At 64.7% G+C, this 57500-nt stretch carries 46 protein-coding genes, 1 other RNA gene and 1 riboswitch (1 of these 48 running past the window's edge); of the genes, 25 read left to right on the top strand and 22 right to left on the bottom strand.

Features of this window, described 5'->3' with window-relative positions:
• On the bottom strand, positions 1–103 hold the beginning of the coding sequence (bioA, locus tag LL964_RS08430; RefSeq protein WP_104586535.1) for an adenosylmethionine--8-amino-7-oxononanoate transaminase. 1316 nt of this gene lie to the left of the window's left edge; 103 of the gene's 1419 nt are visible here — the first part of the coding sequence; the start codon lies at positions 101–103; its stop codon lies beyond the left edge, outside the window.
• Between the two features lie 41 nt (positions 104–144).
• On the opposite strand from bioA, the gene nudE reads away from it, so the two are divergent.
• The 8 genes from nudE to gcvH all read left to right on the top strand — a co-directional run bounded on the left by nudE (position 145) and on the right by gcvH (position 6197).
• Positions 145–693, top strand: coding sequence for an ADP compounds hydrolase NudE (gene nudE, locus LL964_RS08425; protein WP_167395245.1), 549 nt, complete (start codon positions 145–147; stop codon positions 691–693).
• On the top strand, positions 690–1490 hold the full coding sequence (cysQ, locus tag LL964_RS08420) for a 3'(2'),5'-bisphosphate nucleotidase CysQ (protein ID WP_104586533.1): 801 nt from the start codon (positions 690–692) through the stop codon (positions 1488–1490). The genes nudE and cysQ overlap by 4 nt, the downstream gene beginning before the upstream one ends.
• A gap of 169 nt (positions 1491–1659) precedes the next feature.
• The gene (gene mazG / locus LL964_RS08415; protein WP_104586532.1) at positions 1660–2511 is read left to right on the top strand and encodes a nucleoside triphosphate pyrophosphohydrolase; all 852 of its coding nucleotides are present in this window, start codon (positions 1660–1662) and stop codon (positions 2509–2511) included.
• Positions 2508–2843 (top strand): YnfA family protein, encoded by a 336-nt coding sequence (locus tag LL964_RS08410; RefSeq protein ID WP_104586531.1) that lies wholly within the window; start codon positions 2508–2510, stop codon positions 2841–2843. The genes mazG and LL964_RS08410 overlap by 4 nt, the downstream gene beginning before the upstream one ends.
• Before the next feature lie 153 nt (positions 2844–2996).
• Positions 2997–3962 carry an SPFH domain-containing protein gene (locus tag LL964_RS08405; RefSeq protein ID WP_104586530.1) on the top strand — a complete coding sequence of 322 codons (966 nt, stop codon included), beginning with the start codon at positions 2997–2999 and terminating at the stop codon, positions 3960–3962.
• A 3-nt stretch (positions 3963–3965) separates the two neighbouring features.
• Positions 3966–4400, top strand: coding sequence for an NfeD family protein (locus LL964_RS08400; RefSeq protein ID WP_104586529.1), 435 nt, complete (start codon positions 3966–3968; stop codon positions 4398–4400).
• A gap of 152 nt (positions 4401–4552) precedes the next feature.
• A complete protein-coding gene (gene gcvT / locus LL964_RS08395; protein WP_104586528.1) occupies positions 4553–5662 on the top strand; it encodes a glycine cleavage system aminomethyltransferase GcvT in 1110 nt (369 codons plus the stop codon).
• 139 nt (positions 5663–5801) lie between these two features.
• Positions 5802–6197 carry a glycine cleavage system protein GcvH gene (gcvH, locus tag LL964_RS08390; protein WP_104586527.1) on the top strand — a complete coding sequence of 132 codons (396 nt, stop codon included), beginning with the start codon at positions 5802–5804 and terminating at the stop codon, positions 6195–6197.
• 438 nt (positions 6198–6635) lie between these two features.
• Here gcvH and LL964_RS08385 read toward each other — a convergent pair whose 3' ends face one another.
• Complete coding sequence (locus tag LL964_RS08385; protein ID WP_167395244.1) at positions 6636–7049, bottom strand: hypothetical protein; 414 nt, start codon at positions 7047–7049, stop codon at positions 6636–6638.
• Positions 7050–7197: 148 nt separating this feature from the next.
• Here LL964_RS08385 and LL964_RS08380 point away from each other — a divergent pair, with 148 nt between their 5' ends.
• Complete coding sequence (locus tag LL964_RS08380; RefSeq protein ID WP_104586525.1) at positions 7198–7650, top strand: histidine biosynthesis protein HisIE; 453 nt, start codon at positions 7198–7200, stop codon at positions 7648–7650.
• A gap of 423 nt (positions 7651–8073) precedes the next feature.
• On the opposite strand, the gene LL964_RS08375 is transcribed toward LL964_RS08380, so the two are convergent.
• Positions 8074–9453, bottom strand: coding sequence for a serine hydrolase domain-containing protein (locus LL964_RS08375; RefSeq protein ID WP_104586524.1), 1380 nt, complete (start codon positions 9451–9453; stop codon positions 8074–8076).
• Positions 9454–9782: 329 nt separating this feature from the next.
• Here LL964_RS08375 and LL964_RS08370 point away from each other — a divergent pair, with 329 nt between their 5' ends.
• A complete protein-coding gene (locus LL964_RS08370) occupies positions 9783–11141 on the top strand; it encodes an NTP/NDP exchange transporter (protein WP_104586523.1) in 1359 nt (452 codons plus the stop codon).
• 295 nt (positions 11142–11436) lie between these two features.
• Positions 11437–11790: a DUF1304 domain-containing protein gene (locus LL964_RS08365; protein ID WP_104586522.1), complete on the top strand. Its 354-nt coding sequence runs from the start codon at positions 11437–11439 to the stop codon at positions 11788–11790.
• Positions 11791–12267: 477 nt separating this feature from the next.
• Here LL964_RS08365 and LL964_RS08360 read toward each other — a convergent pair whose 3' ends face one another.
• A complete protein-coding gene (locus LL964_RS08360; RefSeq protein ID WP_104586521.1) occupies positions 12268–14742 on the bottom strand; it encodes an acyl-CoA dehydrogenase in 2475 nt (824 codons plus the stop codon).
• The gene (locus LL964_RS08355; RefSeq protein WP_167395243.1) at positions 14739–15662 is read right to left on the bottom strand and encodes an alpha/beta fold hydrolase; all 924 of its coding nucleotides are present in this window, start codon (positions 15660–15662) and stop codon (positions 14739–14741) included. The genes LL964_RS08360 and LL964_RS08355 overlap by 4 nt, the downstream gene beginning before the upstream one ends.
• Positions 15663–15798: 136 nt before the next feature.
• Between LL964_RS08355 and LL964_RS08350 the strand changes: the two genes are divergently transcribed.
• From LL964_RS08350 to LL964_RS08340, 3 genes are all read left to right on the top strand, one after another.
• Positions 15799–16407 (top strand): TetR/AcrR family transcriptional regulator, encoded by a 609-nt coding sequence (locus tag LL964_RS08350; RefSeq protein WP_104586520.1) that lies wholly within the window; start codon positions 15799–15801, stop codon positions 16405–16407.
• A 341-nt stretch (positions 16408–16748) separates the two neighbouring features.
• Complete coding sequence (locus LL964_RS08345) at positions 16749–19712, top strand: TonB-dependent receptor domain-containing protein (RefSeq protein WP_104586519.1); 2964 nt, start codon at positions 16749–16751, stop codon at positions 19710–19712.
• A 195-nt stretch (positions 19713–19907) separates the two neighbouring features.
• Positions 19908–21698 carry a tetratricopeptide repeat-containing sulfotransferase family protein gene (locus LL964_RS08340; protein WP_104586518.1) on the top strand — a complete coding sequence of 597 codons (1791 nt, stop codon included), beginning with the start codon at positions 19908–19910 and terminating at the stop codon, positions 21696–21698.
• Here the strand turns inward: LL964_RS08340 and LL964_RS08335 are convergent, their stop codons facing one another.
• From LL964_RS08335 to hslO, 4 genes are all read right to left on the bottom strand, one after another.
• Positions 21699–22361 (bottom strand): 2OG-Fe(II) oxygenase, encoded by a 663-nt coding sequence (locus LL964_RS08335; protein ID WP_104586517.1) that lies wholly within the window; start codon positions 22359–22361, stop codon positions 21699–21701.
• Positions 22315–25242 carry a TonB-dependent receptor domain-containing protein gene (locus LL964_RS08330; protein WP_104586516.1) on the bottom strand — a complete coding sequence of 976 codons (2928 nt, stop codon included), beginning with the start codon at positions 25240–25242 and terminating at the stop codon, positions 22315–22317. The genes LL964_RS08335 and LL964_RS08330 overlap by 47 nt, the downstream gene beginning before the upstream one ends.
• A gap of 197 nt (positions 25243–25439) precedes the next feature.
• Positions 25440–26276, bottom strand: a complete 837-nt coding sequence (locus LL964_RS08325) for an XOO1806 family protein (RefSeq protein ID WP_208621408.1) — start codon at positions 26274–26276, stop codon at positions 25440–25442.
• Between the two features lie 152 nt (positions 26277–26428).
• The gene (hslO, locus tag LL964_RS08320) at positions 26429–27319 is read right to left on the bottom strand and encodes an Hsp33 family molecular chaperone HslO (protein ID WP_104586514.1); all 891 of its coding nucleotides are present in this window, start codon (positions 27317–27319) and stop codon (positions 26429–26431) included.
• 76 nt (positions 27320–27395) lie between these two features.
• On the opposite strand from hslO, the gene mtgA reads away from it, so the two are divergent.
• The 3 genes from mtgA to LL964_RS08305 are packed head-to-tail and all read left to right on the top strand — an operon-like array spanning position 27396 to position 29567.
• Positions 27396–28133, top strand: coding sequence for a monofunctional biosynthetic peptidoglycan transglycosylase (mtgA, locus tag LL964_RS08315; RefSeq protein WP_104586513.1), 738 nt, complete (start codon positions 27396–27398; stop codon positions 28131–28133).
• Positions 28134–28135: 2 nt separating this feature from the next.
• A complete protein-coding gene (locus LL964_RS08310) occupies positions 28136–29179 on the top strand; it encodes a glycosyltransferase family 2 protein (RefSeq protein ID WP_104586512.1) in 1044 nt (347 codons plus the stop codon).
• Positions 29139–29567: a CBS domain-containing protein gene (locus LL964_RS08305; protein ID WP_104586511.1), complete on the top strand. Its 429-nt coding sequence runs from the start codon at positions 29139–29141 to the stop codon at positions 29565–29567. Before LL964_RS08310 ends, LL964_RS08305 begins: the two co-directional genes overlap by 41 nt.
• Positions 29568–29657: 90 nt before the next feature.
• Here LL964_RS08305 and LL964_RS08300 read toward each other — a convergent pair whose 3' ends face one another.
• The 4 genes from LL964_RS08300 to LL964_RS08285 form a co-directional block, all read right to left on the bottom strand.
• Positions 29658–31622: an AsmA family protein gene (locus tag LL964_RS08300; protein ID WP_167395242.1), complete on the bottom strand. Its 1965-nt coding sequence runs from the start codon at positions 31620–31622 to the stop codon at positions 29658–29660.
• Between the two features lie 52 nt (positions 31623–31674).
• Positions 31675–32319: a PAQR family membrane homeostasis protein TrhA gene (trhA, locus tag LL964_RS08295; RefSeq protein ID WP_104586510.1), complete on the bottom strand. Its 645-nt coding sequence runs from the start codon at positions 32317–32319 to the stop codon at positions 31675–31677.
• Positions 32320–32394: 75 nt separating this feature from the next.
• Entirely contained in the window at positions 32395–33999 is a 1605-nt protein-coding gene (locus LL964_RS08290) for a peptide chain release factor 3 (RefSeq protein ID WP_104586509.1), read from the bottom strand.
• 126 nt (positions 34000–34125) lie between these two features.
• Positions 34126–35034 (bottom strand): M23 family metallopeptidase, encoded by a 909-nt coding sequence (locus LL964_RS08285; protein WP_425478145.1) that lies wholly within the window; start codon positions 35032–35034, stop codon positions 34126–34128.
• Between the two features lie 129 nt (positions 35035–35163).
• Positions 35164–35284, top strand: a riboswitch (SAM riboswitch).
• A 71-nt stretch (positions 35285–35355) separates the two neighbouring features.
• On the opposite strand from LL964_RS08285, the gene metX reads away from it, so the two are divergent.
• The 3 genes from metX to LL964_RS08270 are packed head-to-tail and all read left to right on the top strand — an operon-like array spanning position 35356 to position 38686.
• Entirely contained in the window at positions 35356–36387 is a 1032-nt protein-coding gene (gene metX, locus LL964_RS08280) for a homoserine O-succinyltransferase MetX (protein ID WP_104586508.1), read from the top strand.
• Positions 36384–37601 carry an O-succinylhomoserine (thiol)-lyase gene (locus tag LL964_RS08275; RefSeq protein WP_104586507.1) on the top strand — a complete coding sequence of 406 codons (1218 nt, stop codon included), beginning with the start codon at positions 36384–36386 and terminating at the stop codon, positions 37599–37601. The genes metX and LL964_RS08275 overlap by 4 nt, the downstream gene beginning before the upstream one ends.
• Positions 37598–38686 (top strand): homoserine dehydrogenase family protein, encoded by a 1089-nt coding sequence (locus tag LL964_RS08270; protein WP_167395241.1) that lies wholly within the window; start codon positions 37598–37600, stop codon positions 38684–38686. The genes LL964_RS08275 and LL964_RS08270 overlap by 4 nt, the downstream gene beginning before the upstream one ends.
• 352 nt (positions 38687–39038) lie before the next feature.
• On the opposite strand, the gene LL964_RS08265 is transcribed toward LL964_RS08270, so the two are convergent.
• Both LL964_RS08265 and LL964_RS08260 read right to left on the bottom strand, forming a co-directional pair.
• The gene (locus LL964_RS08265) at positions 39039–40046 is read right to left on the bottom strand and encodes an alpha/beta fold hydrolase (RefSeq protein WP_167395240.1); all 1008 of its coding nucleotides are present in this window, start codon (positions 40044–40046) and stop codon (positions 39039–39041) included.
• 412 nt (positions 40047–40458) lie between these two features.
• The gene (locus tag LL964_RS08260) at positions 40459–41841 is read right to left on the bottom strand and encodes an L-serine ammonia-lyase (protein WP_104586506.1); all 1383 of its coding nucleotides are present in this window, start codon (positions 41839–41841) and stop codon (positions 40459–40461) included.
• Positions 41842–41926: 85 nt separating this feature from the next.
• On the opposite strand from LL964_RS08260, the gene LL964_RS08255 reads away from it, so the two are divergent.
• Positions 41927–42169: a glutaredoxin family protein gene (locus LL964_RS08255; protein ID WP_104586505.1), complete on the top strand. Its 243-nt coding sequence runs from the start codon at positions 41927–41929 to the stop codon at positions 42167–42169.
• 186 nt (positions 42170–42355) lie between these two features.
• Here LL964_RS08255 and LL964_RS20075 read toward each other — a convergent pair whose 3' ends face one another.
• The 4 genes from LL964_RS20075 to LL964_RS08225 all read right to left on the bottom strand — a co-directional run bounded on the left by LL964_RS20075 (position 42356) and on the right by LL964_RS08225 (position 44865).
• Positions 42356–42931, bottom strand: a complete 576-nt coding sequence (locus tag LL964_RS20075; RefSeq protein ID WP_104586504.1) for an excalibur calcium-binding domain-containing protein — start codon at positions 42929–42931, stop codon at positions 42356–42358.
• Positions 42932–43063: 132 nt separating this feature from the next.
• Entirely contained in the window at positions 43064–43633 is a 570-nt protein-coding gene (locus LL964_RS08235; RefSeq protein ID WP_104586503.1) for a YceI family protein, read from the bottom strand.
• Positions 43634–43642: 9 nt separating this feature from the next.
• Positions 43643–44206: a cytochrome b gene (locus tag LL964_RS08230; RefSeq protein WP_104586502.1), complete on the bottom strand. Its 564-nt coding sequence runs from the start codon at positions 44204–44206 to the stop codon at positions 43643–43645.
• The gene (locus LL964_RS08225) at positions 44203–44865 is read right to left on the bottom strand and encodes a YceI family protein (RefSeq protein ID WP_104586501.1); all 663 of its coding nucleotides are present in this window, start codon (positions 44863–44865) and stop codon (positions 44203–44205) included. The genes LL964_RS08230 and LL964_RS08225 overlap by 4 nt, the downstream gene beginning before the upstream one ends.
• Before the next feature lie 96 nt (positions 44866–44961).
• Here LL964_RS08225 and LL964_RS08220 point away from each other — a divergent pair, with 96 nt between their 5' ends.
• Positions 44962–48540 carry an ATP-binding protein gene (locus tag LL964_RS08220; RefSeq protein WP_104586500.1) on the top strand — a complete coding sequence of 1193 codons (3579 nt, stop codon included), beginning with the start codon at positions 44962–44964 and terminating at the stop codon, positions 48538–48540.
• A 193-nt stretch (positions 48541–48733) separates the two neighbouring features.
• Entirely contained in the window at positions 48734–52303 is a 3570-nt protein-coding gene (locus LL964_RS08215) for a hybrid sensor histidine kinase/response regulator (protein WP_104586499.1), read from the top strand.
• Between the two features lie 60 nt (positions 52304–52363).
• Here the strand turns inward: LL964_RS08215 and mdtD are convergent, their stop codons facing one another.
• Complete coding sequence (mdtD, locus tag LL964_RS08210) at positions 52364–53785, bottom strand: multidrug transporter subunit MdtD (protein ID WP_104586498.1); 1422 nt, start codon at positions 53783–53785, stop codon at positions 52364–52366.
• Between mdtD and LL964_RS20070 the strand changes: the two genes are divergently transcribed.
• Together LL964_RS20070 and LL964_RS08205 are read left to right on the top strand one after the other, a co-directional pair.
• Positions 53784–53909, top strand: coding sequence for a hypothetical protein (locus tag LL964_RS20070; protein ID WP_255626208.1), 126 nt, complete (start codon positions 53784–53786; stop codon positions 53907–53909). The genes mdtD and LL964_RS20070 overlap by 2 nt on opposite strands.
• Before the next feature lie 338 nt (positions 53910–54247).
• Complete coding sequence (locus LL964_RS08205; RefSeq protein ID WP_228329406.1) at positions 54248–55759, top strand: AraC family transcriptional regulator; 1512 nt, start codon at positions 54248–54250, stop codon at positions 55757–55759.
• Positions 55760–55916: 157 nt separating this feature from the next.
• Here the strand turns inward: LL964_RS08205 and LL964_RS08200 are convergent, their stop codons facing one another.
• Together LL964_RS08200 and LL964_RS08195 are read right to left on the bottom strand one after the other, a co-directional pair.
• On the bottom strand, positions 55917–57101 hold the full coding sequence (locus LL964_RS08200; RefSeq protein WP_146092335.1) for a hypothetical protein: 1185 nt from the start codon (positions 57099–57101) through the stop codon (positions 55917–55919).
• A 65-nt stretch (positions 57102–57166) separates the two neighbouring features.
• Positions 57167–57242, bottom strand: a non-coding RNA gene (locus LL964_RS08195) — sX9 sRNA.
• Positions 57243–57500 lie beyond the last annotated feature (258 nt).

Raw genomic sequence — 57500 nt, 5'->3', positions numbered from 1 at the left:
ATGGGTGCCACAGCACCGCGAGATCGCGTTGTCGCCAATGATCGGCAGCTTCGGAGGCTGCCGGGTCTGCTAGGATTTCGGGCTCATGAACATGTCGATGCATCCGCCTATTCTATCGGCCCGCTCCGCGGCTGCGTGCCGCGCATGAGCCCGCGCCTGCCGACCATCCACAAGACCACCGATCTGGGCGAAGGGCCGTTCCGTCGCCAGCAGTTGGATCTGGAGTTTTCCAACGGGCAGCGCCGCATCTACGAACGCCAGCTCAGCCAGGGCCATGGCGCGGTGGTGGTGGTGCCGATGCTCGATGCGGCCACCGTGCTGTTGGTACGCGAATACGCCGCCGGGGTTCACCGCTACGAGCTGGGCCTGGTCAAGGGCCGCATCGATGCCGGCGAGACGCCGGAGCAGGCCGCCGATCGCGAGCTCAAGGAAGAGGCCGGCTACGGCGCGCGCCAGGTGCAGGTGCTGCGCGCGATGACGCTCGCTCCTACTTATATGAGTCACCAGTCGTGGCTGGTGCTGGCGCGCGACCTCTATCCCGAGCGCCTGCCCGGCGACGAGCCGGAAGAGATGGAGGTGATCCCCTGGCCGCTGGCACGCCTGGACGAGCTGATGCTGCGCGAGGATTTCTCCGAAGGTCGTTCGCTGGCGGCGCTGTTCATCGCGCGCGAGTGGCTGGAGCGTCATCCATGATCCGCATTCCGATGGAGTTGCGCGAAACCGTGATCGCCATCGCCCGCCAGGCCGGCGACGCCATCATGCAGGTGTACGCACAGGATTTCGCGGTCCAGATCAAGGACGACGCCAGCCCGCTGACCCAGGCCGATCTGGCCGCCAACCGCGTCATCGTCGAAGGGTTGCGCCGCATCACGCCGGACGTGCCGGTGCTGTCGGAGGAATCGGCACATGTGGCGTGGTCTGAGCGTCAGTTCTGGACCAGCTACTGGCTGGTCGATCCGCTGGACGGCACCCGCGAATTCGTCAAGCGCAATGGCGAATTCAGCGTCAACATCGCGCTGATCCATATGGGCGCACCGGTGCTGGGCGTGGTGCAGGCACCGGTCGATGGCCGGGTCTGGTATGCCGCGCGCGGCGAGAATGCCTATCGCCGCGACGGCGATCGCGACGAGATGCTGCAGACGCGCACGCCAGCGGCCACGCCGTTGCGCGTGGCCGCCAGCCGCTCGCACCGCGATGCGCGCACTGCGGCGGCGCTGGAGCGCATGGGGCAGATCGATCTGGTGGCGCAGGGCTCGTCGTTGAAGTTCTGCCGCATCGCCGAAGGCGACCTGGATGTGTACCCGCGCTTCGGCCCTACCTCCGAATGGGATACCGCGGCCGGCCAATGCGTGCTGCATGCCGCCGGTGGCATGCTGCTCGCCGGTCATACCGGCAAGCCGTTCCGCTACAACCGCCGCGAGACCTTGCTCAATGGCGACTTCATCGCACTGGGCGACCCCAACCTGCCCTGGCGCGACTGGCTGGCCTGATCCTGTGCTGCCGTGGGCACCCCGCGGCAGATGCACGGAGCACGCATCGGCTGACCGCTACACTGCGCACGCTTCCGGCGCAGCATCGGCTGCTGCAGGTCACCGCGCATCGCGCCCTGTCGGCGCTTCCCGTCGGGCGCCCTCCACTCGCATCCTTCAGGAATCCCGCATGTCCCACGCTCCCGCCACTGGCGATATCCAAGGCCTGCTGCAGCTGATGGCGCGCCTGCGCGACCGCGAGCACGGATGTCCCTGGGATGTGGAGCAGACCTTCGCCAGCATCGCGCCGTACACCATCGAAGAGGCCTACGAAGTGGCCGATGCGATCGACCGCAACGACCTGCCGGGCCTGCGCGACGAACTGGGCGACCTGTTGCTGCAGGTGGTCTTCCACGCGCAGATGGCTGCCGAGCAGGGCGCGTTCGGATTTGCCGATGTGGTCGCCACGCTCAGCGACAAGCTGGTGCGCCGTCACCCCCACGTGTTCGCAGCGCAGGCGGCCGACGACGCGCAGGCAGTGAGCGCCAATTGGGAACAGATCAAGCGCGAGGAACGTCGTGCCGCCGGCCACCAGGACGACTCGGCGCTTGCCGGCATCGCCCGTGGTCTGCCGGAGTGGCAGCGCTCCACCAAGCTGCAGGCGCGCGCGGCGCGGGTCGGTTTCGATTGGCCCGGCCCGGCGCCGGTCCTGGAAAAACTGCAGGAGGAAATCGAGGAGCTGCGGGTGGAATTCGCGCGCGGCCCGGTCGCCGACAATCGGGCGCGCCTGGAAGACGAACTCGGCGACGTGCTGTTCGTCTGCGCCAATCTGGCGCGCCACGCCAAGGTGGACGTGGGCGCGGCGTTGCGACACGCCAACCTGAAGTTCGAACGCCGCTTCCGCGCGATGGAGACGCGCGCACATGCACAGGGAACCTCGCTGGACGCGTTGTCGTTGCAGGCGCAGGAAGCGCTGTGGCAACAGGTCAAGCACGAGGAAGCGGCCGCGGCGGCGTCCATCGATGTCATGGTCGGCCAATGAGCTCCGCGCCGGGCACGCTGGGGTTGTTCCTGGCAACTGCCGTGGCGGAGCTGGTCGGCTGCTACCTTCCTTATCTCTGGCTGCGCAAAGGCGGCAGTGCGTGGTTGCTGCTGCCGACCGCTTTGAGCCTTGCCCTGTTCGTGTGGCTGTTGAGCCTGCATCCCACCGCCAGCGGGCGGACCTATGCAGCTTACGGTGGGGTCTACATCGCCAGCGCGTTGCTGTGGCTGTGGTGGGTGGACCGCATCACGCCCACGCGCTGGGATCTGCTCGGTGCAGGCTGCTGTCTGCTGGGCATGGCCATCATCATGTTCGCGCCGCGCAACGTCTGAGCCGGCGTGGGTCCCGATGGCCCCCAGGTCCGCGCCGATGAGGCTGGAGCGCAGCCCCGTGCCACATCGGCTGCCTGCTTCTGCCATTGGAGATGTGTGCTGCCGGTGCATACTCCGCCCCAGGATCGACTCGTCATTGCAAAGGGGCTGCACATGTTTCCAACTTCGTTTCTGGCCATGGCCGTACTGGTCGCCGGCGTGATCGTGCTGTTCAAGACCGTGCGCATGGTGCCGCAGGGATTTCAGTGGACCGTGGAGCGCTTCGGCCGCTACACCCACACCATGGGCCCGGGGCTGCACTTTCTGGTGCCGGTGGTCTACGGCGTGGGCCGCAAGATCAACATGATGGAACAGGTGCTGGATGTCCCCAGCCAGGATGTCATCACCAAGGACAACGCGGTGGTGCGCGTGGACGGGGTGGTGTTCTTCCAGGTGCTGGATGCGGCCAAGGCCGCCTATGAAGTCTCGAACCTGGAAATCGCCTCCATCGCCCTGGTGCAGACCAACATCCGCACGGTGATCGGATCGATGGATCTGGACGAATCGCTGAGCCAGCGCGAAACCATCAATGCCCAGTTGCTGAGCGTGGTCGACCAAGCCACCAACCCGTGGGGCATCAAGGTGACGCGGATCGAGATTCGCGACATCCAGCCCCCGCGCGACCTGATCGATTCGATGGCGCGGCAGATGAAAGCCGAGCGCGAGAAGCGCGCGCAGATCCTGGAAGCCGAAGGCTCGCGTCAGTCGGAGATCCTGCGTGCCGATGGCGAGAAGCAGGCTGCCGTGCTCGAGGCCGAGGGCCGCAAGGAAGCCGCCTTCCGCGACGCCGAGGCACGCGAGCGACTGGCCGAAGCCGAGGCCCGCGCCACCCAGGTGGTGTCCGATGCGATCGCCAACGGCAGCGTGCAGGCGATCAATTACTTCGTCGCCCAGAAGTATGTGGAAGCGTTCCAGGCGCTGGCCACCGCGCCCAACCAGAAGTTCGTGCTGATGCCGATGGAATCCAGCGGCATCATCGGTTCGATCGCCGGCATTGCCGATCTGGCGAAGGAAGCGTTGGCCAGGCCCGATGCCGCCGGCGTGCGCGTGCCGCCGATGCCGCCGCGCACGGGGGGCTGAGCCATGCGCTGGGACGTGGTGGTGTGGGCGGTGCTTGCGCTGTTACTGATCGCAGCGGAGACACTGGCGCCCGGCGCATTCCTGTTATGGATGGGCATTGCCGCAGCGGCGGTGTGCCTGCTCGTGCTCGCGCTACCCGGCACGTCGGTGCTGATGCAGATCGTGGCCTTCGTGCTGCTCAGCTTCGTGTCGGTGCAGATCTATCGCAGCTGGTTCCGCGGCAAGGGGCGGCAGAGCGACCGGCCCCTGCTCAATCGGCGGGCCGAACAACTGATCGGCCGTCGTGTGCTGCTCGATCAGCCCATCCACCACGGCCGTGGCCGTGCCAAGGTCGACGATGCGTTCTGGGTGGTCAGCGGTCCGGACCTGGCGGCGGGCCTGCCCGTGCGTATCGTCGGCGTGGATGGCATGACCTTGCTGGTGGAAGCCACTGATTAGCCGCCGCCCTTAGTCGCTGCGTTGCATGTTGCGGTGCGGTGCGGTGCGCCGGCGTCGGAGCAGGCGCCCGATCTTCGCCCTGCGTTCGCATGGCTTCACCGCAACTGCGGCCGGACGGCGATAATGGACGTCTTTCCCTTGGACCGGCGCTCATGACCCAGAAGACCATCCTCAACGACACCCATCGTGCGCTCGGCGCCAAGATGGTCGACTTCGGCGGGTGGGACATGCCGATCCACTATGGTTCGCAGATCGACGAACACCACCAGGTCCGCCGCGACGCCGGCATGTTCGACGTCAGCCACATGACCGTGGTCGACCTGCACGGTGCGCGGGTGCGCGAGTTCCTGCGCTACCTGCTCGCCAATTCGGTGGACAAGCTCAAGCTGGCCGGCAAGGCGCTTTACACCTGCATGCTCAACCCGCAGGGCGGCGTCATCGACGACCTCATCGTGTACTTCATGCGCGAGGACTTCTTCCGCCTGGTGGTCAATGCCGCCACGCGCGAAAAGGACCTGCAGTGGATCGGCGAGCAGGCCGCACGCTTCGACGTACGCGTGGAAGAGCGTGGCGACTTCGCCATGGTCGCGGTGCAGGGGCCGAACGCGCGCGCCAAGGTCATCGGCCTGCTGGACCCCGCCGGCACTGACGCCGCGAGCAAGCTCGGCCGCTTTGCCGCGTTGCAGACCCGCTCGCGCGATGGCATCGACCTGTTCCTGGCGCGCACCGGCTACACCGGCGAAGACGGTTTCGAAATCGTGTTGCCGCAGGACGCGGCGATCGCATTCTGGAATGCGTTGCTCGCGCAGGGCGTCAAGCCGGCAGGTCTGGGCGCGCGCGATACGCTGCGGCTGGAAGCAGGCATGAATCTGTATGGGCAGGACATGGACGACACGGTCAGTCCGTACGAGGCCGCGCTGGCATGGACGATCGCGCTGGACGAAGGGCGGCAGTTCATCGGTCGCGACGTGCTCGAATCGCAGAAGGCGCAGGGCGCGCCACGTCAGATGATCGGCGTGGTGATGGATGAGAAGGGCGTGCTGCGGCACGGCCAGACCGTGCTGACCGCCAGTGGCGAAGGCGAGATCCTGTCCGGCACGTTCTCGCCCACGTTGGGCAAGGCGATCGCTTTCGCACGCGTGCCGGCCGGCAGCATCGACGATCTGCGCGTGGACATCCGTGGCCGGCAGGTGCCATTGCGCGCGGTGAAGTTTCCATTCGTGCGCGAAGGCCAGGCGCAGCCCGGCGTGCTCGGCGAATGATCCCCGGCGATGCCGGCCGCAGCCGGCCGGCATCGTGCAACCGCGAGCAACACGGCCTTCGCGACGCGCGTGCACCTGCCTCATCGCGCGGTCTAAACTAACCGCCTGTCCCCAACCACCGTTTCCCCGGAGCACACCCATGAGCGAGATTCCTGGCGACCTCAAGTTCCTCAAATCCCACGAGTGGGCCCGCATCGAGAGCAACGGTCGTGTGACCGTGGGCATTTCCGATCACGCGCAGGGCCTGTTGGGCGACCTGGTCTACGTCGAATTGCCTGGTGTCGGCGATACCGTGCAGGCCGGCAACGGTGCTGCGGTCGTCGAGTCGGTCAAGGCGGCCTCCGACGTCTACAGCCCGGTCAGCGGTACCGTGGTCGAGGTCAACAGCGCGTTGGGCGACAAGCCGGAGACCATCAACGAAGACGCCTACGGCGAAGGCTGGATCTTCGTGGTGGAGATCGACGACAAGGACCAGCTTAACGATCTGCTGTCGCCGGACGACTACGCCGAGCTGCTCGAAGACGACGACCACTGATCCGGTTCCGTCTGCCGCGACACCCAGGCCGCTCTCCGAGCGGCCTTTTTTATGGAGAAGTACCGGTTCCCGGGCGGTGTCGGCCAAGTCGCATGTGTCGGCCGGCATACTTGGCCGGCATGCCAGGTGCGTCGTCGGTCGCCGATCGGCTGCGCGATGGCCCGGCAGTTGTCCGGAACGCTGCGCGCACTCGCCGCATCCTTCGATGCGATCGATCCGCAGCGGGCGACGGGTTTCCGGCGTGAGTCGTTCGTGAGGATGCAGCGTGCAGGCGGTGAACGCGTGCATGGCAGACAGGCGTCTCGGTGCCACGTTCGAGCGCGCGTCGCACGTCGTCGAGCGCGTGCATCGAGGCATGCAGAGCGATCGAGACGCGCGAGAAGTTTGCGCATTTCTGCTTGTGCGACGCCGGAAGCGCATGCGTCGCGAAAAATATTTTCAGCTGGCGGACAGGCGGTGGACGATCTCGATGCCTTCGTGGCGTTGCGGCGATCGGGTTGCTGTCGCTGCCGTTCGAATTCTTGATGCAATAAAAAAACAGCGAAAAAGAAGTGGTTTTCCGCAAGCACGGGCGCGCGCGTGCGCAGGCTGGTCGAGCGCATTGGGAGGTGCGCTCCGCGCCGATGGCCCTCCGATGCAGGACGTCGCGATGGCGGTCTGAAAAAAAAATGCAAAAGAGTGTTGACAGTAAAAAAAAGCGTGATTAGGTTTCGCCCAGCAGACATTGCTGCGAAAGAGAGTGAGCAGAATCGACATCGGGCCGACAAGCTTGTTCCAGACGTCCACCGAAGCGCCATCGACGGTGGAGTCGGGTTCGCTTCCCTCCAAAAAAAGCAGCACTGTTCCGACCATGCACCCGTGTCGTCGCTCGATGCGGGTGTTTCTGTATCCGTCCCGCCGTGCATTGCCTGCGGATGGTTCCCGACGACGGCATGCCGGCGCGGGGTTTGGTTCAACTGGGCGTTTCAACTCCATAGTTCACTGACGAGGAGCCAATTACATGGCCACTAAAAAAGCTGCGAAAAAGAAACCCACCGCCAAGAAGGCAGTGAAGAAGACCGCTGCCAAGAAGGCGACCAAGAAGGTCGCGAAGAAGGCAACCGCCAAGAAGGCAGTGAAGAAGACGGCAAAGAAGGCCGTCAAGAAGACTGCGAAGAAGGCAACCGCCAAGAAGGCAGTGAAGAAGACTGCGAAGAAGGCGACCAAGAAGACCGCCGCCAAGAAGGCAGTGAAGAAGACCGCCAAGAAGGCGACCAAGAAGACGGCTGCCAAGAAGGCAGTGAAGAAGAGCGCCAAGAAGGCAACGGCGAAGAAGGCGACCAAGAAGTCTGCCGTCAAGAAGTCCGCTGCCAAGAAGCCTGCTGCGAAGAAGGTCGCCAAGAAGAAGCCGGCCGCTCGCAAGAAGAAGGCCGCTCCGGTCGCGCTGCCTGCAACCCCGGCGCCGCTGATCTGATCCGCACCACCCGATCGCCGTAACCATCGAGCTCTCTCCCCGACGCCCAGCGGGGAGGGAGCTTTTTTATTGAACGTAGCGGTCGCATCACGCCGCAGAGGTCGAAGCTGCTACCTTCCTTCCCCCGCCTGCGGGGGAAGGTGCCCGAAGGGCGGATGGGGGCCTGTGCAACGGCATCGCCAGCCCATCAGCGCATCCATCCGCCCGATCGAGCGGAGGTGCTGCTCCATCCCTGCACCGCAGCTGCGCGGTGCCGCACCGCGCGCCCTTCGCGTCGTCCTGTCGCTGTAGCGTGGCAGGTGGCCTTCGACAATACCCGCGGCTGTTGCGTGCATGGCGCGCCCGGCAGAAACGACACAGGCGGCCGAAGCCGCCTGTATCTGCATGTGCGCCACGGGGCGCCGGTGACCGCGACCTACCGGGTCAGCGCGGCGAGGCCACCGACTTGCCGGACGAAGCGCCCTTGCCGGCCGGATCGGGTCGTTCGGCCAGCATGTTCTCGCTGCCGAAATCACCGTCTACATCGATGTCCAGCCAACGCTTCGCCGGCAGGCCGAGCGCGCGGTCCAGAATGGTCGGCAGCATGCCCGACGGCAAACCGCTTTCACCGTTCCACATGATGGCAACGCCGAGGTCGCGCTCGGGCAGCAGCGCGACCAGGCCGCGATAGCCCTGTACCGCACCGGCGTGGAAGATCACCTGATGGCCGGCATAGTCGAACACACGCCAGCCCAGCGCATAGCTGGCCGCGTCCACGCGTTCGTGCCGCCAGCCGGACCGCATTTCGCCGGGTGTGGATACCAGCGGCGCATGCAGGGTGGCGAGCAGTGGTGCAGGCAGCACATCGGTGCGATGGCCGGTATGCGCCAGCAGCCACTGCGCCATGTCGCTGGCGCTCGCATTGACGCCGGCGGCTGGAGCGAGGCGATAGTAGGTGGGCTTGGGTGTGAGCGACACCCAGCCGTTGCGGCTGCGCACATGCGGACGCGCCCAATGCGGGCTGGCCTGGATGCCGGCCAGCCCCATGCTCGCATCGTTCATGCCCAACGGCTTGAAGATGCGGCGTTCCACCGATTGTTCGTAAAAACTGCCGGAGGCGGCGAACACCACATCGCCGACCAGGCTGAAGGCGACGTTCTGATAGGCGTAGCAATCGCCCGGCGCGCAGCGCAGCGGCGCCGAGGCCAGCTTGTGGCTCAGCGAGTAATAGTCCGCGTTGGACTCGATGTCGCGATCGTAGGCATTGCGGGTCAGCCCCACACGATGGCTGAGCACTTCGGCCACGGTCAGCTGGCGGGTGGCCGCACCGTCGCTGAGCTGGAAGCCGGGCACGTAATCGACCACCTTGCTGTCCCAGCGCAGCACGCCGTCGTTGACCAGCAGGCCGGCCATGGTGCCGGCAAAGGCCTTGGACAGCGATGCCAGACGGAACACGGTATGGCCATCGACCGGCTGCGGACGATTGACGTCGGTAACACCGTAGCCGCGCGCACTGAGGACCTTGCCGCCCTGGACGATGGCCATCGCCATACCCGGTACACGGTTGCCATAGGTCAGCTGGTCGGCCATCGACTCGAACGCCGCCACATCGAAACCGGCGGCCGGTGCGAGCACGCTGCTGGCCGGCAGCGAGGCGCGGTATGCCAGCGGGGCAGTGGGCGACTGCGCGATGGTGGCCGGCTGCAATGCGGAAGCTGTGGGCGCAGGCGTCTGTGCCGTGGAAGAGAGGGCCAGTGGCAATAAAGCCCCGAGCAGCCCGATGGCCAACGGACGGAACCGTCGGCGCCTGCGCATTTGTGTCATGGTTGTCCCGCCTGTTCCACTGCCTTCGGCGATTCTAGCGCCGCACTTCGCAATAGCACAAACTGCCGGAAGATGAATGGGCATCGTATTGATCCTATTGACGATTTGGGTCCCGCAATCTGGTCTGTCCGCCCCCAGAGCTGGGGTCGGGCGCCGCCATGTGGGCATGCTGCAAGCCGCGTGCCGGGGAAAGCGGGGCAATGCTGTCGCACAGGGGGCAGTGTGTTGTTGACGATGCCCGCATCCGCTAACGTGCGCGCTTCCTCGTCAGGTGCCGCCGCTGCCATGTTCTTCCTGTCGGGCTCGTCCATACGGACTTCGTTGTCGGCATGACTGGCTCGCCTGCGCCGCGTTCGGCGCTCGGTCGGCTGGGGCAGGCGCTGCGCAGCTCGCCGCCGCTGGCTTGGTCCTTCCTGTACTTTTTCTGCCTGCTCAGCGGGTATTACGTGCTGCGTCCGGTACGCGAGGCGATGGGCGCATCGGCCGAGGTGGAAGCGATCTTTCCTGCAGGCATGATCGCGTTCTTCGCCGCGCACGGCATTCCGCTCAAGGACTTCACCCTGCAGGTCCTGTTTACCTGCACCTTCCTGATCATGTTGCTGCTGCAGCCGGTGTACGGAGCACTGGTCAGCCGTTACCCGCGACGGGTATTCCTGCCGGTGGTCTACGGGTTTTTCATTGCGACCCTGCTGCTGTTCTATGTGCTGTTCGACAGCGGTGTGCCCGGGCGCGGCATGGCGTTCTTCCTGTGGGTGACGGTGTTCAACCTGTTCGCGGTGGCGGTGTTCTGGAGCTTCATGGCCGATGTCTTCAGCAATGCCGAGGCACGCAACTACTACGGCTACATCGGTGCGGCGGGGACGCTGGGCGCGTTCCTCGGGCCGATCCTCACCCGCACGCTGGTCGAGCGCATCGGCATCGCGCATCTGATGCTGGTCTCGGCCGGCTTGTTGACGGTGTGCGTGGTGTGCGTGCTGCGGCTGCGGCTGTGGGCGGTGGCGCGCGAGCGGCAGTTCCGGCTGGACTCCGGCGAAGTGCCGATGGGCGGCGATGTGTTCGGCGGGCTCAAGTTGATCGTGCGCGAGCCATTGCTGCGCTGGCTGGCGCTGATGACCTTGTTCGGCGTGGGTGTCGGCACCTTGCTCTACAACGAACAGGCCGCGCTGGTACGGCGGCTGTATACGGATGCGGCCGCCAGCACGGCGTACTACGCAAGCATCGATCTGGCGGTCAACGCGCTGACGCTGGTGCTGCAACTGCTGGCGACGCGTGCGCTGTTGTCGCGTTTCGGGATCGCGCCAGCGCTGCTGATTCCCGGTGTGACCATCGTGGTGGGCTATGCGCTGCTGACTGCCTCGCCACTGCCTTTGATGATCGCCATCGTGCAGGTGATCACGCGCTCCAGCGAGTTCGCGCTTGCCAAGCCGGCGCGCGAGACGCTGTACACGCGCGTCGATCGCCAATGGCGCTACAAGGCCGGTGCGGCGATCGATACGGTGGTCTACCGGGGCGGCGACCTGAGCTTCGTCTGGATCCACAAACTGGTGTCCGCATTCGGTTCGAGCACGGTCTTCGGGGTGGGCTTGCTGGCGGCCACAGGCATGACGGTGGCCGCGTTCGGCCTGCTGCGGCAGGCACGCAAGCTGCCCGCGGAACGCATGCCGGGTGCCGCCGGGACGCACGACTGACCGTTCCGGGCCGCGGCGCCGATAGGCCGTCGCGCCCGGGCAGTGCGCTCTCCCGCACGTCGGCTCCACCGCCACGATGCGTGGCCGGTCGGCGTGTCATGTGCGGTCGCGCGTGCAGCGGCGTCCACCGGTCCGCCGGCTGCTCAATATGGTCCTGATGCGGTTCATGCGAAGGCATGACTGCACGGCTGTTTCGCTGTCGGAAGATGGCGGTGTTCGGCATGTGGGCGTCCGAACAGCCAATCCGGCGTCATCGCGGCTATGCTTGCCGCCACATCCTTCTCAGTGGTCTGCCATGTCCCTGTTCGCCATCGTCGCCGGCCTGTGTGTTGCTCTGTTGCACGTCTACATCCTGGTGTTGGAGATGCTGTTGTGGACCCGTCCATTGGGCCTGAAGACCTTCCGCAACACGCCGGAGAAGGCACAGGCCACGCGCGTGCTGGCGGCCAATCAGGGGCTCTACAACGGCTTCCTGGCGGCAGGGTTGTTCTGGGGCGCGTTGGCCGCGCGTGCCGATGTGCTCACCTTCTTCCTGGGATGCGTGGTCGTGGCGGGGTGCTATGGCGCTTACAGCGTCAATCGCCGCATCTTCTTCGTGCAGGCGGTGCCGGCGTTGATCGCACTGGCGCTGCTCTGGCTGCCGGCCTGAGCGAGGATCCATCGGCAACGCGGCCTGCGCACAGGCGCAGCTGTCGGCGGCGAATGACGCGCCTTGCCGCACTGGCCCGCAGGCGCAGGGCGTAGCCGGCAGCAGGGCTCATCTGCGCAGCTGCCACCGGCCCGATTCTGCGCATCAGGCCGATCGCGGACCGCGCGCGATGGTCCGTGCACCCTCCAAGCGCGCCCGCGAAGGTCCCGGGCTGCGCGTTGCTGAGGCAACAGTCCGTGTGGGCAACAAGGGCGCTGATACGTTCGACGCTACGGCCATGCGCATCTTCTGGCCCGCCAGCCCGGGCGGACCCCGGCAACTGCCGCGCAGCGGATCGATGGCAGCCCCGGCGACTGGCACGGCAGTCGGCCTTGACCGCTTCGGTGCCGCGACCGATGCAATGAAGGAAGAACAAAAGCAAACGGCGAGCCTGAGCTCGCCGTTCGTTTCCATCGTGGCAGCGACCTCGCCGTCGACTCAGGCCGCTTCGCGCGGCTGTTGCGCCTGCGGTTTGTCGTAGAAGCTGGCCGCACGCAGCTCATGCGGATCGAAGTCGTCGACGGTGATGGTGTCCATCATGATCTCGCGCAGCTCTTCCAGCAGCTTGCGCTCGTCTGTGGTCAACACGCCTTCGGCCACTGCCTCGTCGAGCTGGGCGGTGAAGTCCAATGCTTCGATGCCCTTGGTCTTGAGCGCCTTGAGGAACTTGCGCTCCACCGGCTCGGCCATCACCGCCTTGGTCAGATAGCTGGCGATGCGGCCGCCCGGATTGTTCGCGCACGGCGTCAGGAACACGCCCTGCGCCAGACGGTCGCGTGCCTCGTTCGGTGCCATCAGCAGCGACGCCACGCGGTGTCCCAGACGATCGCCAGGCGCTTCGGCACGACGGCCCAGTGGGAAGATCAGCACCCACATCAACCAACCCACCGGACGGATCGGGAAGTTGCGCAGCGCAGCCGACAGCGCGGTTTCGATCTTGTGCACGCTGTCGTGGAAGGCCCAGGCCAGCAACGGCTGGTCGCTCGCCGGCGCACCCTCGTCGTGGTAGCGCTTGAGCATCGCGCTGGTCATGTAGATGTGGCTCAGCACGTCGCCGAGGCGACCGGACAGCGATTCCTTGAACTTCAACTTGCCGCCCAGCATCAGCATCGACACGTCGGCCATCAACGCCAGGTTGGCCGAATAACGATCCAGCTTGCGGAAGAAACGGCGGGTGTAGGCGTCGCCCGGCGCCGCGCCGAGACGTGCGCCGGTCAAACCGAACCAGAACGAACGCACTGCATTGGAGATGCCGAAGCGGATATGGCCGAACAGGCTCTGGTCGAATGCTTCCAGGCCACGACGCGTATCCGGGTCCTGCGCCGCCTGCATTTCCTTCATCACCCACGGATGGCACAGGATTGCGCCCTGGCCGAAGATCAGCAGGCTGCGGGTCATGATGTTGGCGCCTTCCACCGTCACGCCGATCGGAGCCGCCTGCCAGGCGCGGCCGGCGAAGTTGCGCGGTCCCAGGATGATGCCCTTGCCGCCGATCACATCCATCATGTCGCTGACCACTTCGCGGCCCATGGTGGTGCAGTGGTACTTGGCAATCGCCGACGGCACCGATGGAACGTCGCCACGATCCACCGCCGCTGCCGTGGCCTGAGACAGCGCACTGATCGCATAGGCCTTGCCGCCGATGCGTGCCAACGCCTCTTCCACGCCTTCGAAGCGGCCGACCGACAGGCCGAACTGCTTGCGGATGCGCGCATACGCACCGGTGACCACCGCCGCAGCCTTGCTGCCGCCGCTGGCGGTGGAGGGCAGGGTGATCGAACGACCCACGGCCAGGCACTCGTTGAGCATGTTCCAGCCCTTGCCGACCATCTCCACGCCGCCGATCAGCTGGCTCAGCGGAATGAACACCTCTTCGCCATGGATCGGGCCGTTCTGGAACGGCGAGTTCAATGGGAAGTGGCGGCGGCCGATTTCCACACCGGGCGTTTCGCGCGGCAGCAGCGCCAGGGTGATGCCGATGTCCTTCTTGTCGCCGATCAAGCCTTCCGGATCGTAGGCGCGGAAGGCCAGGCCGATCAGCGAGGCCACCGGTGCCAAGGTGATGTAGCGCTTGTCGAAGGTGAGCTTGACGCCGAGCACGTTGGCGCCGTTCCACTCGCCCTTGCAGACGATGCCGTAGTCCGGGATCGAGGTCGCATCCGAGCCGGCGAACGGACCGGTCAGGCCGAAACATGGCACTTCCGCACCAACCGCCAGACGCGGCAGGTAATAGTCCTTCTGTTCCGGGGTACCGTAGTGCAGCAGCAGCTCGCCGGGGCCGAGCGAATTCGGCACACCGACCGTGGAGCTGACCACGCTGGAGATCGAGGACAGCTTCTGGATCACCTTGTGGTGCGCCAGCGCGCTGAAGCCCAGGCCGCCGTACTGCTTGGGAATGATCATGCCGAAGAACTTGTTCTTCTTGATGAAATCCCACAGCTCCGGTGGCAGGTCGGCGTGGACGTGGGTGATCTCCCAGTCATTGACCATCTTGCACAGCTCTTCGACCGGGCCGTCCAGGAAGGCCTGCTCTTCGGCCGTCAGCTGCGGCTTGGGGTAGTTGAGCAGCTTCTGCCAATCCGGGTCGCCGGTGAACAGCTCGCCCTCGAAACCGACCGAGCCGGTTTCCAGCGCGATGCGCTCGGTCTGCGAGAGCGGCGGCAGCACCTTGCGGAAGAAGCCCATCAACGGCGTGGTCAGCAGCGGCTTGCGCAGGAACGGCAACAGCACCGGGGCCGATACCAGCACGACCAACGCTGCGGCGACGAGGGTGGCCGTGAGATTGGCGCCCAACAGCCAGCACGCCACCAGCACGCAGGCGCTGATCGCAACCCAGGTGGCAAGGCGCATCCGGTGATAGGCAGCGATGCCCGCCGCCAGGATGACGAAGAGGAACGGTGCAACGATGCTCATGGTCTTGCTCCAGTGACATGCTCGGTGATGTTGGACGCTGCGATGGTGCCAACCGGGGGCAGTGCGTCCAGATAATGCAACACGGTGGCGGTAAACGTGGTGTTGTCGTCGCCAGCGAGCATGTGCGTTGCATCGGGCAGCTGCACATGCTGCGCATGCTGGGCGATCGACAGGAATTCGTTGATGGTGGCCGGTGTGACCAGGTCGCTGCGGCCGCCGCTGATCAGCAGCATCGGGCAACGCACCTGCGCTGCCGCATCCAGCAGTGCGTGTTGCTGCATTTGCGCATCCTGCCCGGCCAATTCCTCGACAAGGCGTGGGTCCCAGTGCCACTGCCAGCGGCCGTCCTGGCGCGGGCGCAACAGCGCCCTCAGCTGATCTGCGCTCTTGCGTGGGCGATGCGGCAGGTAGGCGGCGATCGCATCGGCGGCGGCATCCAGCGACACGAAGCCGTCCGGATGCGCGGTCATGAAGCGCAGGATGCGCTCCACGCCCGTGACGTCCCAGCGCGGCGTGATGTCGACCAGCACGAGTGCGCGAAACAGTCCCGGCCAGCGCGCTTCGGCAAGCAGTCCGAACAAGCCGCCCATCGAGGCCGCCACCAGTACCGGCGGCTCGGCCTGCTCACCAGCGAGCACGATCAGATCGTCGGTGAACTGCGCCGGCGAGTAGGGCAGCTGCGCCGCGTTTGCGCTTGAATCCCCATGCCCACGCGCGTCGTAGGAAAGCGCCCGATAACCCGCCTCGGCGAGTGCGACTGCCGTTGCTTCCCAGGCATGGCGGGTTTGCCCGAAGCCATGCGCGAGCAGAACCGTCGGCGCCCGCGTCGGGCCCCGCACCGATACCGCCAGCCGCACATCGCCAGCGTGGACGCTGGACACGATTGCAGCTTCGGCTAGGGTAGGAGATGAGCTGACCATACCTAATGGTATGGATGCCACTCCGTCGATGTCAATACTGCCTAGTATGGAAGGTTAAGCCATTGAATCGTGTCGGGTGGGTGCCAGATATGTGACGCATACTGCAACTGACTCAAGCGTATGGTTAAATCGTCGAATGAACGACATCATCGACTCCAGCTCCACCACGCCCCGCGCCAGCTCAGGTCGCGGCAACCGCCTCAGCGCCGACGATTGGGCGCAGGCCGCGCTGGACCTGATCGCCGAGCAAGGCGTCGGTGCGGTGGCAGTGGAGCCGCTCGCGCGCCGCCTGGGAGTCACCAAGGGCAGCTTCTATTGGCATTTTCCTTCGCGCGACGCGCTGCTGCAGGCCGCCCTGGAGCGCTGGGAAATCTTCGAACAGAAAGAGGTCTTCGGCAGCCTGGAAGACGTGCCCGATCCCAGTGCCCGCCTGCGCGCGCTCTTCCAGCTGGTGGCCCACGAAGTCACCCCGCATGTCATCTATAGCGAGTTGCTCAAGGCGCTCGATCACCCCGCGGTACGCCCGGTCATCGACCGCGTTTCGCAACGCCGCCTCGATTACCTGATCGCCTCGTTCCGCCAGGCCGGCCTGTCGCGTACCGACGCCCAGCACCGCGCCCGCCTGGCCTATGCCGCCTATGTCGGCTTCCTGCAGCTATCGCTGCAGCTCCAGCAGCCCAAGCAGGCCCGCGAAGACTTTGAAGCCTATGTAGAGCACGTGATTCAAACCCTGATCCCCGGGTGAGTCGAATGTCGTGAGTGTTGCAAGGATGTGGCGCGAGCACTGCCTGGCTTGAGTGGCTGAGAACACGGTCGCGGTAGTCCGCGCTGTCGAATGATGCTCGGGCGATAGGCAGAGGTCCCAGACGTTAGCGGCCGCGCAGCGTTCTTCTTTAGCGGTTTTCAGAACAATCTATGTAACTGAATAAGGGCTGAAATTCACGACAGCACAATTTTTTGTTAACGCATCTTTAATTTCTCCAACTTGATGGCTACTATCAGCGCAACCTTCGTTTTGGGCTCGCTTTTCGATCCCCCGAAGGCTTGTTCTTCACGCCATTACCAAGATCTTGGAGAGAGAGCTCAATGATGTACAAAACCAGCAAGCTGCGCGACGCGATTTCGTTCGCCATCGCGGTCGGCGCTTCCGCTTCGGCATTGCCATCGGTGGCGATGGCGCAGGATGCCGGGGCGACCAACCTCGATCGCATCGAGGTGACCGGGTCGCGCATCCGGCAAGTCGACACCGAAACGGCTCAGCCGATCCTGACGGTCAGCCGCGCCGACATCGAGAAGCAGGGTTTCTCGTCGGTTGCCGACATCCTGCAAAACATCAGCGCGGTCGGCACGCCGCCGATCAGCCGCGCATCGCCGCTTTCTTCTGGTGAAGCAACCGGTGGTACGTACATCAGCCTGCGCGATCTTGGCGCGGCGCGTACTTTGGTGCTGGTCAATGGCAAGCGCCTGGGCATCACCACCGACGGCCTGCAGGACATCTCCACTGTGCCGGTCTCGTCGATCGATCGCATCGAAGTGCTGAAGGACGGCGCTTCCTCGATCTACGGCTCCGACGCCATCGCTGGCGTCATCAACATCATCACTCGCACCAACTTTGACGGCGCGACCGGCAACGTGTACTACGGCCAGTATTCGCAAGGCGACGGCGAGACGACCAACGCCGATTTCGTGATGGGCGTGACCGGCGAGCGTGGGACGCTGACCGTCGGCGTCGAGTACGCGAAGGAAGACCGGGTTGCAGCCTCCGACCGTCCGTATTCGGAGTTTCCGCGTTCATCCAACCACCCCGATTTCGCCTGGACTGCCGTGGGTGAGTTCGGTGGATTCGTGAGCCGTCCGGCTGACGCACTTCCCAACGTCCGGTATCCAGCCACCGCGACGGCGACCAATCCGAATCGGGAAGTTCGCGTTCTGGTGCGCGATGGTGGAAATCCGAACAATCCGGCCGACTACCGCCTGCAGAACACCGACCAGTTGGTTACGCAGGACAAGACCAACACCAATCGCTGGACCGACCTGCGTACGCCGCAGGAGCGCCGGTCGCTGTTCGTGGATGGCTCGTACGACGTGACCGAGAACGTGCGCTTCCGCACCAACGTGCTGTACAGCAACCGTGATTCGGAACGCCAGATCGCGGGCTACCCCTACCAGGCGCTGGCATTCGGTTCGCCGATCTCGGCCGATAGCGCGTTCAATCCACTCGATCGCGAGATCCCCAACTGGTGGCGTCGCACGACCGAAGTGCCGCGCACCACGCGTGCAGACCTCACCACCTATCGTTTCTCGGGCGCGTTCGATGGTTCGTTCAACATCGGCGAGCGCATCTTCGACTGGGATGTTGGCTACCTGTACAACAACAACAAGCTGGTGCAGAGCGGCTACGGCGATCTCAACCTCACCTCCTTGCGTGCGGCTGTCGGTCCGTCGTTCATCAATGCACAGGGCGTTGCGCAGTGCGGCTCCGCCGCTGCTCCGATCGCACTGGCGCAGTGCGTCCCGTTCAATCCGTTCATCGCCGCCGGTCTGACCGGACCGGGTGCTTTTACCGGTAACCAGGCGCTGCAGGACTTCCTGATCCCCACCACTCACGCAACCGCCAACACCAAGACCAAGGTGATCACGGCCAACCTGGCGGGTAGCCTGTTCTCCCTGCCTGCCGGCGACCTCGGTTTCGCCGTGGGTGCCGAGCAGCGTAAGGAGGAGGGTGAGTTCAGTCCTGATGCGCTCGCGCAGTCGGGTAACACCTCTGGCCTGGCCAACTTCCCCACCGGTGGCAGCTACAAGGTGGAAGAAGTCTATGCCGAGTTCAACGTGCCGCTGCTGGCCGATCTGCCGTTTGCGCGTGAGCTGAGCCTGAGCCTGGCGTCCCGGTACTCCGACTACAACACTTTCGGCGACACCGTGAACAGCAAGTTCGGCTTCAAGTGGAAGCCGATCGACTCGCTGCTGGTTCGCGGTACCTGGGCAGAGGGCTTCCGCGCGCCGACGATCTCCGATCTTTACTCCGGTGGCTCGCAGTCGTTCGATTCCTACACCGATCCTTGCGACGTCCAGTTCGGCGCTTCCCGTACCAGTGCTGCGGTCCGCGCACGCTGCGCTGCCGCTCTGCCGGTCAGCGCTGCCACTTTCCGTCAGCAGGCCCAGGGCTTCGTGCCGACCACGGCAGCCTCGTCCCAGACGCCCGTGCCGTTCCTGTCAGGTTCCAACGACCAGTTGGTCCCGGAGACCTCCACCTCCAAGACCTTGGGCTTCGTGTGGAGCCCGGGCTTCGTGAGCGGTCTGAACGTCTCGCTAGACTGGTGGCAGATCCGCGTCGAGAACACCATCATCGGCGACACCGCGAATCTGATCCTCAACGACTGCTACATCAACGGAATCGCCGAGCGTTGCAACGCGTTCACCCGTGACCCGGTCAGCGGTATCGTCAATACCTTGAACCGGACCTCGATCAACGCAGGTTATCGTGAGGTCGAGGGCTACGATCTGGACCTGGGTTACCGTCTGGCGACCGATACGGTCGGTACGTTCGGCATCAAGTGGACGACCACCTACACCAGTCGCGATGAGCTGGTGACGACTCGCAATCCGGTCACCAACCCGAACCCGTTCACGGGCGTGGGCTGGGCGGGCACCACCACCGGTACCCACTTCCGTATCCGTTCCAACGTTGCATTGAATTGGGATAAGGGCGATTTCGGTGCCAGCTGGACGGTGCGTTACTTCTCCGGCCTGAAAGAAAGCTGCCTGAGTGCGTCGTTGTTCCCGGACGAGTGCAGCGATCCGAATTACCGCGCGCCCAACAATCAGGGCGTTTCGGTCGGCAATCCCACCAACGAGCGTGGCGCGACCATCTTCAACGACGTCCAGGTGCGTTGGAATGCGCCGTGGAACGCGACCATTGCCGCCGGCGCCAACAATGTGTTCGACCGCGTCGGCCCGACTCTGTACAGCCAGCCGAGTTCCAATGTGTCTTACTTCGGCGGGTTCGACATCGGTCGCTTCCTGTACATGCGTTACACCCAGCGCTTCTGATAAGAGGCCGTTGAGGATTTAAGCGCAGCTACGCCCCCGCATGGGGGCGTAGTTTTTTATGCAATCCACATCCCCGAGCATTGCGGACTGTTCTGGCTGAGTACAAGCAGATCGTGTGATACAGCAATGCCGTTATGACCAGTAGCCATTGGCCCTGGCAGCCATCACGACGTGGCAGTGTGAGATCATCCGTGAATGATTTCCCTGCCGCCTGAGCATCAAGCAACAATTCAAGCGTGGATACGTGACGGACTGGCGCCGCATGCCCTCGATAGCGCCGCTTGGTCCCGGTTCGCCGAGAAGCTGCACGGAGATAATGCGCTGCGAGATGCGTGTTACGCGTATTGGCAACTGGCTCTAATTGAGCCGGATGAGCCCGCATATCTAATCAATGTTGGAAACCTGCTGCTCGAGCTGGAAGAGTTTCAGGGTTCATTGATGGCGTTTGAAGACGCGATGCGATGCGGCGCCGCCGGTGCAGTTGCCTGTCAATTGGGGCGGGGACTGGCGCTGCTTTATCTGCAACGGTTCGGGCAGGCCGAGGAAAGCTTGCGCTGCGCTTGGAGGCAGGAACCACATGCCTGCGATGTCGCGTTGGCTTACTCCCAGTGTTTGATGGAGCTGGAGCGCTTCGATGACGCAAATGTGTGCCTCATGCACCTTGATGATCGGGACATGTCACGCACCCAGCGCGAAGCTTTCGCCTGGCTATTGGCCAACTGCGGCCATGAGCAGCGTGCGATCGCGCTGTATGCAGAACTGCTGGACGACACCTACGCAACCATCGAACTACGGATACAGCTTGTCCTGTTACTCGAAAGGCTCAATCGCCTTGACGAGGCTGATGCCCATCTTCAGCACCAGACAATTGTCTCAGGCCAGATGTCGCCCATGAAGGCGCTCGCCATGGGGCGCATGTTGCGGCGCCGGAGCAGGCATGCAGCCGCTGAGAATTGTCTGGAATCGGGACTTGCGATGGTGGGAGAGGGGGCACTGGGGGCGCTACTGGAGTTCGAGCGGGCCAAGAATGCCGATGCGAACAACAACTTCGACGAAGCGATGGTCGCCTTAGGTCAGGCGCACGAACGCGCCATCGCCGCATACCGATGCCGTTTTCCTGATCGGGCAGGTGATAATGCGTTGGCTTGGCTAGATGACGCGTTGGCCTTTACGGCCCCTGACGCTTGGCGGGCGGAACCGATACATGATGGTTTCGAGGATCCGACGTTTTTGGTGGGTTTCCCGCGCTCCGGTACCACGCTGCTGGAGCGCATTCTCGATGCCCATCCGGCCACAGCCATACTGGACGAGCGTCCTGCGCTCGAGGAAGCGATCGCATCCTTGCCATCGGCGGCGGCCGATCCGGGCGTCGGGCTTGATGATCGGCTGACGGCTCTTTCCTACGATCGAATCGCAGCGGCTCGAAGCGTCTATTTCAAGGTTGCTGCCCGATATACCTCGGTGCAGCAAGCTCTTGTCGATAAGTACCCACTGAATCTGACGCGGGTGCCTTTCATCGCGCGGCTGTTCCCACGGGCCAAACATATTCTTTTGCTACGCGACCCCTGCGATTGTGTTCTGAGCTGTTACATGCAGGCATTCGGTATGCGTGGGGGCGTCCTCTCGTTCTCGACGCTGGAGTCGTCTGCCGAGACGTACGTCAAGGTGATGTCGCACTGGGAGCATCATAGGGCGTTGGTTGACGCCCCGATTCATGTCATTCGTTACGAGGATCTGGTGCGTGATATGCCGTCAGAGATTACTCCGTTGCTACGCTTTCTGGAGCTTGCATGGACTGATGCGATCACTGATTTCCAGGCGCTTGCCAGATCACGAACCATGCGAATCAACACGCCCAGCTATGCGCAGGTAGTGGAGCCGATCAATGGCAAGGCAGTAGGACGATGGGAAAATTATCGTCACCACTTTTCTCCGCAGACCCTGGATCTTCTCGCGCCCTGGCGTCGCCGTTATGGTTATGCCTAATCAACGCTGCGGGAAGCGTAGGTAGGTGGAAAGGATGTATTTGTCCCCGCTCTTGGGGTGTCTACCTTGGTGGGCGTACATCCAGTATGGCGGAAACATCAGGAGCCGTCCGGCGCGAGGTTCAACCCCGCAGTTCAGGTCTGGGAACCATGTCTCTCCGCCTTCGGAAACGTCGTTGAGATACCAAAGGAATACCAGGTACCGGTCGCAGACGCTATTTATCGAATCGAAATGCGTCTGGAAGCTCTCATCGCTTCCGGAGCGATAACGCTTGAGGATCAATGGGCTGAGAAGCGGGCTATCTGGGACCGCGATACTGAGACCGACATCAGCGTTGTAGCGCGCGAGTTCCTGGCTGATCAGAGAACGGAAAAAGCTCAAAAATGCGTGATCTGACAGTTTGGAGATATCCAGCTCTGTCCACGCGCTGTCGTCCAGCCCGGGGCGTACGCCTCGGCCATTCTGCTCATGGAATTCGCTTAGCGTCAGAAACGATTCGACCAGCTTGGCGCACAGTTGCGGCGGCAGGCTATTGTCGTATGTCCGAATGAAGTGCCGAAGATGATCCTGAGAGGAGGGCGCCGCAGATGCGGCGCCCTCTTTCCCGTGATGCAGATCAGAATCGTGCAGTCCAACGCATCCAGTAGTACCTGCCGATGGCATCGTAGGTCCGCAAGTCGGTGGAGGCATTGAAGCCGGAATAGACCAGAGGGGGTTGGCGGTCTGCCAGGTTGCGAACGCCGATCTGGATCGTGCTGTTGTTCAAGGCTTCCAGGCGATACCCCAGCTGGAAATCGGTCTGGGTATAGGACGGAACCTGGCGCTTTGCCACGTAACCGTCGGTACCGACCTCGGCCACGTCCGGTGCCTCGTTGACATGATGGACGTAACGCGTGGTCAGGCTCGCATTGAGGTTGCCGAAGGTCCAGGTCAAGTCGTTGAGCGCACGCCAGCGTGCGATGTTTCCGAAGCCCGACGATGCGGAGTCCACGAACGTGCCCGCCAGACCCTTGCTCTGCGGAATCCCTGGGAACGCGCCCACATCGCTGCTCGGATCCCCCGATAGGAGGCGAACGTCATACTGGCGGATATAGGTGGTATCGAGATTCCATGACAGCCTGCCCCACGCGGCTTCCGGGGTGTTGTAGCGGAAACCGAGATCCACGCCGCTGGTACGCAACTCGCCGAAGTTGCCGATCGCATTGGTCATCTGCGCAACGTCGCCGGCCTCGTCACGGATAAAGGTGTCGCAGTAGCGCCCGAACTGATAGCACTGATTCAGCATCACGGTTTCGGGAAGTCGGGTAATGAACTGATCCAGACTCACGCGCCAGTAGTCGGCGGTGACGCTGAATCCGTCCAGCCAACTCGGGCTATAGACGAAGCCGTAGGTGAATACGTCGCCTTCTTCCGGCTGAAGATTGGGATTGGCGACCTGGAACGAGGTCACCTGGTTATTGCTCTGGCGGAACGAGCCATCGGGAGCAACGCCTGCGCAGGCACGCGGATCAGCGGTCGCCTGGCCGGAGTAGCCATTGCAAGGGTCGACATAACTGTTCGCGCTAGGCGACGTGGGCGAGAAGAGATTGCCGATCGTGGGTGCGCGGAACACGTCGGCATAGGTGCCGCGGAGCAGAAGATCGGAAAACGGCTTCCATTCCACGCCAATCTTGGAGTTGGTGGTTCCGCCGAAATTCGAGTAGTCGGAATAGCGCGTACCCAGTGTCAGGTTCAGCTTTTCCGCAAAGGGTACGTCGGCCAGCAACGGGACCAGTGCCTCGGCGTACACTTCATTGACATCGAATTCGCCCGAGATGTTGCCGAATGTACAGGCTTCCTGCGTCGTCAAGCAGACAGTCTCGCCTGGCGGAATGATGGTCAGGAAGTCGCTGGTCGAGCTTGCGGATTCTTCGCGGCGTTCGACACCGACCGCCAGCGATACCGTTCCTGCAGGAACATCGAACAGGTCGCCGGTTGCATTGGCGTTGTAGACCTTCAGGGTGTTTTCGCTGGTATTGGTGATCGTGGGATTGATCAAGCCGAGTGCAGACAATTGCGCCTGGCCCGTGGGGGTGCTCGGATCAGGGGCGGGCCCCAGGAAGTTGACCGGCAAGCAGCCATTGATTGCAGTTGCAGGATTGCCGGGCGTACGAACGCAGATCGGATTTCCAGTTGCGGGATCGATCATGGACGGGCCAAGCGCTGCGGCAAGTCCCGGGCTGAATAGGTAGCCCTTTACCGAAGAGGTCTGCGGCGAGCGGCCGTATCCGTAGGACGCGTCCCAGCTCCAGCTGCTGTCGCCGAATGCGCCGCGCAGGCCACCGGTGATCTGATAGGTCTCGGTGATGAATCGCGTGGTGCGCGTGGGAATGAAATCGCGAAGGCGCAGGCGCGCGTCTGTGATGTTCACGCCGAACGGGTTGTAAATGCTATTTGCACTGATCGGGACATTGTCCACTGCAGGCCGGCCGTCGAATGGCAGCGGCGCCAGTGCGAAGGAAGAGTCGGTCCGCAGCCAGGAACCCAGCACGAACGCTTCGACGTTATCGGTGAGCTTGTAGGTACCGTTCAGGAACATGCTGGTCCGCTCTTGCGGCGTCAGCGTCAGGTTGCCATCGGCCTGAAAGTTGTAGACGTCCGTCTGCGGATTGAAACAACGGAAATCCGACGGTGCCGAGCCGGGCCGGCCGTCGATGCGAGTCAGCGTGACGCTGGCGCCGGTGCCGCAATTGGGATCGCTCAGGTTAACGCCGGTGGCGTTGGCGCGCGGAACGACGTAGCGGCCGGTCAGGATTCGGCTGGTACCGCCGATGCCCTTCTCGCCCGCATAGAGCTGGTACGGTTGGCTCGAATAGGCACGATCCGACGCGCGCACCTGGTCAGCCTTGTCGTAGCTCGCACCCAGCATCAAGCTGCCGCGGTCGTTGGTCATGCCGAAGACGGCATCGTAGCGCTCCGTCGCCGCGTCGCCGCGCGAGGAAGTGCCGTAGTACGCACTGGCTTCGACCCCGTCGAAGTCTTTGCGGATGATGAAATTCACCACGCCGCCGATGGCGTCGGATCCGTAGATCGCCGAGGCGCCGTCCTTCAATACCTCGACGCGCTCGATCAGGCCTAGCGGAATCGAGTTGATATCCACCGCACCGCTGGCATTGCTGACCGAGCCGATCCAGCGTCGTCCATCGACCAGAACCAGCGACCGATTGACGCCGAGGCCGCGCAGATCCACGGTAGCTGCACCGCCGCCGCCGCCGTTGTTCACCTGCGGATTGGTAGCCGCACCGGCAATTGCGGGCGTGCGCTGGAGAAACTCGCCCACCGTTGCTGCGCCAGAACTCTGGATGGCCTGGCGGTCGATCACGAATACTGGGCTTGCGGTTTCCAGGTCGGCGCGTTTGATACGGGAACCGGTCACTTCGATCTTGTCGAGGTTGGTTGTGGCACTGGCCGCCGCGTCCTGCGCAAAGGACGCGGGCGAATAGGCTCCTCCAACAACGAGCGCGAGGACGACGGCGTCACGCAGTTTGCTTGACGTGCACTTCATGGGCTCTCTCTCCGAATACGGAACTAGGGTTGGCCTGGCAAGCGGATCTGAAAGGCAGTTCCAAGGCGTCAGGGTGAACCGATGGTATCTGGCTGCTCGAATAAATTAAAGTCCCGTTAATGCGGCGTCGGAGACAAATGAAAACGCCACCGTGGTGACGGTGGCGTTGGTCTAGAAGCTTTCTTGGGCGAACCCGCTTACAAATCTTGCTCGTACCGAACGTACGGAATCGTGCCGTCGCTGTTGCTTTCGTTGTTGGGCGCGAAGGGATTCTTGCCGCGGGAGATGACATTCTCGGCGCCGACCGTCAGCTGCCCGCTCCAGGGGGTCCGCCAGGTCAGGCCCAGGCCCAGGCCCTCCCATTTTTCGGGTTGACCGGGAACATCGACCACCCGGCCGATGACATTGGCGCTGAAGGCGCCATAGCCGCCGCCGACGCTGAGCGTCTTGCTGTCCCACTGGTCGGCGATTGCCGGAGAGACATCGGCCAGTGGCACCAGGCGTGCGCGGGCGTAGGTGCCGCCGATCGAGACGAAACCCTCGCGGCCGATGTTCTTCTGGCCGAAGACGGTCAGGTCGTTCTGTTCGACACGCGTCAGTGGCGCCTTGCCGGCGCCCATCAGCCATGCGGGAAGCGTGTCGCGGCCGGTACCGGCAGTGACGCCGACGCGGCCATTGCCGCGGTTGAAGCCCAGCGTGCCGGACACACGTCGCGATGCGGCGGTGCTGTCTTCCTCGTCGTCACCGATACCGGCGAGCAGGCAATGGCTGGCCAGTCCGCTGATATTGGTGCCGCGGCTGCTGTTGCACAGCAGGCCCAGCGAATCGCCGGAGGTCAGGCCGAATGCGGCGTCCAGCGAGTTACGACCGAAATGCCAGCGTGCCCCCGCCTTCTGCTCGCCGGTGGGTTCCAGGTACAGGAACGCCTCCACCTTGCCGCTGCCCTTGTTCCACACCGGCAGGATCGTGCTTTCGCGCACCTGCTGCGGTGCCGACTGCGCATGCACGCCCGCCGTTGCCGCGAGGGCAACCAGCAGGGCGAGCGGAAGGCGCAGGAGGTGTCGCATACGGGAGGTCAGACCCAGGGGCAGTTGTTAAGTTCCCGGAAGCGGGCAAGCGGGATGCTAGGGGATTTATGATTATTTAACAAGTAGTCACGTTCCCCCGAACGCTCGCGCAATGCTATCTATTGCAACCGATCTGGCGCCTGCTGGGACGGTTGCGCTGCCTCGAAAAGTACGGCCAGCTCGGTCAACGGAAAGTGATACTCGCGGCCGCAGAATTCGCAGCGTACCTCCACCTGCCCGCGTTCCTCGGCTGCGGCGCGGGCTTCCTGCTCGCCCAGCGATTGCAGCATCGAGGCGACCCGTTCGCGAGAGCAGGAGCAGCCGAAACGCAGCGGCTTGCTGCCCATTAGTTGGGTGTCCTCTTCGTGGAACAGGCGATGCAGCAGGTCTTCACCGGCGATCGAGAGCAACTCCGGCGCACCCAGCGTGTCGAACAGGGCGCCGATGCGCGTCCAGCCGTCGGTATCGCCCTCGTCGCCCGGAAGCTTCTGCAGCAACAGACCGGCGGCCTGATCCGGGCCGGCCGCCAGCAGCAGGCGGGTGGGTAGCTGTTCGGATTGCTGGAAGTAGGTCTCGAAGGCTTCGGCCAGGTCCGGCGCCTGCATGCCGACCAGGCTTTGGTAGCGCTGCGGTTCGCGCGGGTCCAGGCCGGGATTTTCGATGGTGATCGCCAGCAGGGCGGCCTCGCCCAGTTCGCGCAGATCGGTGGGCGCGTCGGCGCCGTCGGCCAGTTGCACGATGCCGCGCAAGGTGCCGGAGGCAGTGCACTCGGCGAACAAGGTCCGCAGCGTGTGGTTGCCGCGCAGTTGCACCGACAGGCGCCCGTCGACCTTGGTATGACCTGTGAACAGGGCCGCAGCGACGGCCGCTTCGCCGAGCAACTGGCGGGCTGCCGGCGGATACTCGGCCGTGCCCTGGATGTCGTGCCAGGCCTGGGTCAGGCGTACGTGGACGCCGCGCACACCGGCGGCAGGCAGCAGGAAGCGGGAGAGCTGGTCGTGATCGGTCATGGAGACATCGGACGTAAGGGACGCTGGTTGCCGGATAATGCGGCAAGGCATCGGTAATGAAAGGTCGTAACGCACAATGGGGACGGATGCATGGGATGGCAAGCAGGCCGCGCCGCCGCGGCGTGGACGCTGGCTGCGCTGGATCGTGGCGGCACCGCTGCTGTTCGCGGCCGCGAGCGTGCTGCAGGTGCTGGTGCTGCGGGTGGTCGATCCGCCGATCAGCAGCATGATGGTCGGGCGCTATCTGGAAGCGTGGGGCGAGGGCGACTGGCGCTTTTCCCTGCACCAGCAGTGGCGCGACTACGACGGGATCGCCGCCAGCCTGCCGATCTCGGTGGTGGCGGCGGAAGATCAGCAGTTCCCACTGCATCATGGCTTCGATCTGCAGGCCATCGAGAAGGCGCGCGATCACAATGCGCGCGGTGGGCGTGTGCGCGGGGCGAGTACGATCAGCCAGCAGGTCGCCAAGAACATGTTCCTGTGGCAGGGCCGCAGTTGGGTGCGTAAAGGCCTGGAGGCCTGGTACACCGTACTGATCGAGCTGCTGTGGCCCAAACAGCGCATTTTGGAGATATATCTCAACGTGGCCGAGTTCGGCGATGGCGTGTATGGCGCGCAGGCCGCTGCCCGGCAGTTCTGGGGCAAGGACGCGGCCGGGCTGTCGGCGACCGAGTCGGCGCGTCTGGCGGCGGTGCTGCCGTCTCCGCGTCGCTACGACGCGCGACGCCCGGGGGGCTATGTGCAGCGGCGTACCGCGTGGATCCAGCGACAGGCGCGGCAGTTGGGCGGCCCTGCCTACCTGCAGGCGAAGTGAGCATGCAACGGATCGAACAGGCGGCGCCGACCGCTTCCGAGCGGCTGACGGTGGTGATCGCGGCCTATAACGAGGAAACCAGCATTCCGCTGCTGCATCCGCGCCTGTGCGCAGTCCTTGAGGAACTGACCGATCTGCACGCGCACGTGCTGTACGTCGACGACGGCAGCACCGATGGCACCTGGGACGTGCTGCAGGCATTGGCGCAGGCCGATGCGCGGGTGGGTGCGCTGCGCTTGTCGCGCAACTTCGGGAAGGAAGTCGCGGTGTCTGCGGGCCTGGACCATGTCGCGCCTGGCGCGGTGGTGCTGCTCGATGCCGACGGGCAGGACCCGCCGGAACTGATCCCGGAATTCGTCGCGCTATGGCGGGCCGGCTACGACAACATCTTCGGCACGCGCGTCTTTCGCGAGGGCGAGGGCTGGCTCAAGCGCAGCGCTGCACATGCCTTCTATCGGGTGATCCGGCGCCTCTCACGCACCCCGATCCCGGCCGATACCGGCGATTTCCGTCTGCTGTCGCCGCGGGTGGTGCAGGCCTTGCAGCAGCTGCGCGAGCGCCACCGTTTCATGAAGGGCTTGTTCGGTTGGGTGGGATACCGACAGGTCGCGTTGCCCTATCGGCGCGCGCCACGGCTGTCCGGGCGCAGCAAGTTCACCGTGTGGCGTCTGTGGAACTTCGCGTTGGAGGGCATCACCAGTTTTTCCACGGTGCCGCTGCGCGCGGCGACGTATCTGGGCCTGATGGCTGCTGCGGTGGCCTTCGCGTTCGGTGCCTGGGTGGTGGTCAAGGCGGCCTTGGTCGGCGATCCGGTGGCCGGCTGGCCAACGATGATGTCGGTGATCCTGTTCCTGGGCGGTATCCAGTTGATCGCGTTGGGGCTGATCGGCGAATACCTGGGCAGGCTGTACGACGAAGCGAAGCAGCGTCCGTTATACCTGGTCGATACTCAGCGCGGCGTGGTGGGAGTAGGCTGCCAACACCAGACCGAGCGCGGAGCGGATCATGCAGACCGTACGACAGCTGTTGGGAACCAAGAAGGGTGAGATATTCGCAGTGGCGTCCGACGCTGCGGTGATCGAAGCGATCCGGCTGATGGCCGCAAAGAGCATTGGCGCGGTCTTGGTCATGGACGGGCCGACGCTGGTCGGCATCGTGTCCGAGCGCGACTACGCGCGCAAGGTGGTCCTGCGCGAGCGTTCCTCGTCCAATACCAGCGTGGCGGAGATCATGAGTTCGGATGTGGTGACGGTGCTGCCATCGGAGACGGTTGAGCGCTGCATGCAGCTGATGACCGCAGGCCGGTTCCGGCATCTGCCTGTGGTCGAAGACGGCCGCGTGTTGGGCGTGATCTCGATCGGCGACCTGGTCAAGGCGGTGATCGAGGAGCAGCAACGCGACATCGATCAGCTGCAGCGCTACATCGCCAGCTGAGGCATTCCGCTGAAGACCGCAAACGCATACCGGATGTGGTCGGCGTTCGCATTCGCAGCACCCTTGGCTCGATCGGTGAGCCGAGCATGTTCACTGCGCATACTTGCCGCCGCAATCGCTGTCCTTGCCGGGGCCGGGTTCGAAGGTGGCCAGCAGGGCGGCCGGGGGCGCGATGCTTCCCAATGCGACCGCAATGGCACCGCGCACGCCCAACGCCTTGAAGTCCGGGCGGAACGAGGGGTCCTTGAAGGTTCCTGCGATGCGCAGCGGCGAGCGCAGGCTCAGGATGCTGCGGTCCTTCGGGCGCGGGCGCAGCAGCAGATCGAGCGTCTCGTTCTTGAGACTGATGTTTCCTTCGCCGACGATGATGGTGTCGGTGCTGTCGAACGCCAGGGCGCGTGATTGCATCACCCCGTCCTGCACGCCGAAATCACCGAAGATGCAGCGCACCGGGATCTGCCGATCCTTGGTGATCAGATACTTCAGCGATTCGGCGATGTCCAGGCCTGCCAGCTCCATGATCAGGTTGCCGACATGGCCGCGGCCCATGCCGACGCCGACCGAGCCGTCGGCACTACCGAGCATCGCCGCGACCGAGTTGCCACGCCCGCGCAGGTCCAGCTCGCCGCCGATTGCGCCCGACGCCTGCTTGGCGAGCGTTGCATCGGGAAACAGACGATCCAGCCGGATGCCGCGGATACCGGCTTTCAGGTGTGTGGCGATGACCGCGTTGCGCGCATCCATGCGGATGGTGGAGCGGATGTCGCCACCGGCCACGCCGAAGTTGAGCGGATCCAGCTGCAGCAGGCCATCTTCCAGCTTCAGCGAGGCATCCATGTCATCCAGCGGCCAGGACGGTGCGTTGATGCGCTGCGCCCGCCAGCGCACCTGGGCATCCATCGCGCGCAGCTTGGACAGGTCGTACGGCGTGGCAGGCAGGAGACGCGCGCTGGCGGCAAGGCGTGCGGCCTGCTGCTTCTGATCGGCATTGGCCGATTCGTCGCCGCCGGTCTTGGGTGGGGCGCCGACGAAGCCGGCCAGGTCGTCGAAATCCAGGCGTCTGGAGGCCAGGTCCGCGCGGAGGTAAGGGCGCTTGTTGCGCAGGTCGATCTCGGCGGTACCGGACAGGTCGCTGTCGCCGGCGGTGCCGGCGAACCTTTCGTAGCGCCACACATCGCCATCACGCCGCAGGCGACCGTCGAGCGTGTACGGCGGGGTGGACGGGATGGCGACGCCGGTGAGTGGATACAAATCCTGCATGTCCTGGCCGCTGAGCGCCATCTGCAGATCGAAGACGCGGAACTGGAACGGGTTGGTCAGCGTGCCGCGCACATGCGTGCGGGTAGCACCTGCGCGACCGCGCAGATCGATACGGAAGGGGTGCTCGCTCTGGCTCAGTTCCAGGGGCGATGCGGTATCGCCTTTCAGCGTGAAGGGGTAACCCTTCCAGCGGCCCTTTCCTTCGATGCCGATCGGTGCCGCACGCTGATCGCTGCGTGGCGGTGCCAGGCTGTTGATCGCCACGTCGATATCCGATCGGCCGGCCTCGTCGATGTAGCGCAACCGGCCCGCACTGACCAGCAGGCGCCCCAGGCGCGGCATGCTTCCATCGCCGCTGTTGCCATCGAACACCCAATTGCCGGGGTGGCTGTCGTTGCCGGCCTCCAGCAGCACGCTTGGGTGGTCGAGACGAATCTCCGGCAGCCGCACCGTGCCGCGTAGCAGTGGCCAGAACTCGATGTCGATCTCGGCGGAATCGAGCTCGGCCATCGCGCCCCGTTTGGACCAGGAGGCGTTGCCCAGTCGCAGCCGCTCTCCTCGCACGGTGGTGACGCGTCCCAGATCCACGTCCAGATGGCCGAGTCGGAACTCCCGGCCGGTCTTGGCGCTGACCGCGCGCTCGACCGGGCCGCGGAACCAGTTCCAGTCGAACAGGATCAGCACGATTGCCACGATCGCGGCAGCGATGCCCAGGCCGATCAGCCAGCGCCGCCGGCGTACCCGGCGGGAAGATCGAGTGGAAGTGGTACGGGTCGCAGTGTTCACGTGCGCCATGGTTGGCGATCGCTCGTGCACGCTGCGCGAAACATGCCCGAGGCCTTGCGCGCTACATCACCTGCGCGATCACCGCCACGAAATGGCAGGCGCTGCCGGCGAGCACGAACAGGTGCCAGATGGCATGGAAGTAGCGTTGCGTATCGCGTTGGTAGAAGTACGTACCCAGCGTATAGAAGAGCCCGCCTGCCAGCAGCCAGCACAACGACCAGGTATCGACGGAGCGCAGCAGGGGCTCGATCGCCACGATGATCAGCCAGCCCATGGCCAGGTAAAGGGCGGTCGACAGCAGGCGGAAACGACCGGTGAAGAACAGCTTGAAGATCACCCCCGCCGCAGCGATCGTCCAGATGGCCGCGAACAGACCCCAGCCCCAGGGGCCACGCAGGTTGATCAGGGTGAACGGCGTATAGGTGCCGGCGATCAACAAATAGATCGCGCAATGATCCAGCACCTGCAAGCGTGCCTTGGCGCCCGGATGCGGAATCGCATGGAACAGCGTGGACGCGACGTAGAGCAACACCAGCGTGGCGCTGAACACGATGGCGGTCGCCAGTTGCCAGCCATCGCCGTAGATGGCGGCCAGGGTGATCAATACCGAACCACCGGCCAGGGCGGCAATGGCGCCCAGGCCATGGGTCACGGCACTGGCGATTTCGTCGCGCAGGTCGGTGGAAGGGGAAGCGTCTGCATTCATGCCAAAAAGGTAACGCAACTGCGAGCAATTCGCATCGCCGGCGGTAGCGTACGCTTGTTGTGGTTCAAGCGCGGCTCAATCGACGGCCTTTGCGTGCGCATGTTCGCGTGTGGCCGAGAAGCGCACATCCGGGGCGCGTTCCTGGGCCAGTTGCAGATTGACCCGTGTCGGTGCCAGGTAGACCAGCTCGCCAGCCGCGTCGATGCCCAGATTGCCGGCGTTCTTCTCGCGGAATTCCTCCAGTTTCCTGGCGTTATCGCAATGCACCCAGCGCGCGGTGGTCACGCTCACCGGCTCGAAGATCGCATCCACACCATATTCGTCCTTGAGCCGGTAGGCGACCACGTCGAATTGCAGCACACCGACCGCGCCCAGGATCAGATCGTTGCTCATCAAGGGGCGGAAGAACTGCGTGGCGCCTTCCTCGGACAGCTGCGCCAGTCCTTTTTGCAGTTGCTTGAGCTTGAGCGGATCGCGCAGACGCGCGCGTCGGAACAATTCCGGCGCGAAGTTGGGGATGCCGGTGAACGACAGCGACTCGCCTTCGGTGAACGTATCACCGATGGAGATGGTGCCGTGGTTGTGAATGCCGATCACGTCGCCCGGCCACGCTTCGGCGGCGATCTCGCGGTCGGAGGCCATGAAGGTCAGCGCATTGGCCAGCTTGACGTCCTTGCCGCTGCGCACATGCAGCGCCTTCATGCCGGCGGTGAACTTGCCCGAACACACGCGCATGAACGCGACGCGGTCGCGGTGCTGCGGGTCCATGTTGGCCTGGATCTTGAAGACGAAGCCGCTCAGTCTGGGCTCGGTAGCTTCGACACGGCGGCCGGTGGTGTCGCGCGCCTGCGGCGGCGGTGCGTGTTCGACGAAGAAGTCCAGCAGCGGTTGCACGCCGAAGTTGTTGACGCCCGAACCGAAGAACACCGGCGTCTGCTGGCCGGCGCGGTAAGCCTCCAGGTCGAACGGATTGCTGGCGCCTTGCACCAGTTCCAGCTCGTCGCGCAGCTCGGCCAGCATCTGCTCGCCGATCTTGGCGACCAGGCCGGGCGCATCCAGGGACGGGAAGATGGTCGAATCCTGACGGGTGAAATTGCGGCCCTGTTCGTACAGATGCACTTCGCCGCTGATCAGGTGTACCACGCCCTTGAGGCGCTGGCCCATGCCGATCGGCCAGGTGACCGGGGCGCACTGGATGCCCAGCACGGTTTCCACTTCGTCCAGCAGCTCGATCGGGTTCTTGCCCTCGCGATCGAGCTTGTTGATGAAGGTCATGATCGGGGTGTCGCGCAGGCGGCAGACTTCCATCAGTTTGATGGTGCGTTCTTCCACGCCCTTGGCGACGTCGATCACCATCAGTGCCGAGTCCACCGCGGTGAGCACCCGGTAGGTGTCCTCGCCGAAATCGGCGTGGCCGGGCGTGTCGAGCAGGTTGACGATCTTGCCTTCGTAGGGGAACTGCATCACCGACGAGGTCACTGAAATGCCGCGCTCCTTTTCCAGCGCCATCCAGTCCGAGGTGGCGTGGCGGGCGGCCTTGCGCCCCTTGACCGAGCCGGCCATCTGGATCGCACCGCCGAACAGCAGCAGCTTTTCGGTCAGCGTGGTCTTGCCGGCGTCGGGGTGGGAAATGATGGCGAAGGTGCGGCGGCGCGCGGCTTCGTTGGAGACTTCGGACATGAGGGAGCGCGCCCGGTCGGACGCCTGCGGAAACTGAGGAAGCCGACGATTATAGCGGCATCGATCGGCGCGCCCGGGTCCGGGCGCCGAAGCGGTCTCCGAATGGGGAGTCGCAATGCCGAGCGGTCAAGGCGCCGGCGACGGGAACTGCAGCTCGCCCTCCGGCCCGGACATGCGAAAGGGTAGCGAGATCAGGCGCATTCCCACATTGCGCTGCACCGAGAAATGCAGATGCGGCGCGCGGGAGAACCCGGTGTTGCCGGAACTGCCGATGCGGGCGCCCGGGTCCACGCGCTGGCCGCTGCGGACAGCGATCCCATCCGGCGCCAGGTGGGCGTAGATGGCCATGCTGCCGTCGTCGTGCAGGATCCTGACGAGGTTGCCGCCGCCCGCCTCGGGGCCATGTGGGCCATCCTCGTCGAAGCCCTGCTGCACATCCATCACCGTGCCCGCACGCGCGGCAAGCACCGGCGTGGCGCGCGGCAGCGCAAAGTCCACCGCGTACCAATTGAGTTCGTCGTGGTGGCTGAACGGCCCTCCATAGCCCTGGGCGACCCGCACCGGCGCATCACGGAAGGGCAACTGGTAGTGCGCCTGCTGCAGCTGCGCCTCGGCATCGCCGGGTACCAGCGCCAGTTGCATGCCGAGTCCGCCTGTAGGCCGATGGCGTCCGGCGGGGTAGAGCCTGGCCAGCAGGCGACGCTCGTGCGCGGCCAATTGGGCGACCACGGGCAGCTGCGGTACCACGCGGTAGTCGTCGCTGGCTGGCGCGCTCAGGCGGAATTGCGCCGGCCCGGCCAGCGGATTGGTGGCCCAGACCAGATAGGTCGGCGACTGCCATTCCACCAGCAACGTGGGAGCGGGCGGAGACATCGCCGTGTCCGGACCGCGCGGCATGCCCGGCGCCTGTACCGGGACGCCCGGTGTCGGTGTCGGCCAATGCCAGCGCTGCTGGGCCGCCAGCGTGCCGATGGACGCCAGGATCGACAGGCCGGCGCCTGCAAGGATGGCGCGGCGAAGGACACGGTGCGGCACGTCGGGCTCAGGCGGGGCAGGGGCGGCAAGTATGCGGGGGCGCGGTGGCCAGGGTGGTATCGGATGAAAATATATCTTTCCATCCGCATGAAGCGATTGACATCGTAAAAATGCGGTGGCATCGTAGCCTCACCATCGAGACCGGCGGAGGGACAGGCCCTTTGATGCCGGGGCAGCCAGCGGAGCGCGCAAGCGCCCGCGTTTGGTGCCAAATCCTGCGGGGACCACCGCGTCCGCCGAAAGATGGTTCGAATCGTGCCTTGCGCACGTCGAACGCGAGCTCCCGCGAAGCTCGATGGCCGATCCACCCCGGAAATCGCCATGAGCCTCGTGACCACAGCATCGCCAACCACTCCAGATGACGTTGTAACCCCCGCTGCCGAAACTGCCGGGCCTGCTGCCGTGCGCGGAGAACTGGTGGTGTCGCTGCCGATGCGACATGCCGGGCTGCGCGAGTTGCGGCTGCGCTACGAACTGGTTGGCGCGGCCAACGCGCCAGTGGTGTTCGTGGCCGGAGGCATCTCCGCGCATCGGCACCTGGCGGCCGGCGAGATGTATCCCGAAAAGGGCTGGGTGGATGGCCTGGTCGGTGCCGGTCGCGCGCTGGATCCTGCCTCGCGGCGTCTGCTGGCGTTCGACTTCCTGGGTGCCGATGGCACGCTGGATGCGCCGATCGATACGGCCGACCAGGCCGATGCGATCGCCACCTTGCTGGATGCGTTGGGCATCGCGCGTCTGCACGGCTTTGTCGGCTATTCGTACGGCGCCTTGGTCGGGCTGCAGTTCGCGATCCGGCATGCCGCTCGCGTCGGCACGCTGGTCGCCGTCAGTGGCGCACATCGCGCCCATCCGTACGCGGCGGCGTGGCGCGCCCTGCAGCGCCGCGCGGTGGCGCTGGGCCAGCTGCAATGCGCCGAAAGCCATGGCCTGTCGCTGGCGCGCCAGTTCGCCATGCTCAGCTACCGCACGCCGGAAGAATTCAGCGAGCGCTTCGACGCGCCGCCGGAAGTGATCAATGGCCGCGTGCGCGTGGCGGCCGAAGATTATCTCGATGCCGCCGGCGCGCAATATGTGGCGCGCACCCCGGTCACGGCCTATCTGCGCCTGTCCGAATCCATCGACCTGCACCGCATCGATCCGGCGCAGGTGCGCGTGCCGACCGTGGTGGTCGCGGTGGAAGGCGATCGCCTGGTGCCGCTGGCCGACATGGTCGGCCTGGTCGAAGGCCTGGGGCCGCGCGGCAGCCTTCGCGTGTTGCGCTCGCCCTACGGCCACGACGCCTTCCTGAAAGAAATCGATCGCATCGACGCGATCCTGACCACTGCCCTTCGCATCACCGGAGAAACCGCATGAGCTTTCGTGACCCCGCCGACGCCCCCTGTACTGCCGCCACCGCCGCCGTGCGCGCCGGGATCGATCGCGACACCGCCTATGGCGCGGTGACCCCGCCGATCGTGCTGTCGTCGAACTTCTCATTCGACGGGTTCGGCAACAAGCGCCAGTACGACTACACCCGCAGCGGCAATCCTACCCGTGACCTGCTGGGCGAGGCGCTGGCGGAGCTGGAAGGCGGTGCGGGCGGGGTGATCACCGCCACCGGCATGGGCGCGATCAACCTGGTGCTCAATGCGGTGCTGCAGCCCGGCGATACGCTGGTGGTGCCGCACGATGCCTATGGCGGCAGCTGGCGGCTGTTCAACGCCTTGGCCAAGAAGGGCCACTTCGCGCTGATCACCGCCGATCTCACCGACCCGCGTTCGCTGGCCGATGCCTTGGCGCAGTCGCCCAAGCTGGTGCTGATCGAAACCCCGTCCAACCCGCTGCTGCGCATCACAGACCTGCGCTTCGTCATCGAAGCCGCAAAGAAGGTTGGCGCGTTGACCGTGGTGGACAACACCTTCCTGTCGCCAGCGCTGCAGAAGCCGCTGGACTTCGGTGCCGATCTGGTCCTGCACTCAACCACCAAATACATCAATGGCCACAGCGATGTGGTGGGCGGTGCGGTGGTGGCGCGCGATGCGGAGCTGCATCAGCAGTTGGTGTGGTGGGCCAACGCGCTGGGCCTGACCGGTTCGCCGTTCGATGCCTTCCTCACCTTGCGCGGATTGCGCACCCTGGATGCGCGCCTGCGCGTGCATCAGGAGAACGCCGACGCGATTGCCGCCCTGCTGGATGGGCATGCGGCGGTCAACCAGGTGTATTTCCCGGGGCTGGCAACGCATCCGGGCCACGCGCTGGCAGCGCGTCAGCAGAAGGGATTCGGGGCGATGATGAGCTTCGAGCTGAACGGCGGCGAGGCAGCGGTACGTGCGTTCGTCGATGGCCTGCGCTATTTCACCCTGGCCGAGTCGCTGGGCGGCGTGGAGAGTCTGATCGCGCATCCGGCCTCGATGACGCATGCGGCGATGACCGCCGAAGCGCGCGCGGCGGCCGGGATTTCCGATGGGTTGCTGCGCCTGTCGATCGGTATCGAATCCAGCCAAGACCTGCTGGACGACCTGCAGGCCGGTCTGGCGCGTGCAGAGGCCACCCTGGCCGGTGCAGCCCGCAAACAGGTCGACGCATGAGCAGCGTCCTTCCCGCATCGCCGCGTGCAGCGAAGGCGGCGGTGACGCCCACGCCCCGACTCGCCTTGCTGGGCACCGGCACCGTGGGCCGCGCCTTCGTCGCCCGATATTCGGCCCTGCAGCAGCGCCAGCTGCGGCTGCCCCGGTTCGATTGGTTGGCCAATTCGCGTATCGCCCACGACTGCGGCGTGAGCGCCGAACAGGCCTTGCAGCAGGCCAACGCCGCGCCGCGTGGTCAGGCCGTCCTGCAGCCTTGGGCGGAGACCTTGGCGTTGCGCGCCGGCGATGTGCTGGTGGACGCCACCGCCAGCGATGTGGTTGCGCAGTGGCATGTGGAATGGCTGAGCCGCGGTGTGCACGTGGTCACCGCCAATAAGCTCGGGCAGGGCACCGCGCTGTCGCGCGCACAGGCGCTGCATGCCGCTCGGCATGCCCATGGCGCGCACTACGGCGACAGTGCCACGGTGGGCGCCGGGCTGCCGGTGCTGAGCAGCGTGCGCGCGCTGGTGGCCGGCGGCGACCATATTCATTCGATCGAAGGCGTGCTGTCCGGATCGTTGGCGTGGCTGTTCCATCGTTATGACGGCAATGGCGCCTTTTCGGATTGCGTGCGCGAGGCGGTGGCGGCGGGTTACACGGAGCCGGATCCGCGTATCGATCTGTCCGGTGAGGACGTGCGGCGCAAGCTGCTGATCCTGGCGCGCGCGGCGGGTTGGCAACTGGAGGCCGAACAGGTGCATGTGGAATCGCTGGTGCCGGCCAGCATCGTCGGTGCGTCGTTGGCGGAGCTGGATGCACGGCTGGGCGAGCTCGATACCCCGCTGAATGCGCGTTGGCAGCAGGCCCGGGCCGCAGGGCGTTGCCTGCGCTTCGTTGGGCGCGTGGATGCGCACGGTGCAAGCGTGGGGCTGCGCGAGCTGGCGCTGGAGCATCCGCTGGCGGGCGGCGCGGGAACCGACAACCGGGTCGCCATCAGCAGCGACCGGTACCACGAGCAGCCCTTGCTGATCCAGGGGCCGGGTGCAGGTGCGGAAGTGACGGCAGCTGCCTTGCTGGACGACGTGCTGCGGATCGTGGCCGGTTGATCACGCCACGGAGCCGGCTCCATCGTGTTTGCGTCCACCTGGCGTGTGCGCCCTCTGCGCGGCGGCTACCGACGCTGGCTGGAACGTCGATTGCGTGTTCCGGGCGGCCGGGAATTGGATCCAGGAGGGGGCGCGAGATGGCGGTGGGCCGGAACCAAAGCCTGACCGACGATGGTCTTCTGGCGTGGATCCGCGCCGACGGTGGTGCGCGCCGTGTCGTGCCGACACCATGTGTCATTTCCCATGGGGCGGTGGCCCCCCGCAGGGCGGCGCCCGCGGTCGCCCGGTATCGGCCGACCGCGGTGCAGCTGGGAGTGGCAACCGAGCTTGCCACTCCCGCGTGCCGACACGACTATCGCGCAATCGCTTTCAACAGCGCAGCGTTGAAACGCGCCGGGTCCTGCACCTGCGGCGAATGGCCCAGGTCGGCGAACTCGATCAGCGTCGCATTCGGAATCGCGGCCGCTGCGCGTTTGCCCAGCTTGGCGTAATCGCCGACGCGCGCCTTGACCTCGGGCGGGGCGGTGTCCTTGCCGATCGCGGTGCGGTCCTTGAGGCCGATGAACAACGTAGTCGGTACCGCAAGCTTGGGCAGCTCGTACACCACCGGCTGGTTGAACACCATGTCGTAGGTCAATGCCTGGTTCCACGCCACTGCCTGTTTGCCGTTGCCCAGCGACATGCCGGCCTGCATGCGCGCCCAGCGCTCGAACTTCGGTGTCCACTGGCCGGCGTAGTACACCTCCATCTGGTACTTCTTGATCCGTTCGAAGCTGGCTTTCAGCTCGTTCGCGTACCAGGCATCCACGCTACGCCACGGGATGCCTTCGGCCTTCCAGTCTTCCAGGCCGATGGGGTCGACCAGCGCCAGATGTTCGGTGGCGTGCGGGTACATCAGCGCATAACGGATCGCCAGCATGCCGCCCATCGAATGGCCGACCACCACCGCACGCTCGATGCCGAGCTTCTTCAACAGCGCATGCGTGTTGTCGGCCAGTTGTGCGAAGGAGAACTGATAGGCGGCCGGCTTGCTGGATTTGCAGAAGCCGATCTGGTCCGGCGCGATGACGCGGTAGCCGGCCTTGCTCAGCGCGGCGATGCTGTCTTCCCAGGTGGCGGCGCAGAAATTCTTGCCATGCAACAGCACCGCGGTGCGCCCGTTGGGCGCGCCGCTGGGTGCAACGTCCAGGTAGACCATTTCCAGTGGCTGCTGTTGCGAGGTGAAGGCGTAGGTCTTGACCGGGTGGGGGTAGTCGAAGCCCTCCAGGCGTGGGCCATAACTTGCTTCCTGCGCCATCACTGGACTGCAGGCCATGGCCAGGGTAAGGGTGCAAGCGAGTTGTCGCATCGCGATCTCCATCCGAATCCAGCGTCCGACAGTACAGCGGAGGATGTGGTGGGGACGTACAGCTGGCGGCGTTTGGCGGGCGCTGGTGTGGTATTGGCGAATGCGTTGCCAGGGGAGGTTGCGATGCACGCGCCCTCATCCGCGCTTCGCGCACCTTCTCCCGCGTGCGGGAGAAGGGCAGAGCGCTTACCGGCGTTTGCTGCGTTCGCTCATCCGCGCTTCGCGCACCTTCTCCCGCTGGCGGGAGAAGGGCTGAGCGCTTGCCGGCGCTTGGTGCGTTCGCTCATCCGCGCTTCGCGCACCTTCTCCCGCGCGCGGGAGAGGGCAGGGCGCTCAACCGTACTTGCATTCGCTTACTGCGCTTTGTGCGGCTTCTGCCGCTCGTGAGAGAAGGACGTGCAGCCAACCGTCGTGTGCTGTTGGCTCAGCACTCGATGACGTTCACCGCCAGGCCGCCGCGGCTGGTTTCCTTGTACTTGTCCTGCATGTCGCGGCCAGTGTCGCGCATGGTCTTGATGACCTTGTCGAGCGAGACCTTGTGCTTGCCGTCGCCGCGCATGGCCATGCGGCTGGCGTTGATGGCTTTCACCGCGCCCATCGCATTGCGTTCGATGCACGGGATCTGCACCAAGCCGCCGATCGGATCGCAGGTCAGGCCGAGGTTGTGCTCCATGCCGATTTCCGCGGCATTCTCGATCTGGCCCGGATTGCCGCCGAGCGCAGCGACCAGGCCGCCGGCGGCCATCGAGCAGGCCACGCCCACTTCTCCCTGGCAGCCGACTTCGGCGCCGGAGATCGAGGCGTTTTCCTTGTACAGGATGCCGATGGCCGCAGCGGTGAGCAGGAAGTCGAAGATGCGCTGCTCGGACGCGCCTGCGCAGAAACGATCGAAGTAATGCAGTACCGCCGGAATGATGCCGGCCGCGCCGTTGGTGGGGGCGGTGACCACGCGGCCGCCGGCGGCATTTTCTTCGTTGACTGCCAGCGCGTAGAGGTTGACCCAATCCAGCGTGGTCAGCGGGTCGCGCATGGCCGCTTCCGGCTTGGACGAGAGTTCGCGGTACAGCGCCGGGGCGCGCCGCGAGACACTCAGGCCACCGGGCAGGGTGCCTTCCTCGCGGATGCCACGCGTCACGCAGGACTGCATCGCATTCCACAGCTCGCGCAGGCCGGCGCGGATCTCGTCTTCGCTGCGCCAGCTCTTTTCGTTTTCGAACATCAGTGCGGCAATGCTCAGGCCGCTGCGCGCGCATTGCGCCAGCAGCTCGTCGCCGCTGAGGAACGGATACGGCAGCGGGGTTTCGTCGGCCACGATGCGGTCGTCGGCGGCATCGTCCTGGTTGACCACGAAGCCGCCGCCGACCGAGTAGTAATCGCGCGTGGCGATCACCGCGTCTTCGGCGTCGTAGGCGGTGAAACGCATGCCGTTGGTGTGGTACGGCAGCTTCTGCCGCTTGTTCATCGGCAGATCGCGTTTTTCGTCGAAGCCGATGGCGTGCTCGCCCATCAGATTGATACGCTTGCTCGTGCGGATGCGTTCCAGCGTGGCCGGAATGATGTCCGGGTCGATCAGGTTGGGACGGTGGCCTTCCAGCCCGAGCAGCACCGCCTTGTCGGTGCCGTGGCCGCGACCGGTCAGCGCCAGCGAGCCGAACACTTCGGCGCGGATGCGCACCACGTCCTGCAGGCGGCCCGCGTCGAGCAGCCAGCGGTGCACGAAGCGCTCGGCGGCACGCATCGGCCCCACGGTGTGGGAGGAACTGGGACCGATACCGATCTTGAACAGGTCGAACGTGCTGACAGCCATGCGTGCCGGAGAGGTGAGCGTAAAGGCGGCTATTCTAGACGTTCGGCGCTTGCGGCACGGCTGCAGCGCAGCATGAGACCCCTGCATGGCCCTGACCCTGTACCAGCGCGACGACTGCCACCTGTGCGATCAGGCCATCGAAGTGCTGGCGCAGGCGCGTGCCGGCGACTTCCTCAGCATCTTCATCGACGAAGACGCCGCCCTCGAGGCCGTTTATGGGGCACGGGTGCCGGTGCTGCGGGACGCGCAGGGACGCGAGCTGGCGTGGCCATTCGATGGCCCCCTGCTGCGCGCATGGCTGGAGCAAGGCCGCGACCAGGGCGGATGAGTGCCACTATCGCTTGCAGCCGCCTCCGCTCGCCTGCGTGGGTGATGGCGACAGGTGACCGGTGGACTTCGCTTTGCCGGGTATTCACCGTGCGCGACATCGGATCCGTCTTGCCGCGCTGGCGATCCACGGCATCCGGAGGGCAACGCTCGAATCGCCAGGCCCATGTCGAGGGCCGACCTCGGTTCAGTGGCACCACTGCTGCTCGCAGGGCACGCCGTCGCCGTCGCCATCCATCCGGGTATTGGGGCAGTGCTGCAGCACGTAGGTGGCTTCGTCACAGGAACGCATCTGTGAACACTGGGTACGACCGTCGCAACCGGCCGGCGCGGGGGCGGGTGCGGGCGTGGCTGGCGAGCGTGCCGGCGCCGGTTCTGCCACGGCGGTGGGCGCTATCGCCTCGCTCAGTGCATCGCGCTGCAGGTAGGCGAACGCCGCGCCACCGGTCAGCAGCAGCATCAGCACCACCTTGCCGAGCCCGAGCTGGAAACTTCCGCTGTTCGCCGCACGCGGTGCGTGGCGACGGCGGGAAGGTTCACCCTTGCCGGCCTGTGCACCGGCGCGGGTGATGCGCACCGCGCGCGGGCGCATGTCCGGGCCGGCTTCGGTCTCGAACGCGATCAGCTCGCCAATACGCGGCGCCTGCGCGCCGCTCCCGAATGCGGAGATATGCACGAAGACATCGTCTCCGGGGCGCGCCGGAGTAATGAAGCCGAAGCCTCGATCGCTGTTCCAACGGGTCAACGTTCCGTGTGTGCGCATCGTTCACGTCCTTGATGGGATCGCCGAGTCTAACTGTCTATCGGTGTCATCTGGTGTTTCAGGCACAAAAAAGCGGCGGACCCGACGAGGTAGTCCGCCGCTCAGTGGCCGCATCCCGTGCGGCCTGTGGCGCTACTTCGCCTTCAACACGACCTTGGTGCTGATCGCGGTTTCGTTGGGGATGGTCTTGGTATCGGTCCAGTCGCCGCCGCCCACGCCGAAGTCCAGCCGCTTCACCACCGCCTTGCCCGTCAGCACCGGCTGCGCGCCGGGCGTCCAGGTGAAGGTCAGGGTGACCGGCTTGCTGACACCGCGCAGTTCCAGGGTGCCGTCGGCGGCATACTGGTTGCCGCCCAGTGCGCGGAACTTGTCGGCGCGGTAGCGCGCGGTGGCGAACTTGGCGACGTTGAAGAAGTCCGGGCCCTGCAGGGTGGAATCGCGGTCGCTGTTGCCGCTGACCGCGCTTGCCAGCGGAATGCGCACGTCGAGCTTGGCGCCGGCCAGGTTGGCCGGATCGAAATTCAGCGTGGTGTCGAAGCCGGGGAACTTGCCGGTGAACACTTCCCCGTCGTACTTGCTGGCGAACACCAGCGTCGAGCCGGGGGCCTGGACGTAATCGGCGGCCAGCACCGGGGCGGCTGCGAAGGTGGTCACCAACGATGCAGCGACCAGCATGGGAGAGGCGAACAGCTTGGACGACATGGGAAATCCTTAGGGTCTGGAAGAAAGCCAGCCGCGCGGCAACATCCGCGCCAGGGTGGCGTCACGCTGGAACAGGTGGTGGTAGAACGCGGCGCCGGCATGCGCCAGCACCACGGCGATCAGCAGCCAGAAGCCCCATTCGTGGACGAAGTGCGCGATGGCGCGCAGGTGTTCGTCCGGCGGGCTGAGCTTGGGCACATCGAACAGGCCGAACCAGCGGAACGGCCGCAGGCCGCTGGTGGAGTCGTACAGCCAGCCCGACAGCGGCATGGCGAAGATCATGGCGTACAGCAGCCAGTGGGTGAGCCCGGCAATGCGCTCCTGCCAGCGCGGCGTCCCCACCACCGGCGGGGGAGCGCCCGCATACAACCGCCAGCCCAGGCGCAGGATCACCAGCGCCAGCACGGTCAGCCCGAGCGACTTGTGCGCGGTGTAGACCCAGAAGTATTTCGGTGTCCTGGGCAACTCGCCCATGGTCAGGCCGACGATGCCCAGTACCAGGATCAGCAGCGCGATCAGCCAGTGCAGGGTCTGGCTGACGCCGCCCCAACGGTCGGTATTCTTCAGGCTCATGTGCCGGATTCCCGGTGTTCAGTGGTGTCGGGTGTGGCGGGTTCAGATGGCGGTTCGGGCGCTTCGTCGTCCGCGCGCCCCTCGCGCACGGCTTCTGCTTCGATGCGCAGCTCCACGGTGTCGCCGATCATCGATTTCCACGCATCGATGCCGAACTCGGCCCGGCTCAGCGTGGCGGTGGCGGAGAACCCGGCGGTGCGCCTGAACGGCGGCAGCGGATGGCGCTTGAGCGCGTTGAGGGTCACCTCCAGGGTGACCGGACGGGTGACGCCATGCAGAGTGAGATTACCGGTGACCCTGGCATGGTTCTGGCCGCTGGCTTCCACGCGCGTGGAGACGAAATGTGCGTCGGGAAAACGCTCGGCGTCGAGTAGGTTGCGTGCCAGGGTGGCCTGGTTCCACTTCGCATCGCCCAGGTCGGCCCGATGCAGCGGCACGGTGACATCCAGCCGCGCCGACGCCCAGTCGTCCGGGTCGAAGACCAGGCTGCCGGTGCTGCCGGATACCGTGCCCAACGCCTTGGAAAAGCCCGCATGTTCGACCGCGAACAGCACCCGGGTATGCACCGGGTCCAGCGCATAACGCGCCGGTGCGGCGCTGGCGGCCAGGCTGGTGAGGGCCAGGGCTGGAAGGAGCAACAGGCGGGCGAGGGACGTCATGGGCGGATTCTAGACACATCCCGCCAGCGCGCGCTCGACTTGCGCTCGCAACGATCCGTTGCGAGCATGCCGGCTGGACGTGGAAGGGATTCCCACATGCGTGTGCTGCTGATCGTGCTGCTTGCCATTTTGATGGCCTTTCCTGCACTGGCCACGATTCCGGCCATTCCGCGGTTTCGTATCGTTGGGCCGGCCGAGGGCTTGCCCTCCACCATGATCACCGCCATTGCCCAGGACCGTGCTGGTTATCTGTGGATGACTACCACTGATGGACTGGTGCGCTACGACGGTGCCGGGTTCAAGGTCTGGCGTAATGAGCCCACCGACCGGCACTCGCTCAGAAGCAACCTGCTGCAAGCGATCTACATCGATTCGCAGGACCGGCTATGGTTGGCGCTGGGTGGCGCCGGGGTGGCGATGCTCAGCGCCGACCGCGCCACGTTGACGGCCTACCTGCCCAATGAGGTGCCCGAACTCGCTGTCGGCGATGTCTATGCCATTGCCGGCCGCGGCGATGAGATTTGGTTCGGCCTGTCGACCGGCGCGGTGCTGCGGCTTGATCCGAAGGGGCGGTTCAGCACATTGGATCTGTCCAAGATGGAAGACCCTCTGGCGCGCAACCCGGTCTATGCCCTAGCGCTGGATGACCGCGATCGGATGTGGATCGGCACCCTGGGCGGCCTGGCGTATCACGACGGCATGAGCTTGCATCGGGTGCGCCCGGATGGCGATGCAAGCGGCATCAACGCGTTGCAGTGGGTAGGGCAGCGGTTGTGGGTGTCCACTGACACTGGCCTGCGCTCGATGGACGGGTCCGGTGTCTGGCACACCCCTACCTGGTCGCCGATGTTTGCGTCGGGCAATCGTGTCTGGACGGTCGCCGATGCGGGCGATGGCGAGTTCTGGCTGGGCACCGAGCAGGGGCTGTGGCATACCCGCCCGGGCCAGCCCCCGGTACCGGTCAACAACGGCGATACGCCTCTGGTATCCAACCGCCACGTGGTTACCATCTGGCGCAGTGCACATGGCGGGATCTGGGTACCCTTGCATGGGCGCGGGCTTGCCTACCTGCGCGAAGACTGGCGGCGCACCGCAGCGTTCAAGCAGATCAACGAGCAGGGGAAAGGGCTCAATTGCAGTCTTGCACCCGCTGCACGTTCCGGTGGGCTGTGGCAGTTCGATAGCAGCGGCCGGATGCTGCGCTATGACACCTCGACCGGTGCATTGACACAGACCGGCATACAGCAGCCGGAGTTTAGCGACATGGAGGTGGCGGCCGCTCTGGAAGATAGCCGCGGCACCGTTTGGCTAGGCAGCGGGCGTTTAGGGCTGTCGCGTGTCGATCTGACCACCGGCGCGCTGCGGCACTTCACCGATGGCGGACCTGCCGAAGCGGCGGTTTGGATCGGTGAGCCAGGCGACGGCACGGTATGGGTGGCATACGAGCAGGTGATCCAGCGACGCGACCTGGCAAGCGGACGGCTATTGGAAACGATCGATGAAGACCACCCGCATGGTCTGAAGGAAGTCGTTCCGTCGCAGATTCGCAAGGGTCCGGATGGGCGCATGTGGGTCAGTGCGTTTGGCGGCATGTACGCCTGGCAATCGGCTGCCGGTGGTTTCGTGCCGGTACCTGGCCTGGAAACCGATGAGACACTGCAGGCGTTCGTGGTCGAAGACGCCACCCATCTCTGGTTGTACCGCGCAGGCAGTCTTGAACATTGGGGCAGCGATGGCACCCAATGGAAGCGGCTGCGCCGTATCCGCTCGGTCGAGGGCTTTCCCGCGATGGATGCCTACGGGCTGGAGCGCGACAGTCAGGGGCGGTTGTGGTTGTCGGGCCCACGCGGCTTATGGCGCATCGATCCACGTCAGGCGCGGGCACAGGTGCGCGGCTTCAATGCGCGCGATGGACTGACCAGCCTGGAATTCAGCCGCCGCTGCCTGCTGATGGCGCGTGATGGCGTGCTGGTGGGCGGGACCGCCGATGGCTATACCTTGCTGATCGACACGCGTGCACCAGATGTGCCGACGTTCACGCCGGAGATGCGCCTGGAAACGGTAAGCGTGCAGGCAGGCGAACGTCGTCGCAGCTTGCCGACTGGCGGTGGTTTTTCGCTGTCGCCGGTGGACCGCCAGCTGCGTATCAACATGCGGCTGCTGTCTTTCATCGATCCGATGGCCAATCGCTACCGTACTTTTTTGAAAGGTTTCGATTCGGGCTGGGTGGACCACGACGCATCAGGAATGCGGGAGTTTTCGGCCCTGCCGCCCGGCCGCTATGTGCTCCAGATGCAGGGTATCGATCCGCTGGGCAATACATCGAAGGTGCAGACGCTCGATTTTACCGTCAACCCACCCTGGTGGCGCAGTGACATGGGCCTGGCCGCGCTATGCCTGCTTGGCGTGGTGCTGGCCGCACTGTTCGCCGCGGCCTACCGGCGCCGGGTCCGCCTGCGCGCGCAATGGCAGTTGGCCCAGCACAAGCGTGAGCTGGCCGAACAGGCCTCGTTGGCCAAGACGCGGTTCCTGGCGACGCTGGGACATGAGGTGCGTACGCCGATGACCGGGGTTCTGGGCATGAGCGAGCTCCTGCTGCAAACGCAGCTGGATCCCCGTCAGCAGGGCTATGCCGGTGCGATCCAGTCTGCGGGCAAGCATCTGCTGCGACTGGTCAACGACGCGCTGGATCTGGCCAGGATCGAAGCGGGCAAGCTGCCGCTGGATCACCGCGATTTCGATCTGCGTCAGTCGATCCGGCAGGTGGTGGATCTGGTGCGCCCGAGCGCCGAACAGAAACAACTGCGCTTCGACTGCGAGCTCGACGACGCGCTGCCGCCGGCCTTGCATGGCGATGCCAACCGGGTGCAACAGATCCTGCTCAACCTGTTGTTCAATGCGGTCAAGTTCACCGAGCGTGGCAGCGTGCGTCTGCGGGTCTCGTCATTGCCGCATACACCTGGACAGGGCATCCGGATGGAGGTGTGCGATACGGGCCCCGGCATGAGTGCCGAACAGCGCACGCGGCTGTTCCAGCGTTTCGAGCAGGCCGAAGGCGCGCTGACACTGGCACGGCATGGCGGCAGCGGGCTGGGCCTGGCGATCTGCCGCGAACTGGCGGCGGCCATGGGCGGTGCGGTGAATGTCAGCAGCGAGTTGGGGCAGGGTGCCTGCTTTGTCGTCGAACTGCCGTTGCGGTGGGTGACGACGCTGCCCGAGGGCATGCCGGATGCGGCACGGGCGATCGCGCCGCAGGATCAGACCCCACTGCAATTGCTGCTGGTCGAAGACGACCCTACCGTCGCGCAGGTGATGATCGGCCTGCTGCAGGTGCGCGGACACACCGTGACCCATGTGCTACATGGGCTCGCGGCGCTGGCCGAGGTCAGCACGCGCAGCTTCGACGCCGGCCTGTGCGATCTGGATCTGCCCGGCATCGATGGTGCAGCCCTGGTCGCGCAGCTGCGCGCACGTGGCGTGCGCTTCCCGATCGTGGCGGTGACCGCACGCGCCGATGCCGACGCCCAGCCGCAGGCGATGGCCGCCGGCTGCAACGGCTTCCTGCGCAAGCCGGTGACCGGCGATCTGCTGGCGCAGGCCCTGGCGCAGGCGCTCGCCGATGCCGCCGACGCAGCGGGCGAACACCCGATGGACCCACCGGCCGGCAATGCTTAGCCGCTGCGCGCAGTCGCCGGTGCCCGGCTGCTGTGTCACCCCCCTTTGCGCATGGCAGCGCTGGCTCGCCTGCGGCGATGCGCAGGGGGCTCGGGCGTGTTGCCAGCATGCGGCGCGGTGCGCACTATGCGTGCAAACAAAACAAGGACGCACGTTGCAAGACAGACCTCTCCCCCGCCGCAGGCCGACGACCGTGCAAAAGGCGCGGCGTCTGTTGCTGTGGTGCGTGATCGCCGTGTGCGCATGGCCGGTGCTGGGGATCGGCGCGGTGCCCGTCTTGCCGCAGCCGCGTCAGTTGACGGTCGCCGACGGGCTACCGTCCAACATCGTGTACGAGGTGGAGGAGGACGCCAACGGCTACCTGTGGTTGGCCAGCAGCGATGGACTGGCACGCTACGACGGCCGCAACTTCCGCATCTGGCGCATCGAGGATGGACTGCGCGACAACCAGGTGTGGGCGATCCACATCGACAAACGCAACCAGGTCTGGGTCGGGACCGGTATGGCGGGACTGGGCATGCTGGACCCGGCGCGTCATGCGTTCACCTTCTACGACGGCACCCGTTACCCGGCACTGCGCGGTGCGGTGATCTGGAACATCGTGTCCACCGACGACGGCAGCGTCTGGTTCGGTACCGAAAGCAGCGGGCTGTTCCGGCTGCGGCCCGATGGCGTGCTGGACCACTTCATGCATCGCGCCGACGACCCGCGCAGCGTGCCCGACGACGCCATCTATCGGCTGAGCATCGATACGCGTGGCGTGCTGTGGGTGGGAACCGCCGACGGCCTCGCGCGCTGGACCGGCAAGGACTTCGAACGTCAGCAATTCCCGCAGGGCACCGCGCAGATCATCACTCAGCTGACCGCCGACCCCGACGGCAGCCTCTGGATCGGCACCAGCGATGACCAGGTGTTCCGACGCGATTTGCAGGGCGGCCTGAGTCCGCACCGCTGGCAGGCGCCCACACGGTATCCGGTGCTGGGGGTGCTGCTGCGCGATCACGACGGTAGCTACTGGCTGGATACGGCGGCCGGCCTGGGGCATGCCACCGGCAGTCAGGTGCACAATGTCCCGCTCTATAACGCATCCACGCACGGCCGCGTGCGTCCCAACTGGGAATCGGCCTACCAGGATCGCGAAGGCGGTGTATGGTTCGCCAGCCCGATCGGCGGGCTCTGGCACCTGCCGTCGAACTGGCGTCGCTTCGCGGTAGTGGTGAATCACGAGGAAGACGGTCGGCTGCAGGGGAATCTCGCGATTCAGGCCACCGCGAAGTCCAGCGACGGGCGCTTCTGGCTGGTGGGCAGTTCCGATGCGCTCGAGCGGGTCGATCCTGCACAGGGCAGGATCGAGCTGGTGCTGCGGACGCTGGGCTCGCAAGGCTGGGCGAACAGCATGCTGGAAGATCGCAAGGGCCGGGTGTGGGTGGGCAGTTTCGGACACCTGTTGCGCTATGACCCCGCCAGCGGTGAGGTACTGCATTGGAAGTCCACCAAGGACCTGCACGGTAGCGTGCGTGATCCCACCTGGGAGGCGGTCCTGGAGCGTCTGCAGCAGACCGCCGATGGGCATGTCTGGATCCAGACCCCGATGGGGCTGCAGGAGCGCGACGAAGACGGCCGCGTGCTGCGCAACCTGCTGCGAGGCACGCATGGCCTGGCCCCCGACCTGGTGGTGCGTCAGTTGCAGAGTGGGCCGGACGGCATGCTGTGGCTGGCCGGAAGCCACGGCCTGCAACGTTGGAATGCGACCCGCGAACGCTTCGAGCCCATCGCCGGTGCGCCGCAGGAACAGATCTTCAACTTTCGCTTCAGCGACAACGAGGTCGCCTGGCTCGCGGGGCTGGGGAAGTTGCATCGCTATCTGTGGAAGGACGGCAGTCTGCATCACCTGGACACGGTGGGTGCCGACCAGGAGTTCCCGGCGCTCGCCCCGCAGGGCCTGGTGGTCGATCGCGATGGCGTGGCCTGGCTATCGAGCATGCGCGGCCTGATCCGGGTCGACCCGGCCACCCGCGGCGTGCGGGTGTTCGGCGTGCACGACGGCTTGCCCAACCCGCAGTTCGTGCCGCGTTCGTTGGCGCAGTCGTCCAAGGGCATGATCGTGGGCGCCACCCCCGACGGCCTGGTCATCTTCGATCCTGCCCAGCTCAAACCCAAGGATCATCGGGTACCGCTGGTCATCGAGCGGGTGGGATTGCGACGTGGCGAGCGCGGGCTGGATGTGAGCCATGTCAAACCGTTGATCGTGCAGGACGGCGATCGCGATCTGCATATCGTGGCGCGGCTGCTCAGCTTCGCCGACTCCGAATCCAACAGCTACCGCTTCCGCCTGAGTGGCTACGATCCGGACTGGATCGATGTGGGTCCGAGCGGCGAGCGGCTGTTTTCGCGCCTGCCGGCCGGGCACTACACCCTCGAAGTGCAGGGACGCACCGCCGACGGCATCTGGTCGGCCAGCCAGAAGCTGCGCTTCCAGGTGATGCCGCCCTGGTGGCTGGCGCCGTGGGGGCTGGCCGGGTTGGGCCTGTTGGCGCTGTGCATCGTGGCGGCCTCGATCCTGATGTACCGGCGGCGCCTGCGGCGCCTGAGCGCGTGGCAGCTGGCAGTGCACAAGCAGGAACTGGCCGAACAGGCGTCGCTCGCCAAGACCCGATTTCTGGCCACGCTCGGCCACGAAGTGCGCACGCCCATGACCGGCGTACTGGGCATGAGCGAATTGCTGCTCAAGACCTCGCTGGATTCCCAACAGCGCGGCTATACCGAATCCATCCGCCGCGCGGGCGCGCATCTGCTGCGTCTGGTCAACGACGCGCTGGATCTGGCGCGGATCGAGTCCGGACGCCTGGAACTGGACCTGCAGCCATTCTCGGTACGCCAGCTGGTGGCAGAGGTCGAAGCGCTGATGGCGCCGCTGGCCCGCGAGCGCGGGCTGCATTTCAGCCTGGAGGTGGGCCTGCTGGGCGACATCACTGCCAGCGGCGACCCCACCCGTATCCGCCAGATCCTGCTCAACCTGCTCAGCAACGCGATCAAGTTCACCGAGCGCGGCGTGGTCGGTCTCAAGCTGACCACCCAGGGTTCGTATCAGGGCCTGCGTTTCGAAGTGGCCGACACCGGGCCAGGCATCAACGCCGATCAGAAGGCGCGCCTGTTCCAGCGTTTCGAGCAGGGCGACGGCGCCAAGACCACGTCGCGCTATGGCGGCAGCGGCCTGGGATTGGCGATCTGCCAGGAACTGGCAGTGGCCATGGGCGGACATATCGAGGTGATCAGCCGGCTTGGCGCCGGTACGCGCTTTGTCGTGGATCTGCCGCTGCGCTGGGTCAGTTCCAATGTCGCGCCGGGCAGCGAGGGCTCGCGTGCCGACGTGCACGTTGCGCCGCAGCGCATCCTGCTGGTCGAAGACGATTCCACCATCGCCGAGGTCATCGTGGGCCTGCTGCGGGCGCAAGGGCACACCGTCGTGCACGCTCCGCATGGCCTGGCGGCATTGACCGAAGCGGCCGACAACACATTCGATCTGGCGCTGCTGGATCTTGACTTGCCCGGGCTGGACGGCTTCGCGCTGGCCCGGCAACTGCGCGTGTTCGGCTACGAGATGCCGCTGATCGCGGTGACCGCACGCTCGGACGAGGCCGCCGAACCGGCCGCGCAGGAAGCCGGTTTCGACAGTTTCCTGCGCAAGCCGCTCACCGGCGACATGCTGGCCGATACGATCGCCGAGGCTTTGCGCGGCGCGCGTCCGGGCCAGGGCCGCTAGGCAGGCGTCGATAAGCGCTGGGTTTGCGCTGCGTTTGGGCTGGAGTGCGCCGGGTAGCGGCTATTCGGCCACCGCCTCCACCTCCCTGGGATGCGGTCGGGTGTCGGCCAACTGCCAGAAGATCAGTGTCGAGGTCAGGGTGATGCCGCCCACGCACAGGAAGGTGGCATGCAGCGCGGCAGTGGCGCCGTGCGTCTCGCCCAGCTGCGTGTCGAAAGCGGCCAGCAGGCTGCCTGCCGCTGCGGCGCCGAAGCCGGTGGCCAGCATCATCACCATCGACAACAGGCTGTTGCCGGGGCTGGCCTGATCGCGATCCAGATCGCGCAGGGTGACGGTGTTCATGACGGTGAACTGCAGCGAATTCACCCCGCCGAAGCAGGCCAGTTGCAGCAACCGCAACCACAGCGGCTGGCCGGCATCGATGAGCGCGAAGCTGGCCATTGCCAGGCCCACCAGCACGGTGTTGACCATCAACGTCGTGCGGTAGCCGAAACGTCCCACCAGCCTGACCGCAGCGCGTTTGGCTGCCATGCCCGCCAGTGCCACCGGCACCATCATCAGCCCGGCGTGCATCGGACTCATGCCCAGGCCCACCTGCAGCAGCAACGGAATCAGCAACGGCATCGAGCCGCTGCCCACGCGGGCGAACAGGTTGCCCAGGATGCCGATGCGATAACTGGCCACTTTGAACAGGGCCAGCGGAAACAGCGCGTTGGCGGCATTGCCGGCATGCAGCCAGTAACCGGCAAGGGCGGCCAGCCCACCGATCGCTAGCAGCATGACGAAGGCGTGGCGCATGCCGGGCTCGGCGATGCCGTCCAGCGCCAGCGACAACGCCACCATGCCGACCGCCAGCATCAGATAGCCGATCAGATCGAAGCGTCTGCGCGCTTGGCCGTAATGGTCCGGCATGATCCTGAGCGCGGCGATGAAGCCGATGATGCCGATCGGCAGATTGATCAGGAAGACCCAGTGCCAAGAGGCCACTTCCACCAGCCAGCCGCCCAGCGTGGGACCGATCAACGGGCCGATCAGGGCGGGAATGGCGATGAAGCTCATCGCGCGCAGGAAGTCTTCGCGCATCACCGTCTTGAGGACCGCCAATCGCCCCACCGGCAACAGCATCGCGCCGCCGATGCCTTGCACCACCCGCGCGGCGACCAGCTGTGGCAGCTGCTGCGCGGCGGCGCAGAGCAACGAGCCCAGCGTGAACACGATGATCGCTGCCAGGAAGGTGCGCCGGGTGCCGAAGCGGTCGGCGATCCAGCCGGAGGCTGGAATGAACATCGCCACTGCCAACGCATAGCTGAAGACGACCGACTGCATCTGCAGCGGGCTTTCGCGCAGGCTGCGCGCCATCGACGGCAACGCCGTGTTGACGATGGTGGCGTCCAGCATCTGCATGAAGATCGCCAGCGACACCAGCCACAGCAAGGGCTTGATGGCGGCGTAAGCGTGCAAGGTAGGGACGGGTGCAGACATGAGCAATGTTGAAGGAAGGGCAGCGCATTATCCCCGCGCCAATGTGCAGAAGGTCGCAATGGCATGCGGTATTGCGTTGCTTGAGTTCGTCGCAGCGCCGCAGCGCTGCAGCGGCAATGAGTGAGACGGCCCTCACCCAATTGATTGGCTGTGCGGTCGCGCGATACCAATCGTCGGGACAACCGGATGGCAGCGTGCTAATGCCGAACCTGGCTTGCAACAAGCGTTGGATTCGCTGGCGAATCTCTTGCGCCTTCAACGGGTCCAGCCAAGGCAAGCGCGGGTCTCCGTGTTGCCATGGAGTGATCGAGTGGCAGGCGCGGCGGTGAACCGAGCAGCGAATGCATTGCCTGGAGCTTTGCCGACGGTCTGGTCAGGGATGGCGCGACTTGGGTATGGCCGCCTTCCGAGCGCGCCGGTGATCAGGTCGAAAAATCCATGGAAAAGCAGGTCTTCGATGTAATGCAGCGCGCGTACTTCCCCGGCGATCCTCTGGCGAAAATGCTGGAAAGGATCGCTGCGGAACTGTCGCACAGTGAGATCGCAGACGGCGCGGTCTGCACGTTTGTCGCGGTGGAGGAAGGCGATCCACCGGTTCAGGATCCGGCGCAGATGCATGCCACGCCTGCACAGATGTTTCTCGTCCAGCATGGCCAACAGGTTCTCGGCGCACTGAGCGTGAGGCCGGGGCAAGACGGCATCACCACACAGGCGATGACGCTATACCGGCAGATCGCAAAGTGTTGTGCGTACCTGATCCAGCGCGATATCGCGCGGGCGCTGGCTCAGGACCGGTTCGGTCGAGCGCTGCCGCTTGTGGGCGTGAGCGAGGAGGTATGGACGATCGATGCGTTCGTCGAACACGTCGCATACAGTCGCTTGCCTGTCATCGTGCGCGGCGAGTTCGGTACCGAAAAGGAACACGTGGCGATCCTGCTGCATGCCGCCGCACCCTGGCGGGAGGGGCCGTTCGTTGTGGTCGATTGCGCCACTGCTGTTGGCGACGTGCCGGCACTATGGTTCGAGCGTGCAGCGGGAGGAACCTTGTTCCTGCAGAACGTGGACGAGCTCGACGACGCGCTGCAACGCCAGGTGGCCGGATATCTCTCGGCCCGCGATTGGCCATGGTCCGTTGCGGGCGGTGAGGCCTTGCCGCGGGTCGTCGCCTCCACGACCGCCGATCTGCCGCGCCGTGTCCGTGCCGGGCGCTTTTTGCGGGCACTACTCTCGCAACTGGAGGTCCTGGCAATCGAGCTCGCCCCTTTGCGCAGCCGGCACGCCGACATCGGCTTCCATATCGAGCGCGTGCTGGATCGGCATGGCCTGGATCACCGCTCTTCTGTCACCGAGCCGCTGATGGATGTCCTGGCCCATTACCCATGGCCGGGAAATCTTCACGAGCTGGAGCGGGTGATGCTGCGCCTGGCGGTCATGACGGCCGGCAGGCCGATCGGCATTGCCGATATCCAGCGCCATGCACCGCATCTGGTGAAAGACCGCGAATGGCAAGCGCAGCGCGATGTGCGCGCGACACCATCACCAACGGCCGGGCTTGCAAGCGCGTCCATGCTGCCGGAAACGCCGGTCGATTGGATCGATGGCCTCCCGCATCGCCCTGGCCAACGTCTGGCCAGCTTGCACGACGCACTCCGGCGCGCCCTGGTGCACCTGGGCGAACACTACGCCGAGCCGCTGACCCTGGGCGACCTGGCTCGGCAGGCGCATGTGAGCCAGTCGCATCTGGGCTTTCTGTTCCGCGAGGAGCTGGGCACCCCGTTCAAACCGATGCTGCAGCAGCTCCGCATCGAAAAGGCCAAGGAGCTTTTGCAACGGCAACCGAGACTGCGCATCACCGAAGTGGCGCTGAAGGTCGGCTTCGGCGACCTGAGCCACTTCGAGAAGAGCTTCCGGCGGCTGGTGGGGGTGAGTCCGCGGGAGTTCCGTAACGCCGGTACGAGCAGTGGGATCGACTAGCCTCGGGTAGCGGTGTTCCTGGTCGCTTCGTGCTGGGTTTCTTGCGAATAGCTCAGCGCGAAGTTCTAGTGCGATGAATTCGATAAGTTCACCCTCGCCAAGGCGAGCATCCACGTACATCATGATTGCATCGATTAAGAGTCTTAGAGTGGCAGAGCTAGTCCTCAACTTCTTTCCTTGAAGATTTGATCGATTGATTGGCGAAGTATTCAGACTGGCTTTCCGCAATTTTTCTGATCCGATCCCCCTGGTGTAGCACTTGGTCTGCACCTGCAGACAATGCATTGCGCACTTCATCTTTGGATAAATTGAACCCACGATTTTCGCATTCGCGCACGATTTCCTTTATCAAATAATAGTCTCTGGTCTTGATGGCGCCTTCAATGGCCGGCTCTTGAAAAAAGAATCGTGCCGGAGAAAAGTGCTTAAATAGGTTGAGCGGGAAGACTTCCATGGGAACGGGCAGTAATCGTTCAGTTCTGAATATATAAAGATCTCGTTCGGCCTCCTCGATGTAAGTGATTGTTCCAGTCAGGGACCCGATTGCAGCTTGCTTGGCCAGTTCGCACGCCGATCCAATCAGTTCGATTTTTTTCAGCAATATTTCCTTTGATTCATGGCCATCGCCTAACATATCTCGAAGTCGCTTCAATACTGCGTTGGGTACGTCTTGAAACAAGTGTGCCAGCCCCGTGCCGGATCCAAACGAGCTAAGGATGCCTAGACTTGGCACTTCGGAAGGCAGTACTAGCCATCTTTTTCCCACTTCGACTGTAATTTCGTAGGCCAGCCTTGCACACGGGTTTTCGCTATTTTCCGCGTAAAATGTGAGTAATGCCAAATTCAGCGCTGCCTGTTGTTGAGTCGTGGCGCTCGAGTTTAATAAGTTCAATGCCATGCGCATGGTCAGTACGCCGCCAGCGCTTTTTGCGTCCTCTTCAGGCAAGTGGTCCAGGGGCGATGGGATATAAGTATCGCCAAAAATCGGCGAAAAACTGGCGACGACATCTTTAGCATGGGCAATGCTCAGGAATTCCGCAACTCTAAAAGTGCGCTGAGTTACAGCGAGTGGGGCGACTACACCCATAAGATCGAGTGACTGAGATGTCGCATCACTAACTCCAAATTTTCTCAATGTCGTGCGGACGAGTTCTTCACAGTCCAAGCCAACATCTATCTTTGCAGCCAGGTTTTCTTTGGTCCGACTTCCCAGGATCCACTTCGCAGGTCCTGACCGTGAAAATGATGTGGCTGCACCTGTCGCCAGAAATCCTCCATGCGTCAAGCCTTGAGCTATCATTCTGGCAGCCATTTTTTTCCTTATCTTAAAGAATGCACGCATTTACGCGTATCCTCGTCATGTTATGGCAGTGGAGTAAGTGCGTCAGTTCGCTTCGGATTAAGAGCGGCTAACAGAACGTAGCGAGCGATCGTCAGGTGGGTGTGAACGGCGCGGAGGAACCCGAGTGCACGTATGGCGCATGCCGATTCCGAGGGTCGGCCACGCCCGCTTGGCGGGGAGCGCGGTCGTTTTGTTGGCCGCTCTAGAGTGGTTGCATCCGATCAGGCTCGATCCCTTGCATTCATGCGTAAGCTTGGCGCAAATGGATAAACGCAGCAGCCGCCTTAATAGCGCTGGAAACAACTATTCTTCAAAGAGGCTTAGAGGGTGTTTACATAATCAAGTTACTAACCGGCGAAGCAGCAACCTCGCTTCGGTCAACCAGACCCACGCTTCGGC

It is taken from the genome of Xanthomonas melonis (assembly GCF_020783655.1).
Lineage (GTDB): Bacteria > Pseudomonadota > Gammaproteobacteria > Xanthomonadales > Xanthomonadaceae > Xanthomonas > Xanthomonas melonis.
The sequence above is the reverse complement of the archived record's forward strand: the minus strand, read 5'-3'. Positions and strand labels throughout refer to the sequence as shown.

Excerpts from the sequence above, each read along its gene's own strand:
- nudE (WP_167395245.1), top strand. The coding sequence starts at position 145 with ATGAGCCCGCGCCTGCCGACCATCCACAAGACCACCGATCTGGGCGAA.
- LL964_RS08300 (WP_167395242.1), bottom strand. The coding sequence starts at position 31,622 with ATGGCGCACGTGAACACTGCGACCCGTACCACTTCCACTCGATCTTCC.
- LL964_RS08350 (WP_104586520.1), top strand. The coding sequence starts at position 15,799 with ATGAACGACATCATCGACTCCAGCTCCACCACGCCCCGCGCCAGCTCA.
- LL964_RS08265 (WP_167395240.1), bottom strand. The coding sequence starts at position 40,046 with ATGGAGATCGCGATGCGACAACTCGCTTGCACCCTTACCCTGGCCATG.
- LL964_RS20075 (WP_104586504.1), bottom strand. The coding sequence starts at position 42,931 with ATGCGCACACACGGAACGTTGACCCGTTGGAACAGCGATCGAGGCTTC.
- cysQ (WP_104586533.1), top strand. The coding sequence starts at position 690 with ATGATCCGCATTCCGATGGAGTTGCGCGAAACCGTGATCGCCATCGCC.
- LL964_RS08410 (WP_104586531.1), top strand. The coding sequence starts at position 2,508 with ATGAGCTCCGCGCCGGGCACGCTGGGGTTGTTCCTGGCAACTGCCGTG.
- LL964_RS08255 (WP_104586505.1), top strand. The coding sequence starts at position 41,927 with ATGGCCCTGACCCTGTACCAGCGCGACGACTGCCACCTGTGCGATCAG.
- LL964_RS08270 (WP_167395241.1), top strand. The coding sequence starts at position 37,598 with ATGAGCAGCGTCCTTCCCGCATCGCCGCGTGCAGCGAAGGCGGCGGTG.
- gcvH (WP_104586527.1), top strand. The coding sequence starts at position 5,802 with ATGAGCGAGATTCCTGGCGACCTCAAGTTCCTCAAATCCCACGAGTGG.
- LL964_RS08310 (WP_104586512.1), top strand. The coding sequence starts at position 28,136 with ATGCAACGGATCGAACAGGCGGCGCCGACCGCTTCCGAGCGGCTGACG.
- LL964_RS08355 (WP_167395243.1), bottom strand. The coding sequence starts at position 15,662 with ATGGTCAGCTCATCTCCTACCCTAGCCGAAGCTGCAATCGTGTCCAGC.
- metX (WP_104586508.1), top strand. The coding sequence starts at position 35,356 with ATGAGCCTCGTGACCACAGCATCGCCAACCACTCCAGATGACGTTGTA.
- LL964_RS08330 (WP_104586516.1), bottom strand. The coding sequence starts at position 25,242 with ATGAAGTGCACGTCAAGCAAACTGCGTGACGCCGTCGTCCTCGCGCTC.
- LL964_RS08380 (WP_104586525.1), top strand. The coding sequence starts at position 7,198 with ATGGCCACTAAAAAAGCTGCGAAAAAGAAACCCACCGCCAAGAAGGCA.
- LL964_RS08275 (WP_104586507.1), top strand. The coding sequence starts at position 36,384 with ATGAGCTTTCGTGACCCCGCCGACGCCCCCTGTACTGCCGCCACCGCC.
- trhA (WP_104586510.1), bottom strand. The coding sequence starts at position 32,319 with ATGAATGCAGACGCTTCCCCTTCCACCGACCTGCGCGACGAAATCGCC.
- gcvT (WP_104586528.1), top strand. The coding sequence starts at position 4,553 with ATGACCCAGAAGACCATCCTCAACGACACCCATCGTGCGCTCGGCGCC.
- LL964_RS20070 (WP_255626208.1), top strand. The coding sequence starts at position 53,784 with ATGAGCAATGTTGAAGGAAGGGCAGCGCATTATCCCCGCGCCAATGTG.
- LL964_RS08365 (WP_104586522.1), top strand. The coding sequence starts at position 11,437 with ATGTCCCTGTTCGCCATCGTCGCCGGCCTGTGTGTTGCTCTGTTGCAC.
- LL964_RS08340 (WP_104586518.1), top strand. The coding sequence starts at position 19,908 with ATGATTTCCCTGCCGCCTGAGCATCAAGCAACAATTCAAGCGTGGATA.
- LL964_RS08385 (WP_167395244.1), bottom strand. The coding sequence starts at position 7,049 with ATGGTCGGAACAGTGCTGCTTTTTTTGGAGGGAAGCGAACCCGACTCC.
- mdtD (WP_104586498.1), bottom strand. The coding sequence starts at position 53,785 with ATGTCTGCACCCGTCCCTACCTTGCACGCTTACGCCGCCATCAAGCCC.
- LL964_RS08230 (WP_104586502.1), bottom strand. The coding sequence starts at position 44,206 with ATGAGCCTGAAGAATACCGACCGTTGGGGCGGCGTCAGCCAGACCCTG.
- LL964_RS08235 (WP_104586503.1), bottom strand. The coding sequence starts at position 43,633 with ATGTCGTCCAAGCTGTTCGCCTCTCCCATGCTGGTCGCTGCATCGTTG.
- LL964_RS08375 (WP_104586524.1), bottom strand. The coding sequence starts at position 9,453 with ATGACACAAATGCGCAGGCGCCGACGGTTCCGTCCGTTGGCCATCGGG.
- LL964_RS08225 (WP_104586501.1), bottom strand. The coding sequence starts at position 44,865 with ATGACGTCCCTCGCCCGCCTGTTGCTCCTTCCAGCCCTGGCCCTCACC.
- LL964_RS08290 (WP_104586509.1), bottom strand. The coding sequence starts at position 33,999 with ATGTCCGAAGTCTCCAACGAAGCCGCGCGCCGCCGCACCTTCGCCATC.
- LL964_RS08220 (WP_104586500.1), top strand. The coding sequence starts at position 44,962 with ATGCGTGTGCTGCTGATCGTGCTGCTTGCCATTTTGATGGCCTTTCCT.
- LL964_RS08405 (WP_104586530.1), top strand. The coding sequence starts at position 2,997 with ATGTTTCCAACTTCGTTTCTGGCCATGGCCGTACTGGTCGCCGGCGTG.
- LL964_RS08205 (WP_228329406.1), top strand. The coding sequence starts at position 54,248 with ATGCAGCGCGCGTACTTCCCCGGCGATCCTCTGGCGAAAATGCTGGAA.
- hslO (WP_104586514.1), bottom strand. The coding sequence starts at position 27,319 with ATGACCGATCACGACCAGCTCTCCCGCTTCCTGCTGCCTGCCGCCGGT.
- mtgA (WP_104586513.1), top strand. The coding sequence starts at position 27,396 with ATGGGGACGGATGCATGGGATGGCAAGCAGGCCGCGCCGCCGCGGCGT.
- mazG (WP_104586532.1), top strand. The coding sequence starts at position 1,660 with ATGTCCCACGCTCCCGCCACTGGCGATATCCAAGGCCTGCTGCAGCTG.
- LL964_RS08360 (WP_104586521.1), bottom strand. The coding sequence starts at position 14,742 with ATGAGCATCGTTGCACCGTTCCTCTTCGTCATCCTGGCGGCGGGCATC.
- LL964_RS08370 (WP_104586523.1), top strand. The coding sequence starts at position 9,783 with ATGACTGGCTCGCCTGCGCCGCGTTCGGCGCTCGGTCGGCTGGGGCAG.
- LL964_RS08200 (WP_146092335.1), bottom strand. The coding sequence starts at position 57,101 with ATGCGTGCATTCTTTAAGATAAGGAAAAAAATGGCTGCCAGAATGATA.
- LL964_RS08335 (WP_104586517.1), bottom strand. The coding sequence starts at position 22,361 with ATGCCATCGGCAGGTACTACTGGATGCGTTGGACTGCACGATTCTGAT.
- LL964_RS08260 (WP_104586506.1), bottom strand. The coding sequence starts at position 41,841 with ATGGCTGTCAGCACGTTCGACCTGTTCAAGATCGGTATCGGTCCCAGT.
- LL964_RS08345 (WP_104586519.1), top strand. The coding sequence starts at position 16,749 with ATGATGTACAAAACCAGCAAGCTGCGCGACGCGATTTCGTTCGCCATC.
- LL964_RS08400 (WP_104586529.1), top strand. The coding sequence starts at position 3,966 with ATGCGCTGGGACGTGGTGGTGTGGGCGGTGCTTGCGCTGTTACTGATC.
- LL964_RS08305 (WP_104586511.1), top strand. The coding sequence starts at position 29,139 with ATGCAGACCGTACGACAGCTGTTGGGAACCAAGAAGGGTGAGATATTC.